Origin of the sequence: Claveliimonas monacensis (assembly GCF_014982975.1) — a bacterium.
Taxonomy (GTDB): Bacteria; Bacillota; Clostridia; order Lachnospirales; family Lachnospiraceae; genus Claveliimonas; species Claveliimonas monacensis.
The window spans coordinates 227665-284928 of sequence record NZ_JADCKL010000002.1; the positions used below are offsets into that span (position 1 = coordinate 227665).

A 57264-nucleotide genomic window follows, 5' to 3' on the forward strand; every position below is an offset into this window, starting at 1 on the left:
CTGCAGAGCATAGCTTCTCCTATGTCAAGTATGCCTTCCAAAATCCGCTGATAGTCCATTGTCTTACGCATTTCCTCTGTCCAGTATTTTCTTGATCTCATCCATAAAGGTGTTCACATCCTTAAATTCCCTGTACACAGACGCAAACCGGACGTAAGCCACCTCATCCAGCTTTTTCAGCTCATCCATAACGATCTCGCCGATCGTGCTGCTGGGGATCTCCTTTTCTTCCAGGCTAAAGATCTTTGTCTCGACTCTGTCAATACACTTCTGTATCTCCGCTGCAGACACAGGTCTTTTGTAGCACGCCCGCAGAATGCCCGTTTCGATCTTTCCGCGGTTGTACTGTTCCCTGTTGTTGTCCTTCTTAATAATGATCAGTGGAATGGTCTCTACTTTTTCATAGGTGGTAAACCGCTTTCCGCAGACATCGCAGGAGCGTCTTCTGCGGATGGAATTACCGTCATCTGCCGGCCTGGAGTCAATGACTCTGGTGTCCGGATGGTTGCAATATGGGCATTTCATCTTGGTCATTCCGTCCTTTCTTGATATTCAAGACAAGTATATATCCCTCCGGCCGGACTTGTCAATTTATTACTTTGGCCTGCGCCTTTTTTCTTCATGGATCTCCACCAGGATGATGTCCGGTCCGATCTTCCGGATACAGTCAAAGGGAATGACATACTCTCCGTCATCCCCAAACCATCCGCACAGAAGTCCTCCCCGGGGGACGATCACTGACTCGATGCAGCCTGTACATTCGTCAAATACCAGGTCAGCCACATAGCCAAGCTTCCGGCAATCGCAGGCATTGATCACTTCTTTCTGCTGAAAATCACAGAGCCTCATGCTGTCACCTCCCCTTTCATCTTATGCAGACGCAAAGTGTCCGGTGACAGCACAAGGCTCTTTTATCCGATGTCCTGGCTGCTGCTATTCGATTTTGTTTTTCTCTTACAGAGCCATGACTTTCTCATTGTTGAATGCCCTGGCGATCAGCACCGTCAGGATACCGCCCAGCGCAAGTGTCTCCACAAGGGTGATCAGGTACTGGGACATGGTCAGCTCATGGCTCAGGATCGCCTGGAGAGCAATGGCGCTGTTGTAGAACGGGATGTAGTAGTCCCAGGGACCTCCGTCTCCCATCCGGAACATAGTAAGAAGCCCTACTACCAACACCACCATATATACCGGCATAATGTAGCTGCTGGCCTCTTTTGTCGTCTTTGCAAAGACAGAGATGAGAGCCACCACGGCTGAGTACAGAAAGGCGATAGCCACAAGGAGCAGCCCAAGCATAAGGATCTGGTCCGGCCCCAGGTTCAGGTTGAGGGCCTCATCCATGCCGGTCATGGAGTCCATCATAAAGGGGGTGCAGATCACCATGCCTGCCACATAAACCAGAGAAGAAATGCCCGACACTACCATCAGGGCAAATACTTTTCCAAGGACGATAGAGGACCGTTTCACAGGCGCTACCAGCAGGCTTGCCATGGTTCCTCTCTCCTTCTCCCCGGCGATCATATCTGTCCCGATTCCCATGGCGCCCGCAAAGAGAAGGATGGTGATAAAGTAAGGAAGCATCATGCCGAGGGCCTGGCCGCTGGCCTTCTCGTCATCCTGGATCACCATGTCGTCATTGTCCGAATTCACGGTAAATACTGTGATGGCATCCGGATTACCCACCCGGCCGGCAAGCAGGGTCTGTCGATAAGACTCCAGCACGCCCACGGAGATTTCCTGGTACGCCTGTGAGGAATACTCCTCCGACGGGTTGTAGTAGGTCTTGATCTGGGGAACTGCATCTCCCTCCTGGAAGCCGGCGATCATTGCGTCAAAGTCTACCGGGAACTCGATGAGAAGGTCTGCATCCCCGTTCAGGATCGCATCTTCTGCCTCCCCTCTGTCGCTGTCAGAATCAATGGTCCGGATGTCATACTCCGCCCCCGCCGATGCAAGGAACGTCTCAAAGCTGTCTGGCTCGTTCTGCATCCAGACGATGGCTTTATGCTCCTCTATATCGGACTGCATCTGGCCTGCCAGATTGTTGATGATCGTGAGCAGGACCACCATGATCAGGACCGGGAGAAGGAAGACAGAAAAGACCATCTTCTTGTCCTTCAGTATCCTGGCCATCTCTTTGCCAAATATCTGCTTGATACCGTTCAGCATTTACATGACCCCCTTTCGCGCTGAGTAGATCTGGAAGAAAGCATCCTCCAGATCATTGGTGCATGTCTTTGTCAGGAGTTCATCCAGGGTGCCCTCCGCCTCCTTTTTCCCATCTATGATCATGCCGATCCGGTCGCAGAGCTTCTGGGCTTCAGACATGATATGTGTGGAGATGATGACCAGCTTGCCGTCATCCCGCAGCTTTTTCAGATAATCCGTCACATTTCTGGCTGTGATAATATCCAGCCCGTTGGTAGGCTCATCAAAAATGACAATATCCGGGTCATGTACAAGGCTGACAGCAATGGCCGCCTTCTGCTTCATACCTGTGGACAGCTCCTTGATCTTCTTGTGGGCAAACTCGCTGATACCAAAGTAGTCAAACAGTTCGTCCCTGCGCTTCTTAAGCACATCCTCCGGCACTTTGTGGAGCCGGCCAAAGAAGCGGAACATATAGTCCGCGTCAAACTGGTCATCCAGCTTGATGTCGCTTGTGAGAAAACCTATGCTGTTTCGGACTGCCTCCGGTTCTTTCTGCACCTCATGTCCGTCCACGTAGATCTCACCGCTGGTGGGCCTTATGATAGTGGAAATACACCTCAAAGTAGTTGTCTTCCCGGCCCCGTTGGGTCCTAAAAGCCCGTAGATCTCACCTTTTTTTGCTGTTAAGCTGAGATGGTCCACAGCTGTCTTTTTTGGATTTTTCGTGTGGGACTCAGCCATCTGTTTTTTGTTCAGTCTGTACACTTTTGTCAGATCTCTGATCTCAATCATAGCCTTATTTCCTTTCCTCCCGAGGGATGTTCCTTTTCTCTTATTTATTGCCTCGAATATCTGTACTATTGATTTAACACAATAATATATCCTCCCCCGAAAATTTGTCAATACTTTTTCCTTAAATTTTACACAATTTCCCAGGCCATATTACACGGGCATGCGTCACATCGTTCTATGGAACCAGATCTTTGCTCCCAGTCCCGCCACACTGACAAAGAGCACGGCTCCGATCAGCGCCGCAAACACGGTCATGCTGAAAAATCCTGCCGCAATGGCTGCTGTCAGAAGTCCGAACAGACTGATGCAGTAGGCCGCCCGTCCCGACTCCCTCTGGATGGCCTGCAGACGCTCGTCATGCTCCTTGATGTATAGTGCCCGCAGACGCTTGTCATCACGCAGCGCCCGGACATTTACCACGATCCCATAGACAGCGATGGCTGCCCAGGCAAAGAACAGGCCGCTCTGAAATCCTCTCATAAAGCTGGCCTCATGCTCGTCCGCCCCCAGCTGCACAGCACTGACGCAACAGATCACAATGACCATGCAGGAAAAAAGGATCCCGGCTGTCATCCATATGATCTGCCGCTTTAACTTTGCTCTGTACTCCTTCATCTCACATCTCCTCCTCATCCACTTCTGAAAAATCAAACACATCTTCAATGGTCACCCCGAAATATCTGGCAATCTTATAGGCCAGCACGAGGGACGCCGTGTACTTCTCCCTCTCCAGCGAAATGATCGTCTGCCGGGTGACCCCCACCGCCAGAGCAAGCTCCTCCTGGGAAAGCTTGTATTTCTTGCGCAGTTCCTGAATCCGAGTCTTCATAGGCTTGACATTCCCTTCACAATCGTATAGTTTGCTTTACATTTTAAGTATAGTCAACTTTACACAAAATGTAAAGTATATTTTACAATTATTTATTTCGGACGTAATACTTTTAAAAAGTATTACGTTACCTGTTATCTTTTTAACATTTCCCGGCATAAAAAATCCCGGCCGTGTTCCTCCACGGCCAGGATCAATATCCTACTCATTCTTTTTCTTCTTCACACACCTGCGTCTGCGGTTTACCGTATGATCGTGCCGGTTTTTCCCTTCAGACCATCTTTCAGCTTGTCAAAGGATGTGATCAGAGCGCTTCTTCCCTCACGCTTTTCGATGAACTCTACAGAAGCCTTGAACTTGGGAAGCATATTATACACGCCGAAATGCCCCTCTTCCATATACTGTTTTGCCTGGGCAAGGGAGATCTCTCCCAGCTCGGACTCCTGCGGTGTGTTCATATTGATGTGGACTTTCTCCACGCTCGTCAGGATGATCAGCTCATCTGCATCAATCTCCTCCGCCATCTTTCCAGCCGCCAGATCTTTCTCGATCACTGCGCTGGCTCCTTTCAGACGGTGATCCTGCTCCATAACCGGAATTCCGCCGCCGCCGCATGCGATGACCACCTGGTCCGCATTAACAAGCGCCTTGATGGCATCGATCTCCACGATGCTCACCGGATTTGGCGCAGAGACAACGCGCCGGAATCCTTTGCCCGCCTCCTCGATCACATAATTGCCTTTCTTTCGCTCCTCGTTGGCCTCCTCAGCTGTCATGTACCGTCCCAGCACCTTGGTGGGTGTGTAGAAAGCCTCGTCATAAGGATCCACAGTTACCTGAGTCAAGATGGTGCTGACTGTGCGGTAAATCCCTCTGTTGAGCAGGGCTTCCCGGATCGCGTTCTGAAGATCATATCCAATATATCCCTGGCTCATGGCTGAACATACGGACATGGGAGCCGGTGTGTAATCCTGATGTACCTTTCCAAATTCGTTCATGGCAGTGTGGATCATTCCCACCTGGGGTGCGTTGCTGTGGGTGATAGCCACCTGATACCCTTCCTCGATCAGATCTGCAATAGCGACAGCCGTCCTCTTCACCGCCTCTTTCTGCTCCGGCAGTGTGTTCCCCAGCGCTCTGTGTCCTAATGCAACTACTACTCTTTTTTTCATCGCTCTTTCTCCTTTACGCCTCTATAGCTTTTAAGACCTTTTTTTGTCTGTCTTTTATGATAAATATAAAGAAATTATATTATCTTTTCACGGAAATTGCAATGCATTTTACGTATCATACTTCCTGTCTGATCACAAAATTTTCCGGTACATTTTCTTGATTTCTCTATCTGAAGTGGTATAATTTCCTTATGGGGCATTAGCGCAGTTGGGAGCGCGCCACATTCGCATTGTGGAGGCCACGGGTTCGAATCCCGTATGCTCCATTGCAGAAGCGGGGTTTCGGAGCAGCCGGAAAACCCCGCTTTTTTCTGTAACTCAGGATCTGTGGTCAGGCAGATGTTCACCCTCCTCTCGTTCCCTGCATATACTGAACCAGAGCATTGTAAAACAGACACTCTGAAGGAGTATAACATGGAACAGCTCACCAGTTATATAAAACCGGAACTGATGATCGTCACCGTCATCCTATATTTTATCGGCGTATGGCTCAAGCAGATCCAGACGCTCAAAGACAAGTATATCCCCTTTATACTGGGAGCCATCGGCATTGTCCTGTGCGCGGTCTGGGTGCTGGCCACCAGCCCCCTTCGCACCGGTCAGGAAGTAGCCATGGCTGTATTCACTGCACTGGTCCAGGGAATCCTTGTAGCGGGGCTTTCAACCTACGTCAATCAGATCGTCAAACAGATCGGAAAAACGGAATAAGCAAAAAGCAGCGCCGGAGCTTTACTGAAACTCCAGCGCTGTCTTTTTGTCTTATAGCTGTTTTATTGAATAAAGAAAATACCAATGATCAGGTAGGCAATGAAGGCCAGAAGACCGCAGATCAGTGCGTAGGGAAGCTGGGTCTTCACGTGATCGATATGATCCGAAGCCGCTCCTGTGGAGGAGAGAACGGTCGTATCTGACAGCGGGGAACAGTGGTCTCCGAACACACCGCCGCCTGCCACTGCTGCGAAGCATGCCACAATGAGAAGGCTCATCTGGTTGTCCGTAAAGCTGAATGCCAGCGGAAGGGCGATAGGCATACAGATGGCAAATGTTCCCCAGGAAGATCCTGTGGCAAAAGACATGATGGCCGCCACGGCAAAAATCACGGCCGGCAGCATGACAGCAGGGATGGCTCCCTTCACGCCGTCTGTCAGCGTGTTCATAACTTCCTTGAAAGAAATGCCCTGGATCATCATGCTGATCGTCATGATGATCACCACAAAGAGAAATGCCTCCATTGTCTTGGCTGAGTCAAAGGCTATGTACGTACCAAGAGCAATGCCGATGATCACAAAGACAGGAAGGATAAAATTCAGCACAACTCTCGGCTTCAGTCCTGGATAGGGCTGCATGTCCGTCAGCTCTTTCCCGATGAGAGGAGTGGCTCCGTCACGGATCACTTTTCCCTCTTCCCAGGCCCGCTTCTCCGCCTTCTTCATGGGACCAAAATCCTTAATGATGCCGGAAGCCAGAAGGCCTACGAAAAGCACGGCAAAAATAGGATAAAAGTTAAACGGGATAGCCCGCAGGAAAAGACGGGATGCATCCTCTGTAGTAGCGATACAACCCACGCCCACAGCCAGGCCCATCAGGTACGCCGCCCAGCCGGTAATGGGCATCAGCACGCTTACCGGAGCAGATGTGGAATCCGCAATGTAGGCCAGCTTCTCACGGGAAACCTTCGCCTTGTCAGTGATGCTCCTCATAACAGAACCGACAAAAAGCGGGCTGAAGGAATCGCTGAAGTAGATAAAGATACCAAGTACCCAGGCCATGAGCTGGGCGCCTCTGCGGCTTAAGTTTTTCTCATGAACCTTCTGGGAAAATCCCTGGATGGCACCTGTCTTCTGGAAGTAAGCCACCAGAATGCCGATAAATGTATTCAGCAGCATAACCCAGGAAAAGCTGGTTGTTCCCAGGCTGTTCTGCAGAAGCGTGGGAAAGCCGAAGATCCCCTGTCCTGCCAGCAGCGTTCCCGCAATGCAGGCGATCGTCAGGGAGACGATCGTATTTCTTGTGATAAAGGACAATACAATCGCGAGTATTGCCGGAATGACGGAAATAAATCCCATTGTCTCCATGGTGTTACCTCATTTCTCTCTTATTTTTCCTTTGCTGTACATGCATTACAGACTGATAAAATTGTCGGATCTTGTCACCGTTGCCGGCGGCGCCGGATCCAGTTTCTGGTCCGCGATACCCAGAATGTCCTCGGGACGGATCCACGGACGGTTCTGCAGAGCGCTTGTCTCCTCATGGGTCAGATAGCCTTTGTATGTTGTAAGGCTTCTTCTTAAGAATCCATCTTTTGCACAGGCCTGTACCACACCATTGTTCAGAATGCTCCGGAAATGCGGAAGCACGGACGCTGCGTAGGCCACGGATGTGGAGTTTGCGATGGCTCCCGGAATATTGCTTACGCAGTAGTGAACCACGCCCTCCTCCACGTATCTCGGATTTTCATGTGTGGTCTCGTGGAAGGTCTCGATGGCTCCCTGCTCGTCATTGCTAATGTCCACAAGGACAGACCCCGGCTCCATGCTGCGTACCATCTCCCTTGTCACTAGGTACTCTGTATTTCCCTTGGGCCATTTCACACAGTTCAGGATCCTATCTGTCTCCGGAAGGATAGCGGCAATATTTTCCCTGCTGGAAATCATGGTATTGATGCTCTGGTTGTACTGGCTCTGAAGCGTGCGCAGAAGTCCGATGTTGATATCCGCCACAGTCACCCATGCTCCCAGGGCGTGCAGGACGCTGAGGGCAGCCTGTCCCACTGTGCCTCCTCCAAGGATCAGCACTTTCATGCCGGGAGCTGCGCCAAGGCCGCTGACAAACTTTCCTTTTCCTCCGTTGATGGTCAGCATGGACTCAAGACCCATAAGGGCTCCCTGCTTTCCTGCCGCCTCACAGTTGGGGGAACCGTATCTGTGGGAGTCCTCCGCCGTAAACGCGATGACCTTCTTGTCAAGAAGCGCCTGCACCTCCTCCGGGTGTGCGGCTGGATGGATACAGGTGAACACGATCTGTCCTTCCCGGAGCAGATTGTACTCAGACGGCTCAAATTCTTTTACCTTTGCCACAAAATCACAGGTTCCGTAGATTTCCTCTGCTGTGTCCACCATGACAGCGCCTGCTGCCGCGTACTTCTCATCCGGGAAGCCTGCCTTCTGTCCTGCGCCTTTCTGCACGTACACCTCACTGCTTTGTATATATATTCACACACAACACCCTCCCAAACGGAAAGGGTGTTGTAAACAATGCGTATCTTCTTTGTTATACATGTATACAAGTATAAGTTCAAGAATATTTATTTCGAATTTATGCATACATTTTCATTCACTCACAGCAGATCGCCCACACCGCAGAATTTTCTGCCTGCGAAATCCCAGAAAGCTCCGGCAGCCTGCGGCAGCATCTGGTATCTCCGCCTGACCATATACAGCCGTGACTCTTTCCTGGGTTTCACGATCGTCTTGTAAATGATCCCCTCTCCCCCGGCAAAGTATCTGGCAGCCCCCGGGCAGATGGCGATGCCCATGCCCCGCTCCACCAGCGGCAACATGGAGGCAGAAGAATTATAATAGCAGAGGATCTCTCTGTCCTGGGCGATTTCATTGAACCAGTGGTTGATCTCCTCCTGCAGCGATGCACGGACAGGGATCATCAGCGTCTCCCCGCCAAGCTGCTCCAGCCGCACCTCATCCCCCTCTTCTGCTGCCAGGGGATGTCGCCGGCTCATGGCTGCCACCCAGGGCTCACTTCGAAGAAAGATCTGCTCACACTGTTCCATGTAGACCGGCGCCCGCACGATTCCCACATCTGCCAGCCCCCTCTCCAGCTTGTCACGGACTTCATCGCTGTTTCCGCACCAGATCTGGAAATGTACCTGGGGATACTCTCTGTGAAACGTCTCCACCATCTCTGACAGAAGGCCGATACCGAAGGACTCCACTGCTGCCACAGATACAAGTCCATGCACGCCGCCTCCCAGTCTGCCCATCTGCTCCCGGGTCTTCTCCATGAGCTCGATGATCTCCTCCGCCTGCTGCTTGAGGAATCTCCCTTCCTCCGTCAGCTGGATCTTCTTCTTTCCCCGCAGAAATAAAGTAACCCCCAGTTCTTCCTCCAGAAGCCGTATCTGCCTGCTCAGGGGCGGCTGGGCGATGCACAGTTTTTTCGCCGCCCGGGTAATCGTGCCCTCCTGCACCACCGTCAGAAAATACTTCAGCGATTTAATATCCACGCAATTTCCTCCTTATCAGCGCATCCCTGATGGAGGCGCCTTTTTTATCATACTTTTTTTATATGTTTCTTCATATATTATATGTATTTTTATATACGTATGCAATATGCTATAATATCCCGGGCGGCAGTACAGACCGCCGCTCTCTCAAAAATTTGGATAAGCTGGTGAATACAGATGGAAAATAAGAAAAAGTACGAGACACCCCTTCACTATATGATGGCTTTTGTCGGAGGATTTTTCGGGGTCTATACGATCCTCAGCTTCTGCGATCTGTTTGGGAACGCGCAGACTGCCAATATGATCTACTTTGTGACAGATCTTCTGGGGCATGACTTCACCGACGCCTGCCTGCGCCTTGGCGGCGTCTTTCTCTTTGTAGCTGCCATCGCACTGACGGTCTGGCTTCCAAAGCACAGCCGGATCGATCTGCAGGTAGCCAGCCTGTTTCTGGACGCAGCTGCCGCGGTCATGGCCGGGCTGTTTCCTGCGGACATCCATCCGGTCCTGGCCCTCTACCCCTTCTTCTTCGCCACCGCCTTCCAGTGGAATAGCTTCAAGGGCGCTAAGGGATTTGCCAGCTCCACTCTGTTTTCCACCAACAACCTGAAGCAGTTCACAATGGCTGCCACGGAAGTGCTTTTAAATAAAGATAAAACCCACACGGTAAAGGCAAAGTTCTTTGGCTGTACTCTGCTCTTTTTCCATGTGGGTGTCGCTTGTTCCTTTGTAGCCAGATCTTTTATCGGCCCAAGAAGCATCTGGCTTGCACTGATGCCCCTTTCCATCTCCCTGTACACAGTCTGCCTGGCAAACGACTGGCTCCCTCTTTCTGTGACAGCCGGCGCAGAAGAAAGGGGATAGGCTCCCTCACACATAGAACTCCCGCCCACTGTCAAGGCACAGGCATGCCAGGCATCCCCCCTCTTCCCGGCACTCGTTTCCGGTGTCGATATCGATGTATTTTTTCCCGTGGAAGATGTTGGCCTGATGGTAATCTTCCAGAAAGATCGTAGGATAATGTCCTACGATTATTTTTTTGTCAAAACACAGTCCTGCAGGGATATAGTGAATATCATCGGAAAAGAGATATCTCTCCTGATCTGACTCCACTGCCGCCCTCACGGAGGCCTCGATATCCACTCTGATCTTATCCGGGCAAAGCACCGGAAAGTCCGCGTGGTAGCCGGAGTGGGTCAGAAAATACTCCTGCCCGGCAGCCTCCACCTTCCAGTACACAGGAAGTCCTCTCAGATAATCCAAAAGCTCTTCTTTCTCCTCCCGGGACAGAAGATCCACCTCCCGGCGTGTTCCCCCGCCCCCACATTTATCCCACAGTTCTCCGCTCACGGTACCTGCCAGATACCGTTCACAGAGATACTCATGATTGCCCTTGATCAGCAGCATATTGGGATTTTCTCTGACGAAAGCAAGCATGCGCAGATGCTCACACCCTTTATCCAGCACATCACCAAGTATGTACAGCTTATCAGGCGGTAAAAAGCCTATTTTTTTTAGCATCCTCCGAAAATGCGCAAGATCTCCGTGGATGTCACTCATTACGTACTGCATATTTGTCCTTCTATGTACTCCTCACTGTTTCATACTCATTTCAAATACTTTTTTCTGCAAATCTCTGGGAAGGAAAATCCGCCTTCTTTTCAGGTATCTGTAATGACAGAGTAGCTTATGGTTCACAAACTTCTCAAAATCCGGTTCCGGCCAGCATTCAAAAAACAGCTGGCTCATGTCAAGCACTGCCTCAAAGAAACGGATCGCATACGCCGTGTATTCTGACCTTTCTTCCTCCGTCATCTCTCCGCTCCCGGACCGGAGTACAACGGGCCATTTCTCAAGCGGACGGATCATATACTTCCGAAAATATTCCGCAAAATTTCTTTCAGCCTGGCTATACGCTTTCAAGACTTCATGTATATCCATACCCGCAATATAACTCATAACATCGCGGAAGACTCCTTCTCCTTCCGTGCCCTGCCTTCGTGTATTCCCCCTGTAGCACCAAAGCATAAGCATAAAAAGAAGAAACTCGTTGTAAAACATCAGGCTGTGCAGCCCCTGTCCAGCTCGGCCATCATACGTATACTCCGCCAGTTCAAGGCATTTTTTCTCAGTCTGACTATTTTTTCTTCCCCCCTGCGGAACCAGGGATACATGCCAGCCGCCTGTTCTCTGTCTTCTCCACATACATCAGCGTAGCTCCGGCCCTTTATTTTCCAGATAGTCTTTCTTCCCGCCCGCGGCTCTGCCGCTGGCCAGAAGCTGCTCGATCTGTCCGGCGCTCTGTTCAAATGTGTCATTGCGGATCGTAATCCCATGATAAAATTTAATTCCCCACCTGACCGGCGATAGCTGATAAAAACATCATATTTCACGGCTCTGCCCCTCCTCATCTTACTTTTCACGGTAACTTATTATACCATACGCAAAGGGAAAAGAACTACTCTGCCAATATCTGCAGATAGTCTTCCACTGTCTCCACCTGGTCACGGATACTGCGCTCCAAAATCTTTTTCCCTTTTTCTCTGTCTACAATGATATCCTGCCGTTTCGAGACGATCCCATTTCTGCTGATCTCCCTCACCGGATGCAGCTTCATAGCATGACGTCCCGCCGCTTGCCCCCCCAGAAGCTGCAGATCGTATACTCCCTCTTTGACTTCCGGATTTATGCTGGCATAGACAGATGTTTCAACCGAATCCGCATGTGCGCTGAAAACACCAAACAGTTCTTCCGCCAGTCTTCTTGAACTTTCACTGAACACATGAAGTACCATAAATTTGGTCCTTTTATACTTCATGTTTAAATGATGACATATAACCGCTGCCGCATCCTGGTTTCCGCCATGCCCATTGATAATGACCATCAGCCTGAGCTGTGTCTCATTTTCTGTATAAGAGGCAAGGATCTCTTCCAGAAACTGCATGGCTGCGGGATAAGAGATACTGACTGTGTCTGCAAATCCACTGTGTTCCTGCGCCATGCCAAACGGAAGGGCCGGCAGGCAAACCGCCTTGTATTGCGGGTGTCTCTCCGATATGGCCCTGCAGATCTGCTCCGCCTCATATACTGCTATTTCTGTATCTGTGTCTGCCGGGATCAGGGGGCCATGCTGTTCATGGCTCCCCCACGGCAGGAAAACTATCTTCTGCATACTTCTTCTCCTTCCAGATATGTGTTGAGCTTAGGCATCTGTTCATCGCAGAACAAAATATCATTTTTCTCGCAGATACCTTCATACTCGCACAGTTTTCGGTACATATCGTCGCAGCTGAGACGGCTTGTCCTTTCCTCTTTCAGGCCCAGCGCCTCTGCCATCTCCTTCAGCTCTCTCTCCTCTCCCTGCTTCAGTTCCAGCTCAACGACGTGCCCATAGGGAAACAGATCGGAAGCCACCTCCACACCTCCCATATAGAATGTTTCGCGGTTTCTCTCATAGGAGGAGACTCTGGGACACTTCAGCACCTGTTCCAGCAGCAGTATGACCGCATCAATCTCTTCCGCGCTGATCTGCGCTTCGATCTCTTTTTCTCTGTGGATCTGGTCGCCGGTCAGTTCGGGGATTCTCTGCTTCCAGGTAAGAAGCGCTCCGCCGGGTTCTGTAACTGCCGGAAAGATGTCCGCAGTGCCGGGCTTTACGGTACGGACGCGCAGGCGTCCGTCTACATCTTTGCTGTAAAAAGAATACTCTGGATTGGGATTATCATACATGACCGTCAGCTCGTGCACTGCGCGCCCTGTCCTGATATAGTCTTTCCAGTATCTTGCGCGTTCTTTGAACGCCTCGTATTCTCCGTCCGTCAATACAAACCGCATTTCTCTTTCAATTTTTTCACTCATCGTCTTTTCCTCCTATGAAACTTTCTGTAATCTGCATGTAAATCTGAGAAGCTCTGCCTCCAGACATCTGATCGTCTCTTCCTTTGCGTGCATGACCTGTTCCAGCCTTGCCTTCCCTTCCGCCGTTTCCAAAATCCCGGCGGCCTTTTCACACATGCGCAGCGCTCTCTCCGGCATCCTTTCCCTGCTGCCAAGAAGCGCGATCACCTGCTCCATCTCATCCTCTGCAAAGCAGTAGCCCTTCTCGATCCACTTGGTCAGGTACTCTCCCAAATTCTCCATATTCATCTCTGAAGTCAGGTCGATCCTGCCCTTCACATCGATCCCTTCTTCTTCAAGCGCCTTCAGCTTGCCGGGATTTCTGCTGATCACGCGGTAGGAATATTTCTCCAGACCGAGGTCGCAGAACAGGCTGGCGATCACATCGTACTCCCTCACGTCAATGACTGCGTGCCCCCGCAGGATCCTGGCCGCCTCCGCCTGCGTCTTCATTCCGATATATCTTCCACTTTGAAGACGTCCGTGCACCTGGAGCTGGAGCTCCTCCGCCTTATAGAACAGGCCGTTCCCCTGCGCTTCCTGGGGCATGTGTACGTATATTCCGCCGTTCTCTCCGATAAACTGCAGCGCTTTCTTCCGTTCATCTTCGCAGTTGCAGTGGGAATCACCGAACATTCCAAACATGCACTCTGATCCGAACCTGAGGCAGGGTGTCATTCTCCCGAAAAGATCTGTCCTCCTGATATCTTCCAGGCTCTCCACCTGCTCGTATGTCTTCTGGTCCGTCTTGATAAATGTCAGAAGCTCCGGGCGGGTAAACCCTGCCGGGGTCTTGTCCAGCTTTGTAACGATGGCCAGACAATTCCCCAGGTATTCGTTCTTTTCCATTTTGTATAATACATGTTTCATAGCGCTTCCTCCTTTTTTTATTTGATCTGATTTAAGGATAAACGCCCTTCGACATCCCCCCGTTCATTTTTTCAGAAATTACATCTTTTCAGAAATTTTATTTTTGTTCCAGATACCGGCAAGCCTCGCCTGCCACCTCTGCCGGATCCACCATGGAAGTCTCATAGTCTGCCACCTCGATAAAAAATACCATATCGGAAGACTCTATATAGCCTGCCAGCAGCTTATGTACTCCGTCCTGGTGCTCTGCACTTCCTGTCTTTGCCACTGTGATATCCCTGTGATACTCCTCTGCCGGATAGTATGCCCTGTAGGCATTCTGCCAGATCTGGCAGACTTCCCCCGCATTCTCCTGACTCACCATCTGTGTATATGCGGTCTTGTCTGTTTCAAGCAGGTGGGCTTCCGGGGCCCTGCCGTCGTGGACTACCGCGCTGACGATCCTGCACATATCCACGGGGCTGACCTGCGTCTGCCCCTGCCCGATCAGAGACCATGTGCTGGAAAAGCTGCCGCTCCCGTCAAAGTCTGTGGACGATCCCTGACAGATCAGGCCGTCTACATCTTTGGCCTCCGGCTCTCTGGAAAATCCCATGTTCTCCAGCATCTCCCATGACTTGTCGGCCTGCGGATCCAGAACCTGCAGGATCTGTTCTCCGTAGTAGATGTTGCAGGATACCCCCATAGCACTCTCTATGTCGTGTACGCCCCGCTGCGTGATACAGGTGATATCCCCTGCCGGCCTCTCGTACCTCCCGTCGCATCTCACCTTCTCATGCGCCAGATCCTCATCCAGTTCATTGAGGAGCAGCGTCGTCACGATCTTCATCGTGGAGCCGGGCGTGACAGACAAAAAGTTTTTATTGAGAAGGGCCCCCTCCGGGAGCCCTTCCACTCCATCCGGCACCGCTCCGGGAAGGGAAACGGCAGCACGTATCTTTCCCGTACCTGCCTCCATGAACAGGGCACTCCCGCTTCGGATCTGCCTGTCCTTCATATACTGATAAATGTCTTCATTCAATCCCCTGTCTATCGTGAGAACAACCGTCTCCCCTGTTCCCTCCAGGGAGTCCGCACCTTCCGCGGCCCGGTATTGTTCCGGGTGCAGCAGGCTGCCCTCCATTAACAGCGCGGCTGTATTCTCTGCATAAGGGACATCCTTCAGCTCCCCCACCAGGCTGTATGTGTCCCCATAGCCTCGAAATTCCCGGCTCCACAACACTTCTCCGTTGGTATCCACGATCTCTCCGGTACTCCCGGGAATATCGCCGGCCCACTCCATATACGCCTCTGTGGAGAGGCTTTCCACCGCCTCTCCTGCGCCGGCAAAAAGCCGCCCCGTTCCTGTGATAAGGATCGCTTCGAGAAGGATCGCCGCAGCCAGGATGATCCACTTTTTCTGATTTGTTTTACGTATCATATTCTTTCTCCTTTCTCAGTTTTTCAAATGCCGGACTAAAGCTGACAAGCACTCCTCCCCAGAGAAGAAAGGAGCTGATCATGTTGGAGCCGCCCTGGCTGATAAAGCTTGCGCATATTCCCGTAAACGGTAATATGTCCAGACCGCCGCCCATATGAAGGACATACTGTGCGAACAGGACCACCGCCGACAGAAGACCCATCATATAGTGAAAGGGCGACAAGACCGGAGTCCAGAGGAGCTGGACCAGAAGCAGGATCAGCAGACCCGCCAGCAGGATCAGCACCGGCACCCCGAAAATGGCCGTCAGCACGTTTACCCCAAAGTCTGTGGACGAGGATGTGACCCATGTGGCAGAGACTGTGTCACCTCCCGCCCCCATTCCCTTCAGCCCGCCCCGGACAATGGCCATCACAGGCTGGTAGTGCTGCCCTGTACCGCTATCCAGCGCATGGAAGCACTGGAAGAACCGGGCCCGCACATAGGGGACGCAGATCACCGAAGCCACTACCCCTATGGCGGCGGCCAGGAAGATCTCCGCGCTGACCATCCAGTCGTCAAAAAGAAAGTAGGAGGAGACGACAAGGAGGATCACAAGGACAGCTGCATTGCCCAGATCCCGGCAAGCGGCAAGCACAACCGCTGATCCGCCGCAGAGTGCCATATAGATGTATGACAGCCTGCGGTTGATCCGTATCTTATAACAGCACGCTGACAGGAGGATCACCGCCACCTTCAGACTCTCTCCTGGCTGTACTGTCACGCCGGCAAAGGAAAGCCAGGCGTAACTGCCGTTGATGCCGCCCCCGCTCACTACTCCTGCCAGAAGACAGAAAAGCTGTACGGCGATCAGAGCTGCCGTGCCGCCGATCACCCACCTTAGTTTCCTGTCGTCCAGCCTGACCCTGCACAGGAAATAATAGAGGATCATACAGAAAAATCCCGCCGCCGCAAAGAAAATATGTCTCTTCAGGTTTTCCCCGCCATTGTAGAAGGCCTGCAGGAGCATGCCGTGGTAGAGGAGCATGCCAAACACTGCCGCGCATCCGGCCAGGCCGGACCTCATATGTATGCCCCAGAGGACGACCGCCGTCTCCGCCAGGAGTGTCACGGCCAGGCCGGCAAGAAGAGGCCCTGCCGCCTGATACTTTTCCGGGGAATAGTATAAAACTCCTTCCACCTCCGTCCATTTGGCATAGGAAAGCTCGCCTCCTGTCCCGACCAGGATCACGGCAAGGCTCCCTACCTGGTACAGCGCGGTAAGGATATATACCGCCCACTCGATTCGTCTCATCCTCTTCATTCGTGGTACACCCCCCTGTAAAATGTGATCTGGTATGTTCCAAAGTTAATGTTCATGCCATGCAGAAGCTTCCTCTCAGAATCCCCCTCCAGCAGCACCTCCTCCGTCTGTCCGATCTTTGTCAGAACAGGGGTATCTGTCAGATTGCGGATATAGAACCATCCGTCCTCCCTCGCACACACCTGCACGTGGAGAGGCTTTATACCCCAAAGGCACCCTCTGTACTCCCCGCGATCCGCTCCCGGAATCCCCAGCTTCAGGTCCGCGTTCTTCCCTGTCCCGATGAAGATCTCTCCTGCCTCCACCTGATAGATCCGCCCGTCCGGCAGGATGAAACAGGCCGCGAAATGGCGCCTCACATATTCTTCTCTTCTTGCGTCGCTCTCCTGCCGGGCTGCCCAGAATAAAAATCCGAACATTCCGGCCAGCAGCAATATCTTTAAAATCATCCTTTCTCCCTCCTCTCGCGCCTCGCTCTGCGCACATCTTCCAGGATCTCTGTCAGCAGGAAGCAGACTGCAAACTGCAGGAGAAAGCAGAGAAAATCTCCCGACACATGAACTGTGTACTCTCTTGCCCCCACTTCCTGGATCTGGATCATAAAAGCAAGCCATGACAGCGAGGCGATCAGTCCGGCTACTTTCCCGGCCAGCAGGATATTCCCCCTTTTTTCTCTCCTCTTCTTCATGCTTACTGAAGTCTCCCGGCTGCCGCCCGGCGCGCTGGTGTTCCTGCTCTTCATCTCTCTTTTTGTCCCTGCATACCAGGACAGACAGTCCAGCACGCTTCTTCTGTCCCCTCCTGACCGGTCACAGCGCCTCCAGGCCTGTTTCCTGATCTCAGCCGCCCGGTAGCGCTCCCACAGAGCGTCAAGTTCCTTATCTTCCGCCCCGCGCACGACCTTGTCGCCTTCAAGGACAATTCTCCTGACCGCCTTTCCCCCCGCGTAGCCGCTCTGCTCCAGTCCGGCATATGTCTCGCGGTCCATTGCATTCAGTTCGTAGTTATTGCACTCCCTCATAGTCTTGGCATTTGTGTTCCAGGAGATATACTTTCTCATCTTAGGCGGAAACAGCTTCAGCGCTGCCATGACTGTCCCCTCCCTCTCTTCTCTGCCACCCGGAACGACATGAAGGACCTGGCATCTCCATCCTTCCCCTACATTGTCAAAAACAGCCTCAAAATACTGCTTCTGCACCTCTTCCGGCAGTTTCTTTTCTGCGGCAGGAGCGCCCTTCCCTGCCGTCTCCAGCCTCAGGGGACGGCGCGCTTCCTTTCCCATATCATCCGGTGTCACGCAGTGCCTCAAACGGGGGATCTTTCCAGGCTCCCGCAGCAGCTTGTCCGCCGCCTCGTCATCAAGGATATAGGCATGGACAAAGCTCTGTCCCCGCGCTTCTCTTTTGCTGCCTTCCGGAAGGAATGTCACAAACGAGAGCAGGTACTCTCCCTCCTCCGTCGGCATCCCGCGGATACTCGTCTCCCTCTGATCCGTGTTCAGCACTTTGTCCAGATATTTCCCGTATCGCATAGGATCGACCTCCGGATCACAAAAGATAAATCCATATCCCTTTCCATCACCTTGCTGCCCGTACATGCACTCTCTGATCTTCATAGCCTTCTCCCCTTCCTAAAACTCATATCTGTACAACCCCTGTCTGGCAAGGATATATTTTAAAGGATCATAGATATTCTCAGCCTTCTCCAGGTTCAGCGCTATTCCTCCGTCCTCCCGCGTTGTTCCCGAGGAGATAAGGAAGTAGCCCACGTCTTTTCTGTTCTCGCTGATCACGCTGGCTACTGCCGGGTGGATACTTCGGATAATGCTCTTGTCCAGGATCATTCTCTTCACCTTCTCATAGTAACCGGCTTCCGCCAGTTTCTTCTGCCGCTCGAAGTATCCGCCGGTTATGACCGGACGCCCGCGGACCATCAGAGGGCTGCTGCTGCATCTGTCCCGGAGCTTATCAGACTTGGTCATGGTAACAGCCACCGGAATCCGCCCCTTTGAGTATGTCATAAGGTTCGACAGCCACTCTCCATCGATCTCTGTCTCTTTGCTGCCATCGATCATGTACACGATTCCATCGCAGCGGTCCACTCTTGACATATGCCACTCATAGTCCGTGATCTGCTCGTCACCGCTCTGTGTCTCCAGCTCCCCCGGCGTGTCGATCAGGAGCAGCCTGGCCTCCTTATCCCCTCTCTCTCCTTTGATCTCCAGCACGGTGGTAAGCCCGTCTCTGGCCCCCATATTTGTGACCGTCTCCCGGGTGAGCGGCTGGGTCTCAACCCGCTCTGCCCCCAGGCACTGACACTTTAACAGGTTTCTCCCGTACACGCAGGCGTGCCTCCATGCCGTCTTCCCGGCGGATGGTCTCCCCACGACACCTACGATGTACGTGTCATAGTAACCCGACCATGCCGGCAGATATTCGATCCTGTTCTCCTGCTCCAGGCAGTGCGGGCAGATCCTCTTGCCGCTCCTTAAAGTAAACTCCCACTTTTCGCGGCCCCGTTCCGCCTCCACCTTAAACAGCATCGGAAGGCCCCGCATTTTCTCAGGCTTTTCCGTAATATGGATCTGATACGTCTTTTTATCCTCCTCACGGACCGGAAACACCTGATAATCTCCCAGGATATTGCGGACCGCCTTCACAATAAGATTGAGCTGCGGAATATAGTACCACCACTCATCCACCGGCCTCAGACAATTCGTACACACTGCTTTTCCATATTTGATCATTGTTTTCTACTCCTCTCTGTTACATGTAAGCGATATAAATACCGCCAGTTTCCATGGCCTGCCCTTTTTCCAGAACCCGTCTCTGCTCCTGGGGCATGATCACCGTCATCTGTCGGGTTTTCCCGTCATACAGGATCTGCATCTGTTCTGTGATATGCCACAGTCTGACCTTCGCCATATCCTCACAGAATTCCCTGTTTCCGGAGATGATCCTGCACAGCGCCATCTGTTCCGCCTCCTGCACCATATCTCTGTCGCACCGCAGGAAACAGGACCGCAGACGCTCTTTGATCTTCCAGAAAAGCGGTGTGATATCTCCGCTGTATCCTCCCCCGCTCCTGAACGAGCGATAGGGTCTTTTCCGCTTTTTTGTCTCGTAGATCCGCCCCTTCAGGAGGATCTGAAACCGCACTGCAATGAACAGCAGTACGGAAGGCGCCCCTGTCAGAAAGTAAATGAAAGGATACCACTCCAGGCTCCAGAACCACTGGCACAGCGGGCGCAGCACAATACCGGGCACTCCGTTATAAATATATGTCACGATCCATCCGTACACAGTCTCCGTGTACGGCATGCCGCTCTGCCTCAAAAACGCAGGCACGTAGTGGAACAACGCTGCGATCAGCAGGATGTGTGAAATCTTTCTCAGCACTCTGTTATTTTTCTGCCGTTTTCTCTTTTTCATCTGTCCTCATCTCCTTTGCAATCCTTTTTAAGCAGGATCAGAATACTGTATCAAAAACAGACTCTGATCGTCTTTTTCCTCCTGTCTCCTCAATACCTCTTCCACATTCTCCATCTTCTGGACCAGCACCTGTCTGGCCAGATCTGTAAGTTCTCTCTCCCTATAGAACCGGGCCATGGCTCCATCCGTCATCATGCCGACCCGCTCAGGCCTGTCAATGACTCCTGTCCGGAAATGTCTCTCCATGTTCTGGCTCGTGGTGGCAAAGGTATACTTTGGCGTGATCCCATGCCGGGGATGGGAGACGACCTGCACCTGTCCGTCCTGCGTCTGAAAGATCAGCCCGTCTCCTATGTGTATCCATCTGATCTTCCCGGTGTCCCTTTGAGCGGCCAGCATCATCAGGGTGGAGGCAAACTCTTCCCTGTCTGCTCCCGCCTGCTCTGACAGATCACGGATCGTATCTCGCAGCAGGTCAATGCACCTTCTCTTTACTTTCTCATCTGACCACAGCTCTTCGTCCGGCATCCCCGCCAGGCAGCTACCCAGCGCCTCCTGGACCTTCCTCGCCCCCTGCACAGCGTATTTTTTCTTCGTCACTCCGTCTGACAGGGAAAATACCTGCCTGTCCCCGCTGATCAGGGTGTATTCTACATCTTTGCATTCTCTCCTCTCCTTTCCCTGGCTGATATAGCAGGAAATCTCATACTGTCGCATCTGTCTGTTCTTCAAATCTCTCTCTCCTCTCTGGTTTGATCTTTACATCATCACTTTATCCCACCCCTGCACCAACTCCCCTCCGTTTTTTCAAAAGGCAGCAAAAATGCCGCACGTGAGTTCTTTTTCTCACGTGCGGCATCATTTTTTGCCTCTGCTTTTTACTTTTCCTTCCTAAAAACCCCTCAGTATCTCAGGGATATGCGCGATCAGTACTCCGTCCGTCTCCTTGTAGTCGTGGAAATGTCTGTACTCCTGGTACACGGACACACCCTCGTACAGATCAGCAAAGTATCTGCACATCTCCTCATCCTGCTGCTCCTCTATATCCCTGCGCGCGTCCTCCATCACCTGTTTCCACTCCCCGGAGAATGGCCCGCGCTCTTCCCGGATATGCGCAAGCAGCCTTTTCACCCTGATCCAGCTCTCCGGCATCTCATCGCCCTGCATGGCAAAGCCGGCTTCTATCTCACTCACCCTGTGCCGCATGACCTGCTCCTTATTTTGACACAGCACGCCAGCTCTTGCATGAAGCCACACAGAGACCTGGTCCAGATGATCCAGTTCTGTATCTTCCTTCCGTATCTTCTCCATTTCCTTACTCCACTGCTCACCGGGAATTCCCCTGAGGGCACAGCCCTCCCCGCGTTCACAGTCCACCATACAGGGATGCCGCTTTCTTCCCGCATCCTTATACCCGGTCTGGCGGCCATACTTGATCCTCTCCAAACCAAAACGGTCGTAAGCATCCCAGCCTCTGGCCGCCATGCTGGCCATCCATCTGCGGTGTTCCAGAAAAAGCAGTTCTCTATAAAGAGGGGTATCCTCCCCTCCGTCAAGCACTCGCTTCTCAAACAGATCCGCCGCTCTTGCCTCATTCTCCTCGTGAAGGCCACAGTAAAACAGCTTACAGTCCAGGTGCATGGCATTTTCTATCGACGACTGATAACGGTAAATGTTTCTGCAGAAGCTGTCGAATCTGGCGCTGTCCTTCCCGCTTGGTATTCCCTCATACGCCTGATCAATGAGGAAGGCCTGCTTGATCAGCTTTATATAGAATTCCTCGTCCACCTGACTCCTGCTCCGCCCGAAGGAGCACAGCACAGCATTCCCTTCTCTTCTCTCCTCATTCTTTTCCGCACAGCAGCCGATAAATACCTGTTCTTCTCTGCCTGACGCCAGCCTGTCGGCCAGCTCTCCTACTCGCATCCTGTTTCTCTCCATGTTCCTGTCGGCCAGAAGATAGTAGCGGACCGGATCCCCCAGTCCCTCCTCTTCTTTCTCAAGAAACCGTCGCCATGTCAGAAAATCCACCTCTGCCAGAGGAGAGTACAAAAGTCCGTATTTCCCCGTCTCGTTATTTCTGTCCAGAACAGCCATCTTCTCCAACGCCGGCATTTCCTTCTTCTTCTCTCTCTTCCTGTATTCCGGATTCTCGCAGGTGAGATAGATATGCAGCCTCTTATCCAGCATCTGCCCACAGCATCCGAACACGGCCCGAAAGGCGGCGTCAGCGATCTCCCCCTCCCCGTCTATGAGGACTGACACTGTATCGCCTTCGCCCATGTATCTGTAGATTGGAAATCTGTGGAACAGGCAGAACAGATTTTTCTGGATCGCCGCTTTCGCCAGCTCTGTCTCCACCGGCAGGGCCCTCTCTATGATCCTCTGGAGCTGTTCCTCCATCTCGGACGCGGACCTGTATCTGTGCGCCGGATGATTGCTCAGCGTCCTCTTAAAAAACTGCCCCAGCAGCTCTCCCAGCTCCTCTTTCACATCGCCGTATTCCTCCAGATACTCCTCCAGGAAAAATCTTGCCATGGACACCCTCTCCATAGCTGTGACTTCCTTTCTACAGAGTCTCCTGTATATCATGGCGCCTACAGAATAGTAGTCAGACGCCTCGCGGATCAGATCTCTTCTCCCCCGCTGCACCTCCGGTGCCGCCGTCTTTTCCGAGTATCCGTACACTGCACCGCCTCGTATCTCCTCTTTGCTGACAATGTTGTCAAAATCGATAAACTTTATATAATCTCTTGTCTGCGGAAGAATAAAAATATTTTCCTCCTTGATATCCAGATGCAGATACCCGAGTCTGTGATACCTGTCCACTGCCCTGACTACCGCAAGCCCCACTGCGCATAACTCCGCCAGAGTCTCCTCGCCCACATTGCTGTAGCAGAGCCCCTCGTCGTAGGACATGAACCAGTAAATGGACGCTCCCGCCGTATAGAGTTCCCCGTAATTGGGCATCTCGTTGCGGCTCTTCGGATCACGCACATGAATGTCCCGCATGTGCTCATAGCCCCGGAGGAATCTTGTCCTCAGCTTTTGTTCCGCCTCTCCTTCCCTACAGGAAGGATTTCTTGTCAGGACCGCACCTTCCCTTACAAAAAGCATCTCTTCCACGCCTTCAGAGGCCGGATAGAATTCCTTCAGCCTCCCGGTCATCCCATTGGGGCACAGCACATCGTACACAAGGCATAGGCTTCCCTCTCCGATAAGGTCAAGGATCTGAAATGTCTCTTTTATATTTTTGTCCTTCCCGCACAGCTCCAGAAGCTGACCGCTCTTTAGTTTCTCTCTTGCCATCTGTTTACTCCCGGCTGCTGTTTTTTCTGCGTATCTCATATCCAAGCTTCAGGATCAGCTTCAGAGTCTCCTCGGATGTGCTCCTGTCATATTCCTTCTCGCTCTCTGGAAGGTTCTCGTACTCCACAAGACAAGGATTTGTCTTTTTCACATCATCCCGCCTCTCCCCGTATATCCATCCCTCCTCGATCCTCCGTTTGCTCCAGATATCATGCGTGTTCTTTGCCAGGAGTTCTCTTAAGTCACTCAGCTCATCTGTGAGATGTATGTCTTTTGTATCAATCGGTTCCGGTCTGTACATATGACTACTTCCTTTCTTTTTCTTTTTCTTTCCACACACTGAGGAAGAAGGAGTATGGCTTGTCATAGAGGAGGCAGAGCACGAGAAATATCTCGTACGGCTGCACAATATAAAACTCCCCCATGCCGCACTGTTCAAGATAGGTATTCACATCTTCAACATAAGTCTCCACGCGGACCATGTAATCCTTCTCCTCGCCGGACATATACGGCATCTGCTTTTCAAGCTGGTGCGCGTACGTGAGAAAGACTCCAGTCAGGATATCCTCCTTCCGCACCCGGCTCTCGCCGTTCAGCTTGTCCTGGAGGCTTCTCTTCTTCCACATATCAGGGAGCAGAGGCGCCAACTCCCGGGACTTTTCAGAGATCGCCACAGGATCTTCTTCCTGCCAGATGGACTGGATCAGAGGATCCAGGCTGACCTCTCTCCAGTACTTCTGCATGGTTTTTATCTCACGCTGCGTCCGTTTGGTGCGATTTTGCGCATCGCCCTCCTCTTTCTGCTCAATGAGAAGTTCCAGCCATTTTGTCTCCCCTCTCCTCTCCTTAGAGAGCTCATACCACAGAATGTTCACTACAACATTCAGTGTCTCTCTGGCTGTAATCCGATTTCTCGTATCTCTCCTGATCCTCTCAAGCTCTCTCAGATACTCTTTAAAGCCGTCATCATCTGTAATGTGAGCTGCCCTGTCTCTATAGTACCTTGTCCTGGCCCCGCCTGCGCACTCTTCCTTTTCCTCGTAAATCCCGCTCTCCTTCTGTTCCTCCGCCTCTTCCTGAATCTCCATATACTTCTCCTGCCAGTACTGGAGTCCGCCGTACCCGAGATTATGTTTCAGGCACCAGTAGTAGATCGTCTCCTGTGCGCTCCGGAAATCAAAGCCCGCCTGTCCGATCACCTTTGTGAGAAGCTCCTCTACCTGCTCAGCAAACATATTAAACCCAAATCCAAACAGGAAGACAAGCTCTCTGCTGACCTGGTAGCAAGGCGTGCCCATCCATCTTTTCAAGTTGGATGGCGTCAGCCTTGTGCTGCCTCCAAACTGCAGGGTTCCCACACCTTTCATCCCATTCTCCTTGAAGATCTGCTGAATGTCTTTTATGTACTCATCCTCCGGGATCTCTGTGATCTTTCTTCCGTCATCTTCAGGGAAGATGTAAAGCTCATACACCATCCTTTTCAGATAATCCCCAAACAGGTACTTTGCATAGCTTTTCTCCAGGAGCAGCCCCTCAAGCTCCGATGTATCGCCCTTCTCTATAGCTTCCTTCAATTGTTCATTTTCACTGATGAGCCGCAGATCCTCCTGCGCTATCAGCGTATAGTCCTCTCTGGGTATTTCCTTTGTACTGCTTTCCATATCCAACAAATACCACACCTCCTTTTTTTATCTGCACTTCGGATACCTGTCCGGCCGCCAGTTGTGTCTTTTCGCTCTCATACTCCTGTCATCCAGGGAAAAATATGCAGGCAAAAAGAAGCTCTTTCCCGCATCCCAGGTCACATCCGTGTGACGGTATGCTCCATCCGACCGCTGGATAATATTCCAGGCATGTTCACCGGATTCGCCGTTGTCTATCCACCCTATAGCAGTCATAACTGGAATCTGAAGTTTCTTCAGCATGTAAGTCAGTACACTGGAAAAACCAGAGCACACTCCCTCACCGTAAAGGAGAAGTTCCAGTGTATATGCATAGTCCGGATAGTCCCCGCCCGGCAGCATTTTGGCATATCTGTAATGCGTAGCCAGATAGGCACAGAGAGCCCTTGTCACTTCGTCATCTGTCTTCGCTCCACCCGCCAGGCAGACATCAAAAATCTCGTCCACCTTCTTCTCCACCCTTTCCAGGCGTCTTTTTACTTCTTCCTGACTCCCCCGGTAAGCCGGATAGACTGACATTTCATTCTGGATACCGCAAGTCTTTCTTGGCGAATAGCTGCTCTTCTCATACTGCCACACCAGCATCAGTTCCGGATTATCAAAGCGCACTGCCCAGTGCAGATCCTCCAGCTCCTCCACATTCTGCAGCGGAAGTATCACGGACGGTTCCATGTCACAGAGCGCTGCTGTCAGCTTCATATACGCACGCTTCATTCTGTCTCCAAAATTACAGTGCAGTCCCATATTGGACATACTGTCCAGCACTTCTATCCATCCCATATGCACCCTCCTTTTCTGCCAGCCATCCCGCTGCTCCCAGCAAAGCTGCGCTTTTCCCTTTATACGCTATTACTCTGGTACTCCCGTAATTTCTTTCGGCTTTTTGGACACAGGCCTGGCACTCGCTCATGCCGCCGGCCAGGAGCACGGTTCCCGGTGCCGGATACCCGTAAGCCGCACTCTTTTCCACCAGCTTTGCGTCATATGTAAAAATTGTCTCCATGATCTCTCCCACCATCTTTTCATAGTCTTCCCGGAAGACCCGGAGCCGGTATTTGATGTGATCTTTAGGAGACCGGAAAATAAATGCATCTTCCGGAAGACGGTTTCCCGCCACCCGCAATTTTGCTTCCTCCGCCATGTTCCTGAGCATATGGATACTCGCGTGGTCTCCGCGAATGTCTCCATTGACTCTCCTCAATTTGTTCATATAGTATTCCGTAAGATTGAAAGTCAACTGCTGTCCTCCTGTCATAATCTTCTGACAGAGCACAGGTGTGACCACATCTCCCTGGACTCGCACAAGCGTCAGATCTGTGTAGTATGTATGGATATTGATCACTTTCACAAACTCCGTCCCCAGACTGCCATGATTTTGAAAGAGGTGGTAGCGGGTGATCGCTTCCGCCTCGCTCATCATATATCTGACTGCATATCCTTCCGCCAGGCTCCTGTCTTTTGCCTTACACTTCTCTGCCGCTGTCATCGCAACCGGACAGACAAGCACCGCCGACTTTCCTCTGACGTTCCATGTTTCTCTTTTACCAGGAAGACACAGAGGCCTTTTTAACCTTCTGTCATAAACGGCTGCCTTTTCTCCTTCTTCTCCATACTGTAATGATAAATACGGCTGATCTTTCCCGCTCATCTTTTCTTCTCTCCTTTCAGGTACACTTTTAATTTAAGTGTAGACCGACTCTGAAAGATGAACGGATTTTTTTTCATTTATGCTGGATATCGCTCCGATCTATCCTGACTTTGCTTTAAAATCCCTCCTCGCCATCATAGGATGTGACTGTCTCTGTATAAAAAGGATCATTTGCCACAATACTCTGGAACACTTCCCGGTATTGCTCGATCCCCTCCCCAAAGTAGCTTCCCCAGTACGACATGCCATGCCTATCGTAACTGTCGCGGTTGAAGTGGCAGGATACGCTGTCTCCCTTTTCTGACACTACCTGAACTGTCAGACCACTCAGTTCGCCTCTGCCAGCCCCACTTGCCTCATAAGCTTTTTTAATCACATCATTGACCCGTTCCGGCCATGTGTCGTCTATCTCCATTTCCAGGACGAGCTGCAGACAATCACTATCAAAAGTCACTTCCATCTCCGGCCACATCTCCTGCATGATCTGAGCGTATATATCCTCCTTCTCTTCCTCAGCAGATGGGATACCCAGCTCTTTCGACATTCCTGCCTCGGCTTCGACCATAAGCCCAGATAGGTTGTATGAATGGCTCTCCATGAGGGAATTTGTTTCTTGCACAGCTTTTAAAAACTGCACCAGATATCTCTGCCTTTCGTCCTCCTTATCCAGACCAAACAAATCTGCCCCGCCAAAGGTAATCCTAGCCTCCCCAATCACATCTGTGATGTCTGCCTCTGCAATCCTCCCGGATGCTCCGCGCAGATACACGTTGCTGTTTTCAGATTCCCGAATCTGACTGACCGCTGTCTCAAAATCTTCTTTTTCTATTTCATACTTGTCTTTGTCCCATATCAGATCCAGTCGGTACGTGCCGTCCTCCTGCTCCGAACACTTTACTTTCTCTATATCGTAGGAATTCATCAGATCATAGAAAGCACCCTCTACTGTCAGTCCATCATAATCTCCCAGCATCTCCAGCATTTCACTGCAGACTCTTTCTGTGTTCATCTTAATCGTAAAGGCTGGCGCAGTGGCATTCTCATCAACTGTGTAGCCAAATGCGTAGGGTGTTTCCAGCGCATCAAGACGCGTTTTCATTCCTGTAATGATATCCTGTTTCTCTCCCTCTGAAACCTCCTCACTGTAGGTCGACATCTGTACTGTCACGAAGGGCATCTCGATCTCTCCAGGATCACACTGGAACTCCCCCTTGTCTCCGGCATCTTCCGCCCTCTCCCACTCAGTCGGCAGAAGTATGTTGAAAGTAAATGGCCGGGCAAATGTATTATGCTGGTAGTTATGCGCTACCAGCTCATAAAAATTATCTTCCTGCCAGCAGTCCACGATATAAAATACATTTTTCTCATCTGTCCCGATAAGAGCATAGTTGCAATAGCCGCCCAGCTCTTGCTCAGCATCCTGGACCAGCCTGTAGGCATCCTGCTCTCCATAGGCACTCTGGATCTGATCTGCCGTCTCGTCAGACAGGACAAGCTCTATATATTTGTACTCCTCCGCCTCTTCTATGCCATACTGGTCCATGTCGATCCGATCCAGATGGATCTCCTCGGCACTTTCCTCTTTAATCTGCAGCTCCCTGATGCTATCCCTTGATACAGGGACAAATTCTGCCTCTTCTTTCTGGTCGCCAGATGCGCCTGCTGCTTCCTGGCCTTCCTCCTCCAGTTCTGGCATAACATACAATTCTGTCGGTCTTGTCACATAGGATTTCAGTACATTACTTACGTCTATGCCGTGGAACACATCTGCCGGCATCTTCACATTGATCGTTTCATCACTGATCTCGAAATCATATTTTTCACCGCCAGAGAGTATGTCAAACCGGTCTTTTATGATTTCTCTGGCATCGTAATACTCGGAAGCACTCATCTCCTCATCCGGCGTCAGCTGTATCGTCACCTCTGTGGCTGCCTTATCAAGCTGCCTCTGCTGCAGCACACGCGGAATCATGACAGCTGCTGCCACTGCTGCCCCAAGAAGTGCAGCAGTGATCAGCACCTTCTTTTTCTTCCTGGCTGCCGCCTTTGCGTCAAAACGGGGCATTTTCCTCCTCGCTTTTTTGGATATAGCGATCCGGGAAGACGCGCGGCTATGCATGAGCTGTGTCATCTTGTCTATCACTGCATCGAAATACTCTTTACTGTCCCTGATCCCGTTGAAGTTTTGAAGCTCTTGCAGATTCTCCGGAATGTCCTGTGTCCATTCGAACCCCTTCATCATAACCGGAATGATATTCTTGCGGGCTTTCAGAGCATGAGAAATTTCCAGATAAAGCCAGTCCCCCTCGTTCCTGCATCTCTCCAGCGCCCCCGGCGGAAGAATGACCACCACGTCTTTACACTGATCGATCACTTCCAGAAGTTTCTCATTAAATTTGCCTGACCGCAGAGACTCCACGTCTAAGAAAACTTTATAGCCCCGGTCAGTCAGTCGGTCATATACCAGCTGCGCCAGGGTATCCCCTCCATCCCGGCGGTAGCTTATAAAAATATCGTATGTCACTTTTCCCATTTTACTCTCTGCTCCCAAAGTACCGTATTTTTTTTAGTATATCATACCCCCTTTATCTGTAACAAGCATCATACATTCTTCTCCAGATACTCCACCGGTACCATGTATGTAAGCCACACCCCGGTTACCGCCTGGTAAAAACGGAACCCCTGTCGGTACATTTCCCCGCTCCTCACCTTATAGAGCACCAGATCCCCGTGGCGCCTTCCTACTTTCTCTGCCGTCTCCCGATCCGGGGACAGATGGACATACATGCGGTTCCCTGGTTTCAGGCCGGTCCGGTCAATAGACTCCTCGTACTTCTCCGCGGACCCGTGCCAGAGTATCTCCGGCGGCTCTGCCGGCTGCAGTTCCAGATCTACCACCACAGAGTGCCCGTGATTAGCCCGGATTTTTGAGCGGTCCTGGTTGAAGGAGTAGCGCTGCTTCTCGTCCGTCCGCACAATTTCCTCCAGGATCTCACGGTCAAACTCCCGGTCTTTGGCAATTCCCTCTACCAAGGCGTCCACATCTGCCCATCCGTGTTCATCCAGACCGATCCCTATCAGTTCCGGCTTGTGGCGAAGAATACGGCTCATATATTTGCTGAGCTTCGTATAGTTGACCTTATTCTTTTTGCGTACAGTGAAAAAACTCTCTTTGTCCCTCTCATATCTGGCAAGAATGACCTGCTCATCAGCCCCGCAGTAAGAGAGTAATGCTTCCGGCAGAAAAAGCCGGCCTTCTGTCAGCTCTGTCTCGCAGATAGATCCGAGAATAAGATGCCGCAGGATCCTCATCGTCTTTTCATCCGCTCCATTTTCTTCTGTAAAATATGCCAGCAGCCGCTCCAGCTGTCTCTCTGTGTAGATACAGATTGACCTGCCAAAGCCTTTTCCGGCATACAGTGTCCTTCCATTTTCCTCCAGCTTCTGCGCCCACTTTCCGGGTATCTCTATGTATCCGCCCGGCATGTCCGCCGTCTCATCCGCTTTTCCTGACGGACGGCTCACCTGCACACAGATTTCCTCCGCCCAATCCTTTTCTCTGTCATAAAACCATTTCATATCTCTCACCTCCTACCAGTCTGTCATTTTCAGGACTTCCTCTACTTCTCTGATCTCTGCCTGATCCGGACGGTTCTCTTTATACAGTACCCTCGTGTAGTGGGAAGTTCCATCTATACCCAGACTTTTACAGCTACACCAATGCACCCGTCCTCTTGTATACGGCGGCAGCCAGTCTCCGCATTTTGAGCAGCGCACAGCCTTGTCAAAATCATTCGCCCATTCTCCCTGCTCCTTCAGCTTTTTCATGGTGCTGTACATCTCATACATATAGTTTCTGTTTTTCTCACACATTTGTGATCACCCTCCACTCTCTTCGTTTTCTTCTTTTTTCCATCTGCCGCTTCCATGCACGCCCGCCACATACGATCGCTGTCAGCCCTGCGGCAGCGACTGTCTGCCAGAAGAACCACATATTACAGAATGTCCTTATAAACAGACTTCCGCCTGCAGTCAGCAGAAGCAGTGCTGCCAAGAGCTGATACGTCCTCCCATTTTTTCTTTCGCTCCGCCTCCAGAATATGACGCACACCAAAGCGGCAGCAGCCAAAAAGGACGCAGCCTGCAGAATACGACAGATATCCATCACTCTGTTGTCCCACCCCAGAAACAGCCCATAGTAAGTCTCACTGATACTGTCAAAGAGATCCCAGGCGCAGATATTGCCAAGAAACAGGGACGCAGCCGCACTGCCCGCCGGGTACTTTTCTTCCTTGGAGACGATCTGCATCACTCCTCGGATCAGAAAAACACCCCCCAGCATCCCAAGACATGTGGTCCAGTGATACCCTATGTTGAACGGATGTGCAGATATGAGATACCCGTTTTGTACATAGGAGAAGTCCCAAACCGTCGCCCACTTCTCACTGACCAAAAACATTTTCATTGCTGCTCCTCCCGCAGCACACATTACAGCTCCTGACAAATACCTTACTTTTTTGTCCATTCTATCCCCTCCTTTATGTTTGATCAGTCACATTATACCCCTTCCCGTCACTCTGCACCGCTTTCATTTTCATGGATTTGCTTTCTTTATAAAAAGCAAAGGCCTCCGCTGTCTGTAAAGACAGGCGGAGGCCTCTCGTCTACTATTTTCTTTTATACTATAAGTTTCATCCCGCCCTACAGCTGCAGTACCCCGAAGATCACTGCCGTCAGCACGACGATGGCGTTGGTCACCGTCTGGATGGGCACAGCCTTTTTACAGTAGTGCTGCACATCCGTCTCTGTCAGGGCGCATCCTGTGTAAGTGGATGAGTTGGTAGGCGTGGAGCTGGTAGCCAGTGACAGGTTGCAGACAAAAGGCGCGATGACTGCCACAGCCGGAATACCAAATCCTGCCCCGATGGAAATGAAGATCGGGTACAGTGCGTTGAAGATCTGGAAGGGGATCACGTAGATGATCACAACACACAGAAGCAGCAGGATGATATGGATGTAGCGGAGCAGGAACTCGGGACAGAACTGCATGAGAGCGTCCGATATGGCTCCCACCATTCCGGTGTTGTTGAACACAGCCTGGTACACGTTGATGGCGATCAGCATAACAAGGATGTTCAGGTACATGGGGCCCACCTTGGCAAAGATCTCGCCGAAATTCTTCGGGTAGTTGATCATGGCTGTCACAACCGTCGCCACGATGAACACGAAGTAGGGGTCAACGCCAAACACGCCCAGCGCCGCCAGTGCAATCACAAAGATAAGAAGATTGACCCAGAAAAGTTTTGGCCGCAGATTGGGATTCTCCTCTTTCTTTTCCGTTGCCGTCTCCACCTCTGCCACAGCCTGGAAGGTGCCCACACGCTTTTTGTGCTTCCATCCAAAGTACACCCACTGCAGGATGATGGCCGGGATGAAGCAAAGGCCCCATGGCATGGAAGCCGCAGCCAGCTCATTGGCGTCCAGACCGGCAGAAGAAGCCGTGTAGGCCATACCAATTCCCCAGGGAATAAAACACAGGGCGGACATGGCTGTCTGGGCGATAATGAAGGCCGCCTCCCTGTCAAAGTCAAACTTCTTGTACAATGGTACAAGGATGGGGAATGTGATCAGATAGGCAGGAGTAAAGTTACCTGTCAGAATGCTGAAACCTCCGATCACGGTTGTCAAAACCATGATCACGATAACATTCATCTTATTTCCCAGTTTTGTCGTCACGGCGGTCACAATGGTGTCAAATACACCGGCTTCCGTTAGCATCTGGAAATACAAAAAGGCAAACAAAAGCATAAAGCCTGCCGACTGCATCATGGAGGAAAGCTGTTCCACAACAAAGGTGCTTGTCTCCTCCACGCTGTATCCCAAAAGCAAGGCACAGACAATGGGCACAATGAGAAGCACAAAGTTAAAGGGAACTTTCTTTGTGATAACCGTGGCTACCACGATCAGGATCAGAACGATAGCCATTAATAAAACCGTATTCATATCTGCCGCTCCTCCCCTTTATCTGCTGATATGTTTCCGGATAAATCCGTCTACAATATCCATATTTTTCTCTGTCCAGAATGCAACGTCCCCGTGGGAGGCATTTTCTACAAGATAGAATTCCACATCCTTGCCCTCCTCAAGAAATTTCTTGTACAGGCGGATACTCTGGTTGCAGGAAACCGTGTCGTCGGCCGTACCGTGCATCATGAGAACCGGTGGGATCTCTTTCTCCGCTTTCACATAGTTTGAAAGGATAACCGGGCCGGAAAGCTCCGGATGCTCATACACATTGTTGCCGCCGATCAGCATACCTTCCGGGCTGTCCGCCTCCCCCTGGTTTGGCGTGGTGGGGAAATCTCCCTTCTGGCAGATGTCCGTCACGCCGTACAGGTCCACAATGGCTTTTACGGCGCAGGACACATCCTGGTACACATCGGTATCCATGCAGTCATCTCCTGCAGTCATGCCTGCTGCCAGAGCTGTATGTCCGCCGCTGGAGTCTCCCATGATAACAATGTTGTCCGGGTCAATGTGGTATTCCTCTGCGTGCTTTCTCAGGAAACGTACGCCCGTCTTGGCATCCTCCACCGGTGCCGGATAGGAGGCAAGGGCGCTCTCCCTGTACTGGAGGATGGCTGTCACATATCCTCTCTGAGCCAGCCTTGCCATCACACCCAGGCGCTTGTAATTGTCCTGCTTCATCCAGGCAGAACCCTGGACATACAGGATAGCCGGGTAAGTATACTTTTTGTCCGGCTTCATCTCCGGCACGATCATCTGCAGCGTGCGCTGTATGCCGTCTCTTTCCACATAACACACATCATGCTTGTAAAGGCCGTACACCTCTGTGCCGTCGGCTTTCAGAACATGCACTTCTCCCATCGATGGAAGCGCTGCCTTGAACACTTCAAAATCCATGCTTTTTACCTCTTCACGCGTCATGTCTCTTCCTTCCTTTCTTCGTGATCACCTGTGGATCCTTTCAATCGTTTTTTGATATTGTTAATTTTATAACTATCTATCGCTTTCATGTCAATCTTCTACTCATTCTCAAAATCTATATTTTTATCCGATTTTTGCATTATTATATTTGTATTTTCTATGGTTTCGGACTGATTTCTTCTCTCACACAACCGATTAAGGCGCAAAAAAACTGCAACCTGTAAGCAGCTTACAGGTTGCAGTCTGTATTTCTTCTTCAGAATTCTTTTTTCTGATCAATCCAGCGGAATAAATATTTTAAAATAGTTCCAGTCGTTTCCTTCCTTGTCGTAGGTGATCTTCAGCCTGACACCGAAGGCCTCCGGCGGCGTGCCGGGGCGGAACATGCGATAAGCCTCTGCGATCTCCCTTGCCATGGAACCGTCCGACACATAGGGGCCTGTGATCTTCAGGCAGAGCACAAACGCCCGCCCGGCAGGGATGTGCCTGTATCCTTTTTTCTCTCTGATCCAGTCCCTGTCCTCCCCGGGGAAAATACCCATTCCCCAGGAGTAGCCGCTTCTTCCTCCGGACAGATACTCACGGTCCATCCACACAGTGGTCTTGCTGACAGGCAGGCGGTCGGCAAGGTTGAGGCCGTCGGCCTCCAGGTAGTCCCCGCCGTCATAATTCAGTTCTTTTGTCTGGGAGCGGAAATAAAAATCGTCATATTCCTCGATATACCATTTCCCGATCCTCTTTTCCAGATCCCGGATCTCGCGGCTAAAGATTTCCAGCCTCTTTTTCTGCTCCGTCAGTGCCCGGATCTCCTCTTCTATCTGAAGTCTGCGGTCCTCCAGAAGCTCCTCCAGCCTCCTGTCGTCCGCCTCTTTTACCAGTTCCTTCGCCTCTTTCAGCGGAAATCCCATATTTCTGTACTTGACGCACTCGTAGATATCCGTGCAGATACGCATGTCATAGGACCGGTAATTGGAGTGTTCATTCCGGCTGGACTCAAGGAGCCCGATCTTTTCATAGTATTTGATTGTGTGGGCCGGGATGCCGGTAAATTTTGACAGCGTCCCGATGGTTTTCTCACTCATTGTCTCTTCCTCTTACGAAATCCCCTTCATGGTAAGCTGAATCCGCTTTTTCTTCAGATCCACGCTCATCACTTTCACGTCCACGACATCTCCCACACTCACCACTTCCAGGGGATGTTTGATAAACTTTTTATCCGTGATCTGGGAAATATGCACAAGCCCGTCCTGGTGTACGCCGATATCCACGAACACACCGAAGTCAATGACATTTCGCACAGTTCCTTTCAAGATCATGCCCTCTTTCAGATCTTTCATTTCCAGCACGTCGGTGCGCAGGATGGGCCTTGGCATCTCATCTCTCGGGTCTCTGGCCGGTTTCTCCAGCTCCTTCACGATGTCATGCAGGGTGATCTCCCCGATGCCCAGCTCCTGTGCCAGCCCCTTCTCATTTTTGATGGTAAGGGACAGGCCTGCCAGTCTTCCCTTGGACACATCTTCCGGGGTAAATCCCTGCTTCGCAAGAAGGCTCTGCGCCGCCTCGTATGTCTCCGGGTGGACGCTTGTGGCATCCAGAGGGTTCGTCCCTCCCGTGATCCGCATAAATCCTGCGCTCTGCTCAAAAGCTTTCGGCCCCAGCCCCCGCACCTTGAGAAGCTGCCTTCTGTCCGTGAATTTTCCGTTCTCCTCACGGTAGGCCACAATGTTTTTTGCGATAGTCCCGCTGATACCGGATATGTAGGACAAAAGCGGAGCGGAGGCTGTATTCAGATCCACACCTACTTTATTGACGCAGTCCTCCACCACACCGGAGAGGGTGTCGTTTAATTTCTTCTGGTTCATATCGTGCTGGTACTGACCCACGCCGATGGATTTTGGATCGATCTTCACCAGTTCCGCCAGGGGATCCTGTAGTCTTCTGGCAATGGATGCGGCGCTTCTCTGTCCCACATCAAACTTCGGAAACTCTTCCGATGCCAGCTTGCTGGCTGAATACACGGAAGCTCCCGCCTCGTTGACAATCACATACTCCACCTTCTGGGGAATTTCCTTTAACAGCTCCACGATAAACTGCTCCGACTCTCGGGAGGCTGTTCCGTTTCCAAGAGAGATCAGAGAAATGTTATACTTCGGAATGATCTTTTTCAGCAGATCCTTGGACGCCTGGATCTTGGCAGGCGTGGTGGGCGCTGTGGGGTAGATCACCGTGGTTCCGATGACCTTTCCTGTAGGATCCACTACCGCCAGCTTGCATCCTGTACGGAAAGCAGGATCCCACCCAAGGACCGTCCGCCCTGCGATAGGCGGCTGCATGAGAAGCTGCTGCAGATTTTTGCCGAACACCTTAATGGCGCCGTCCTCTGCGCTCTCTGTCAGCTCGCTGCGGATCTCCCGCTCAATAGCCGGAGCAATGAGCCTTTTATAGCTGTCCTCCACTGCCTCTTTAAGAACCGGGGAGGTGTAGGGGTTATTCCTGTGGATGGTCTTCTTCTCCAGGTACCTCAGGATATCCTCCTGGGGCGCCTCGATCTTCACTGTCAGGAATTTTTCTTTCTCCCCTCTGTTGACAGCCAGGATCCGATGCCCTGCCAGCTTCGTCACCGGCTCCTCAAAGTCATAGTACATCTCATACACGGACTCCGCATCTTCATCCTTTGCTTTGGATACCATTTTCCCCTTCTGCCTTGTCAGCTTCCGGATATGGCTTCTGTAGTCCGCATCGTCGGAAATACTCTCCGCGATAATGTCCCTCGCTCCGGCGATGGCGTCCTCCGGCGTCTGTACATCCTTCCCAGGATCCACATACTTCTGTGCCTCCATCTCCAACGGCTCCTTAGCGCTCTGCAGCATGATAAATACAGCCAGCGGCTCCAGTCCCTTCTCCTTTGCAATGATGGCCCTTGTCCTTCGCTTCGGACGGTAAGGGCGGTAGAGATCCTCCACCTCCACCAGGGTTTGTGCGGCCAGGATCTGTTTTTTCAGTTCCTCCGTCAGTTTTCCCTGTTCCTCTATGGTAGAGAGCACCTGCTCCTTCTTCTCCTCCAGTCCCCGAAGATACTGAAGCCTCTCATGCAGCGTCCTAAGCTGCGCGTCGTCCAGCGTCCCGGTGGCTTCCTTTCTGTATCTGGCAATAAAGGGGATGGTATTTCCCTCATCGATGAGCCTGACTGCTGCATCCACCTGCCATCTTTTCACTCCAAGCTCATCTGTGATTTTCTGATTAATATCCATTCTGTCTTTTAACCTCATTTCATAAATCCGCCTCACCACCGCATGAGCCACAGACGCTCCCGGGGCAGGCATGTATCAGAGTTTATTATATAGGAAATCCCCATGATACGCAACGCGCAGCACAATACCGAGTTCACTCTGTTTTCTTGAAACTGCCTGGGAAATGTGCTATGATACAAGAAAATACACTGGAACACAAAAGGGGCGTTATTCATATGGAACAAACACAGGAATTATCCAGACAACAGCAGAAATCAAAGGAGACAAAGGACCGGATCTTCCAGGCGGCCAAGACGATTCTGCGAAAAAAGGGATATGAAGGTCTGTCCATCAAAAATATATGTGAGGAGGCCGGGGTCTCCAACGGAAGCTTCTACCACCATTTTAAGACAAAGGATGATCTTTTGTCCTACTATATCGAGGAGCAGCCCAGCGTGGATGCTGACTGTCTGGAGCTTCCGGCCAATGCGGAGGAGGCCAAAACTGCCATTATCCACGTATATCTGAACTATGTGAAATACTGCCGGGAGCTGGGGCTGGACTTCGTGTCCAACTACTACACCCCCAAGAACCAGTCACTGAACCCGGATATCCGAACCGAGCGCCCCTACCCCATCGTCACTGTGCAGAATTATCTGCAGCGCGCCCTGGACGCAGGCGTGATCCAGATGAAATACCCGCTGGAGGAAGTGACAAGCGACATCCGCACCATTGTCATCGGCGTTGTGTTTGACTGGTGTCTGAAGATCGGTAAGTCAGATTTCGAGGGAAATATGCGCCGCCTTCTCACCACTTATCTGGACGGACTTTTTTAATACCCCCGTTTCCATCCAGGCCCCGGCTCCTTTGGTGCCGGGGCTCTTGCTTTCCTTTCTGCCACATGATATGATGTGGACAGATAACGGCGCAGTACAAAACGCCAAAAAAGGAGTATATATTATGCTGATCATCAGAGACATGGAACAAAAAGACGAGGCAGTCATCCTGGAAATGATGCAGGACTTCTATAACAGTCCTGCCTGTCTTCACACAGTACCGGAGGAAAACTTCCGCCGCACTCTCACAGAGGCTTCTGCGGGTAATCCCTGTGTCAGAGTCCTGATTCTGGAAGAAAAAGAAGGACAAGATTCTGAGACGCCTGCTCTTCCTCTGGGCTACGCTCACTTCACCGTCTCCTGGAATAACGAAGCAGGAGGAAAGCAGATCTGGTTTGACGAGTTGTATCTGAAAGCTGAGGCCAGAGGAAAAGGCTGTGGCACAAAAGTATTCAAATGGCTGGAAGAAAACTGTCCCGACGTGAAGCGTATCCGCCTTGAAGTGACAAAAGAAAATACCCGGGCCATCTCGCTGTACGAGAGACTGGGTTATGAAGAACTGCCCTATTACCAGATGTGCCGGGATTTTTAAAATACACAAAAAGTATCTCCGCAGACTGTACATCCATATCGCTGTATACAGTCTGCAGAGTTTTTTCTATCCTCTTTCCATTTCTATCCTTCCGCATACTTCCTGATATTGGAAGCATTGGTCAGCTTCTCCACCCCGTCTTCCTTGATCACCACCAGGGTCGGTGCTGACATGATCTTGTATTTCTTCGCCAGATCTTTATGTTCTTCCGCATCCACCACTTTGTACTCCATGTGGGCGTCCTCCAGCGCCTTCTTTGCGATGGCGCAGTTCGGGCAAGTGCTGGTTGTGAAAAGTAGCTTCACCGGAGCTTCGGGAATTTCCCCCGCCGCTGCCTTTTCTGCGGTCCCGGTCTCTGCCGCCTCTGTCTGGACATGGGCGTGGAAATGAGAGTGACTCAGGTCGTAGACTTTTCTGTCCTTGAACTCCTGTGTCTTTCCGTCGTTCCAGTTCTGCACCGGACGATAGTAGCCTGTGATACGGCTGTACACTTCCGTCTTTCCGCCACACTCCGGACAGGTGTAGTGCTCCCCTGCAATGTAACCGTGATCCTTGCAGATGGAATATGTCGGCGAGAGCGTGTAGTAGGGCAGCTTGTAGTTCTCCGCAATCTTGCGCACCAGGGCTGCCGCTGATTTCCAGGAAGGCAGCTTCTCCCCCAGGAACGCGTGAAATACGGTTCCCGACGTGTACAGTGTCTGCAGATCGTCCTGGATATCCAGAGCGTCAAAAATATCCTCTGTGTACCCCACCGGCAGATGGGAACTGTTTGTATAGTAGGGCGTTCCGTTTCCTTCCGCCGCTGTGATGATATCCGGGAACTGCTCCACATCGTGTTTTGCAAACCGGTAGGCAGTGGACTCCGCCGGGGTAGCCTCCAGATTGTACAGGTCGCCGTACTGCTCCTGGTAGCCGGAGAGCCGCTCCCGCATATGGTTCAGCACCCTCTTGGAAAATTCCTGGGTCTCCGGGTGGGTCATGTCTTTTTGTATCCATTTTGCGTTCAGTCCGGCCTCGTTCATTCCCACAAGTCCGATAGTGGAGAAGTGGTTTTCAAAGCTGCCCAGATATCTCTTTGTGTAGGGGTACAGCCCGCCCTCCAGAAGTTTTGTGATAACGGTCCGCTTCACATGAAGGGATCTGGCGGAGATATCCATGAGCCGGTCCAGCCGCTCCATGAACTCTTCCTCATTCTCCGACTGGTAGGCAAGCCGGGGCATGTTGATGGTGACCACACCCACAGAACCGGTGCTCTCCCCGCTTCCAAAAAAGCCGCCGGACTTTTTCCTAAGTTCCCTTAAGTCCAGGCGGAGGCGGCAGCACATGCTGCGCACGTCGCTTGGCTCCATATCGCTGTTGATATAGTTGGAGAAATAGGGGGTTCCGTATTTGGACGTCATCTCAAAGAGAAGACGGTTATTCTCTGTGTCTGACCAGTCAAAATCACTGGTGATGGAGTAGGTGGGGATGGGGTACTGGAAACCTCTTCCGTGGGCGTCCCCCTCGATCATGATCTCGATAAACGCTTTGTTGATCATGTCCATCTCTTTTTTGCAGTCCCCGTAGGTGAAATCCATCTCTTTTCCCCCTACGATAGCCGGAAGGTTGGCCAGGTCATCGGGCACCGTCCAGTCCAGGGTGATGTTGGAGAAAGGCGCCTGGGTTCCCCAGCGGGACGGTGTATTCACGCCGTAGATGAAGGACTCAATACATTTCTTCACACCCTCGTAGTCCAGGTGGTCTGTCCGCGCAAAAGGCGCCAGGTATGTGTCAAAGGAGGAGAAAGCCTGGGCTCCCGCCCACTCGTTCTGCATGATGCCAAGGAAGTTCACCATCTGGTTGCACAGCACGCTCAGATGCTTTGCCGGGGAGGAAGAGATCTTGCCCGGAATGCCTCCTAAGCCCTCCTGGATCAGCTGCTTTAATGACCAGCCCGCGCAGTAGCCTGTCAGCATGGAGAGGTCATGGATGTGGATGTCCGCGTTCCGGTGGGCCTGGCCGATCTCCTGGTCATAGATCTCCGAGAGCCAGTAGTTGGCTGTGATGGCTCCCGAGTTGCTTAAGATGAGACCTCCTACCGAGTAGGTGACGGTGGAGTTCTCTTTCACCCGCCAGTCATTGATATTGACATAGTTATCCACGATCTCTTTATAGTTCAGCATGGTGGAACCCAGATTGCGGATCTTCTCCCGGTTCTTCCGGTAGAGAATGTAGGCTTTGGCCACGTCCGCGTAGCCCGCCTGGACCAGGACCCGCTCAACACTGTCCTGGATCTGCTCCACCTGGATCTGCTCATTCTTGATCTTCGGCTCAAAATCCGCCGTCACTTTCAGAGCCATCATATCGATGATGGATGGATGATACTGTTTCTGCTGTGCTTCAAAGGCTTTTGTGATGGCCGCGCTGATCTTGTCTATATGAAAATCCGCGATCTGCCCGTCCCTTTTTACTACCTGGTACATACGACAACCTCCCCTTTTTATCTTTCTTGATCTCACTGTATTTATTTTTGTCCCAGTCCCTATATCATATCACCCTGCCCTTGATGCAGTCAATAAAAATAACAATATATTGTGTGTTTATTTTTCCTTTCCACACAATATATTGTTATTATGTATTCTTTACGTAATAATCACAATCCCCGGATCTGCGCGGTTTTTACATACTTTTTCACAATCTCCAGGGCCTGGAAAAGGATCTTTTCATCGTAGGCGTGAAGGCCGGGGGCGATCACATGCCCCGAGTCCATGAACTGCTGGAGAAAATACTGATCCGCTCCTTCTATCCATCTGCCCATTTCCTCAAAATCTGCCTTCTGGTGGAACTCCCTCACCACAGTGGTGCGGAATTCATAGGGGATCTCCCCGCCCATGAGAAACCGGATACTCCGGTCAACGTTCCCCACATCATACGTCTCCGCTCCAATGGTACGTCCGTAGTGTTCCGGCGCGTTTTTCAGATCCATGGCCACATAGTCCAGAAGTCCCTTTTCCGCCAGACTCTCCAGCTTATCCGGCATACTTCCGTTAGTGTCCAGCTTCACACTGTACCCCAGCGAGCGCACCCCTCTTATAAAATCCTCCAGATCCGGCTGCAGCAGAGGTTCCCCGCCGCTGATGCACACCCCGTCCAGCAGCCCCTGCCTTTTTCTCAGAAACCGGAAGATTTCTTCCCCGGTTACAGTCACCTCAGGTTTTCCAGTCACCAGATCCGCGTTGTGGCAGAACGGACAACGGAAGTTGCAGCCGCCTGTAAAAATTGTACATGCCACCTTTCCCGGGTAGTCCAGAAGAGTCAGTTTCTGAATGCCGCAAATGACCATGATCTGTCGCCTCCTCATCTTATTTACGACCTACTATAGCACAAATTTTTCAAATGAGGAATGACAAACCAAAAGAACTGTCTTATAATGGACCCTATATCATGAAATTAAAGAAGGAGGAAAACGAATGGATAAAATCAGAAAACAGATCCTGCTCACCCTTGAGACAAACAGCAGGATCGATCTGAAGGAGCTGGCTGTACTTCTCGGAACCGACGAAGTCACTATCGCAAACGAAGTGGCAGCCATGGAAAAAGAACATATCATATGCGGATATCACACGCTGATCGACTGGGACAAGGCAGGAGTGGAGCTTGTCAACGCCCTCATCGAAGTGCGTGTCACCCCGCAGAGGGATCAGGGATTTGACAAGATCGCCGAGCGCATCTACAACTATCCCGAGGTGTCCGCCACATATCTGATCTCCGGCGGCTATGACCTGCTTGTCACCATCGAAGGACGAACTCTGCAGGAAATTTCCCGCTTTGTCTCCAGCAAGTTGTCTCCTATCGACGAGGTGGTCAGCACAGCCACCTATTTTATTCTGAAAAAATATAAAGACCACGGAACAATCCTGGCCAATAAAACAAAAGGAGAAAGGATGCTGATTACACCATGACAAGAAACCCACTCTCAAAAAAAGCAGTCTCCCTGGCCCCCTCGGGCATCCGGAAATTCTTTGACATCGTAAGCGAGATGGAGGACGCCATCTCCCTGGGTGTGGGGGAACCGGATTTTGACACCCCCTGGCGTGTCCGCGAGGAAGGAATCTACTCTCTGGAGAGGGGCCGCACTTTCTATACATCCAACGCAGGTCTGAAGGAGCTGAAGATCGAGATCAGCCGCTACCTGGAACGGACCATCCACGTCACCTACAACCATGCCAGCGAAGTGCTGGTGACTGTAGGCGGCAGCGAGGCCATCGACCTGGCTTTCCGCGCCATGCTGGATTCCGGAGATGAAGTGCTCATCCCCCAGCCCAGCTATGTGTCCTACCTGCCCTGCGCCGTGCTGGCAGACGGCGTCCCGGTGACCATACCGCTGAAGCATGAAAATGCCTTCAGACTGACCCGAGAGGAACTGGAGGCCGCCATCACTCCCAGGACAAAGATCCTTGTGCTTCCGTTTCCAAATAACCCCACCGGGTCGGTCATGACAAAGGAAGATCTGGAACCCATCGCAGAGGTAGTCAAAGAGCACGATCTCTACGTAGTCTCCGATGAGATTTACTCTGAGCTTACCTACAGCGGACAGCACTGCTCCATCGCTTCCCTTCCGGGCATGCGGGAGCGGACTCTTGTCATCAATGGTTTCTCCAAGGGCTTTGCCATGACAGGCTGGCGTCTGGGCTACGTCTGCGGACCTGCCCCCATTGTGGAACAGATGACAAAGATCCATCAGTACGCCATCATGTGCGCTCCCACCACAAGCCAGTATGCCGCTGTGGAGGCCCTTCGCAACTGCGGAAAAGACGTGGAGAACATGCGGGAGTCCTACAACCAGAGACGCCGGTTCCTTATGAACGAATTCCGGAAAATGGGCCTTCAGTGCTTTGAGCCCTTCGGCGCCTTCTACGCCTTCCCCTCCATCCAGGAGTTCGGCATGACTTCCGAGGAATTCGCCACCCGGCTCCTCCAGGAAGAGAAAGTAGCTGTGGTACCCGGGACAGCCTTTGGGGACTGCGGCGAAGGGTTCTTGCGTATCTCCTACGCCTACTCTCTTGAAGACTTAAAAGAAGCCATCGGACGGCTGGAGAAGTTCGTCAGACGGCTGAGAGGATAAAATCATTTTTATAACATTTACAAGTAGAATTGTATAAAATCGCTCCATAAACAACGCAAGGCCAGCCTGTTACAGCCAGCCTTGAAAAAATATTTTATCCACTTATTTATTTCTGTTCTTTTTCACAGACATGCGGAACAGGATCAGGCCTGCCACAAACACCACCGCCAGCACAGACACGCCCAGGTTTGTGCTGCCTGTAAGCTGGGATACCACTCCCACAAGCGTAGTACCGATAAAGGACGCGCCCTTGCCGCAGATATCCAGAAGTCCGAAGTACTCCCCGGATTTCTCCGGCGGGATCAGCTTGGCAAAGTGAGATCTTGAGAGCGCCTGTATGCCTCCCTGAAACAGTCCCACGCAGACCGCCAGTATCCAGAACTGAAACTGGCTCTCCATAAACATGGCAAAGATGGCAATGCCGGTGTAAGCCAGGATACAGACAGTGATCAGATTGGCAGATGGATATTTCTTTGTCAGTTTTCCGAAGATGATGGCAGACGGGAAGGCCACGATCTGGGTCACCAGCAGGGCCAGGAGAAGTCCTGTCGTGTCCAGTCCCAGGGCGGTGCCGTAGGCTGTCGCCATGTCAATGATGGTGTACACACCGTCTATATAAAAGAAGTAAGCCACAAGGAAGATCAGAATCTTTCTGTCTTTCATCAGCTCCTTCAGCGTCCGCCACAGCCTGCCAAAGCTCTCTCTGACCATGCCCGGTTCTTTCTCCACATAGTGGATCTGACGGTACTTACGCAGAAGCGGTGTTGAGGACAGGAACCACCACACGGCCACAATGAGGAAGGAGATCCCCATAGCTGCCTGCATAGAAAGTCCCAGGCTCCCTGCCCCCAGCACCACGCCCAGGCTCACAATAAACGGGATGCAGCTTCCTATGTATCCCCAGGCGTACCCCTGGGATGAGATATCATCCAGGCGTTCCGGCTCCGTCACATCGTGAAGCATGGAATCGTAGAACACAAGGCTGGAAGAATAGCCGATCTTTGCGATGACAAAAATGATCAGGAAGGCAAGCCATGTGGATGCAAATCCCATGGCCACGCATCCGATCACTCCCACCAGAAGCGTGACAAGAAAAACCGGTTTCTTGTAATTCTTCGTGTCAGCCACGGCGCCGAATACCGGCCCGATAAAGGCAACCGCAAGTGTAGCCACGGAGGCAGCGTACCCCCAGTAGGCCAGATAGGTCACAGAAGAAAGCCCGGCCTCCTCTGCCAGATAGTTAAAGTAGATGGGAATGATGGTGGACACAAGCAGGGTGAAGGCAGAGTTGCCTACATCGTACAGGATCCACGCTCTTTCCAGCGAAGTATATTTTTTCATATTCCTTTCTCTCCTTTTTCCAGGCGGCCGCCTCTGTCCGGCTGCAGGCCGCAAAATCACATCTCTACAAGTATACCCCCGGTTTGTCAATTTGCAAACAGAAAAAAGTAAAGTTCCTGTAAAGTATTTCTATTTTCCGCCCTGTATGTTATAATAAATAAAATTTACGTACTGATTGTAAAGGGTGACACCTGAGCAAAAAGGCGCATTTACAAATGGACAAGCGGGAGTATTTTATACTTTTTTAGTCTGCGCCTCGGCGCAGACTTTTTTTGTTCCCGGACCCAGTCCCGGAAATGGTCTGCCTGATGCCGGGACAAGTAAGGACAGGCCGCTGACAGGGAGGACATATGGGCACAGAAGAGCTGATTCGCAAACTGCACAGAGACCAGACACTCTCAGAGGAAGAGTGGATACAAGTTATCGACGGCCGCACCCCGAAGGCGGCAGAGTACCTTTTTCGCCTCGCCCGCCAGGTGCGGCATGCATACTACGGAAGGGATGTCTATATCCGGGGGCTGATCGAGTTCACCAACTTCTGCCGGAATGACTGTTTCTACTGCGGTATCCGCAGGAGCAATCCCCACGTCCGCCGCTACCGGCTTACGGAGGATGAGATCCTGGACTGCTGCCGCCAGAGCTATGGGCTGGGCATGCGCACATTTGTGCTCCAGGGCGGGGAGGACAGTTTCTTCACGAACCAGCGGCTGACCGGCCTGATCCGCCAGATCAAAGCCGCCTTTCCCGACTGTGCCCTGACCCTCTCTGTGGGGGAAAGGAGCCGCGCTTCCTACCAGGCCTTTCTTGATGCCGGGGCAGACCGGTATCTTTTGCGCCACGAGACCTTCAATGCCGGCCACTACGCAAAGCTCCACCCTGCGCAGATGAGCGCCGCCCACAGGCAGGCCTGCCTCTTTGACCTGAAGTCCATCGGCTTCCAGACAGGAGCCGGGTTTATGGTTGGTTCTCCTTTTCAGGAGACGAGGCACCTGGCACAGGACATGCTCTTTCTGAAGCATCTTCATCCCCACATGGTAGGCATAGGCCCCTTCATTCCCCACAGGGATACCCCCTTTGCTGGGGAAAAGGCAGGCACACTGGAGCTGACTCTGTACATGCTGGGCCTTCTGCGCCTCATGCTGCCGGACGTTCTTCTCCCTGCCACCACAGCCCTTGGCTCCATCTGTGACAACGGGCGGGAGCTGGGCATCCTTGCCGGGGCCAATGTAGTCATGCCAAACCTCTCCCCCAGATGCCACAGAAAGGACTACTCACTCTACAACAACAAGCTGGACACAGGGGCCGAGTCAGCGGAGGGGCTTTCGGAACTTGCCAGGCGCATGGAACAGATCGGTTACCGCATAGCAGTCCACAGGGGCGACTGGCGTCCCTGCCCTGATCAGGCGTAAATATACGGCCTTCCCGGACAGGGAGGGACTTACCCCAAGGAGGATGAAAAAAATGTATGATGTAAATTCCAAACACCCGGACGACTTTATCAACCACCAGGAGATCCTGGAGACGCTTGCCTTTGCGGAGGAGAACAGGCACAACGAGGTCCTGATCACGGAGATCATCGAGAAAGCCAAAAAGAGAAAAGGTCTCTCCCACAGGGAGGCCGCTGTTCTTCTGGACTGCGACATTGAGGAGAAGAACCAGGAAATCTACCGGCTGGCAGAGCAGATCAAGAAAGACTTCTACGGCAACCGCATTGTCATGTTCGCCCCTCTGTATCTGTCCAACTACTGCATCAACGGCTGCACCTACTGTCCTTACCACAGCAAGAACAAACATATTGCCAGAAAGCAGCTCTCCCAGGAGGAGATCAAAAGAGAGGTCATCGCCCTCCAGGACATGGGCCACAAGCGCCTGGCCCTGGAAGCGGGGGAGGACCCGGTCCACAATACTATGGACTACTACCTGGACAGTATCAACACCATCTACAGCATCAAACATAAAAACGGCGCCATCCGCAGGGTCAACATCAATATTGCCGCCACCACCGTGGACAACTACCGGCTTCTCAAGGAGGCAGGCATCGGCACCTACATTCTCTTCCAGGAGACCTACCACAAAGAGAGTTATCTCCAGCTCCACCCCACAGGGCCCAAGCACGACTATGACTACCACACGACGGCCATGGACCGCGCCATGGAAGGAGGGATCGACGATGTGGGCATCGGCGTCCTCTTCGGTCTGGACAAATACCGCTACGAGTTCACCGGCCTTCTCATGCACGCCGAGCACCTGGAGGCCGCCTTCGGCGTAGGCCCCCACACCATCAGTGTACCTCGCCTTCGTGACGCCGATGACATCGACTCCAGCTCCTTTACAAACGGCATCGACGACGACACTTTCGCCAAGCTGGTGGCCTGTATCCGCATCGCTGTCCCCTACACCGGCATGATCATCTCCACCAGGGAGAGCCAGAAGTGCAGGGAGCGGGTGCTCCACCTTGGCATCTCACAGATCAGCGGCGGCTCCCGCACAAGCGTGGGCGGCTACTGCGAGCCGGAGCCGGAGGATGCCCGCTCTGAACAGTTTGACGTGATAGATAACCGCACACTGGACGAAGTGGTGCGCTGGCTCATGGAGATGGACTACATCCCCAGCTTCTGCACCGCCTGCTACCGCGAGGGACGCACCGGCGACCGTTTCATGTCCCTGTGCAAGAGCGGCCAGATCCAGAACTGCTGCCACCCCAACGCCCTTATGACGCTGGAGGAGTATCTGATGGACTACGCCTCCCCGGAGACAAAGGCCATCGGCGACCGCCTCATTGACCGTGAGATCCTGAATGTTCCCAATCCGAAAGCCAGGGCTGTTGTGGAGGAAAATCTGCGCCTTATCCGCGAGAACAACCGGCGTGATTTCCGTTTCTAGGATACACAGCCCCGCACACTTTGCAAACACAAAATATCTCCAGAAGAACAGGAGGACTCTATGAGTTTGAACAACACGCCCGCCGCCGAGCGGGTCCACATCGGCATCTTCGGGCGGCGAAACGCCGGGAAATCCAGCCTCATCAACGCCCTCACCTCCCAGAACCTTGCCATCGTCTCCGATGTAAAAGGCACCACCACCGACCCGGTGGCCAAATCCATGGAACTGCTGCCTTTAGGCCCGGTGGTCCTCATCGACACCCCGGGCCTGGACGACACAGGAGATCTGGGCGCGCTGCGGGTGCAGAAGGCCCACCAGACACTGAACAAGACCGATATCGCCATCCTCGTGGTAGACGCCTCTTCCGGCGTCACAGCGGAGGATCAAAGGATCCTATCCAGGATCAGAGAGAAACAGATTCCCTGCCTTGTGGCGGTGAATAAATCTGATCTTGACAGCGCAGGGGAAATCCCAAAGCTCCCGGACAGCAGCGCCATAGAAGTGCTGCCGGTCAGCGCAAAGACCGGCCAGGGTATAGAAAAGCTGAAGGAGCGGATTGCTGCCCTGGCTCCGAAGGAGGAGGAGAACCGCCGCATTGTGGGGGATCTTCTCTCCCCCGGGGATCTTGTCTGTCTCGTCATCCCCATCGACAAGGCCGCCCCCAAGGGAAGGCTCATCCTTCCCCAGCAGCAGACCATACGAGATATCCTGGACACAGGCGCTCTGGCTCTTGCCGTCCGGGATACAGAGCTGAAGGCCGTTCTGGAAGGCCAGGACGGCAGACCGGGGTTCCATCCGGCCCTGGTCATCACCGACAGCCAGGCCTTCGCCAGTGTGGCCTCCATAGTGCCGCCCCAGATCCCTCTGACTTCTTTCTCCATCCTCTTTGCCCGCTACAAGGGCAGTTTAAAAGCCCTGGCAGAAGGCGCCAGAGCTCTGGATACACTGAAAAAAGGGGATCATATACTGGTCAGCGAAGGCTGCACTCACCACCGGCAGTGCGGGGACATCGGCACAGTCAAGCTTCCCGCCCTGATCCGAAGACACACAGGTCTTGCCGCGCCGGAAGATCTTCGTTTCTCCTTCACAAGCGGCACAGAATTCCCGGAGGATCTGTCCGGATACCGGATGGTCATCCACTGCGGCGGCTGCATGCTGAATGAGCGGGAAATGAAGTTCCGAATGGCGTGCGCCAGGGACGCCGGCGTTCCCATGACAAACTATGGCACTGCCATCGCCCACATGAACGGGATCCTGGAGCGAAGCCTTGCCCCCTTCGCCGGCCTGTGCCCCTTTTCCATACGGACTGCTGCCAAGGACCCATAAACAACGAAAACTAATATGGCATCATATACCTCATCATGGCGCCAAAAGACGCGATGCACATGATCACGCCGATCACAAGAATGTAGGCGCTGACTCCCAGAAGGGCGAGCAGCGTCTTTTTCTTTTCCCGTGGGAACAGCCCCTTTTCATAGCCCGGCTGGCCCCTGTGGATCAGATAATTGCCGACGTAGATCAGGAAGGGAGCGCCGCAGGCGTATATCATATACACTGCCACAGAGAAAAGCGGCAGGTGACTCGACATCGCAGTCTGCACAGCCTCCATCTCCCCTGCTCCTCCCTGTTCCGGCAGAAAACTCAGAAGCCCCAGAAGCAGCACCGGCACAGCATTATTGACAAAGTGGAACAACATGCTGTAGAACAGATTGTCTGTCTCCACCAGCAGATAGCCCAGAGCCACTCCCAGGATGGCGGTGGGGATGAACCTCCAGATGCTGCCGTGAAATGCGCCGAACACAGCGGCCACGATCAGGATCCCTGCCCATTTGCTCTTCATCCCCCGCAGGCAGGCCAAAAACCCGCCCCGGAACGCCATCTCCTCACAGATAGCTGGTGTCAGCGCCACCAGGAACAAAGAGAGCAGCACCGGCACACTCACCACGATATCCTGCACGCCCTGGCTGGCTCCCAGCACTTCCTCCGGAAAGAAGTAGGAGACAAGCATCGTCACGGCCATGGCCGCAAGAAAGGTCCCAAGCCACAGGATCAGCGTGCCCGCCACCTTTGACGCCCGGGGCCACTTAAAGGGGAATACTCTCTTCAGATCCGCCCGGAACAGAGCTGCCAGCAGGACCGCCAGCACCGCAAGAATGATCTCGTGGAGCAGTGTGCCCCACACTCCGAACCACATGCCCAAAAAGCCGCTCAGCACAAAAATATCCAGGGCAAATGCCAGTACAAACACAACAGCCATCCAGGGCTTTAAATTCTTTCTTTCCATTTGAACAACCTTCTTCTTTCTTCTGGGATAAGATTTCTTACTGTCTGTCAGGATCCGGGAAACAATATATGAAAAAGCATAAAGAGCATGACAATGATAACAAGGACCTTGCACACCAGCGCCCCGGTCCCGTACTCGTCAAACACCCGGTTCTCCTCAAAGATTCCCGGATCCGCCACCTCCGCCTCCAGAAAGTAATATCGGCGATATCTGGTTCTGTGATGACTGTCCTCATAGGGAGAACTTTTCATGATCACATTGACAATACGGCCCCGGGACACATTCCCCGCCGCCTTGATCTCCTCCCTCTGCCTGCGGTAAAACAGGGCCCGCCGGACTGTCTGCACAGCGGTAAAAAGCGGGATGAGACCTGCTGCCAGAAAGAGCATATAGCTGCTCTGAAAGCCGCTGGTCAGAATCCCCCGCAGCAATCCTGCATACCAGATCAGCAGAAAGAGTGCGCTGTAGAGCACTCCCGTCATTTCCTCCTGGGCCGGTCGGATCTTCCTTTTAAACATTGTCTTCCCTCCCTGTATGCATAGAAACGTGTGAACAGTTTTTATTATGTATACAACTTTCTCTAATATAGCATCTCGCGCAGAAGATGTCAAGGAACCCTGCCTGCTAAAACCTGCTGCCAATCCAAACGAAGCTGGTGTAAAAAAGCGACATCTGTGTTATCATATGTGTGGGTCATATCCGACTCTCTTCAGAAGATAAAATCCCAAAGGAGAAACCTATGTATACATTCATCATAAACCCGGCTTCCCGGTCCGGCCTGGGGCAGCAGGTATGGGAAACGCTGGAACCAGTGCTCAAAGAGCGGGGCATTTCCTATCAGGTCCATATGACCGGATACCAGCGTCACGCCACCCGGCTGGCAAGAGAGATCACAGGGGACAAAGGAGAACACACCCTGGTGGTCCTGGGAGGGGACGGCACGGTCAACGAAGTCATAAATGGGATCGAGGATCTGTCCCGGATTACCCTGGGCTATATCCCCGTGGGATCCGGCAACGACTTTGCCAGATTCTTCCGCCTTCCCCCGGATCCCGGGGCCGCCCTTGACCTGATCCTCTCCCCACCCGGCTTTGCCCACATGGATGTGGGCCGCATCGCGTACCGGGATCACACCAAGCGGTTTGCTGTCAGCACAGGCCTTGGGTTTGACGCAGCCATCTGCCACCAGGCTGTCATATCTAAATTAAAGCCTCTGCTCAACAAGCTGCACCTGGGAAAGCTCACCTACGCCCTTATCGCCCTGGACAGGCTGCATTTTCTGAGGCCTGCCCGCCTGCGGGTGACACTGGATGAAGGTCCCTCCCTCTCCTTTACAAATGTCCTGTTCGCCACAGTCATGAACCATCCTTTCGAGGGCGGCGGCTTCAAGTTCTGCCCGGAGGCAGATCCCTGTGACGGCAGACTGAATGTACTGGTGGCGTCCGGCATCTCCCGGCCGAGGGCTCTTTGTCTTCTGCCCCTGGCACTAAATGGGGCGCACACAAAGGCACGGGGGATCTGCCTGCGCTCCTGCAGGCGCGTCCTGATCGAGAGCGACATGCCCCTCCCCGTGCACACCGACGGGGAGCCCCTCTTCCTGCAGCGGCAGATGGAGGTGTCTTTGGAAGAGGAAAAGCTCCGGGTCATCGTCCCTGCCGGCGACGGGAAACATATACATAAGAAAGGATGGTAATGTCTATGCGTATTCTGCTTTTTGCTGCCGTCATACTGGCGGTCGTGGCAGCCCTGTATCTCTTCTCCATCTCGCCCCGGCGCTCCCGGCTCCGGGAGATGCGGAAATTCAGGGCGACCAAATTTGCCCACAGGGGATACCACTGCGCCGCCAAACGGATACCTGAGAACTCCCTGGCCGCCTTCCAGGCTGCCCTGGACTGCCGCTATGGCATTGAGCTGGATGTGCACCTGACAAAAGACGGGCAGGTGGCTGTCTTCCACGACGACACACTGGAGAGGGTGTGCGGGGTGCCCGGCTCTGTAGAGTCCCACACTTACAATGAACTGAAGAAGCTCTTTCTTCTGCACACCACCGAGCGGATCCCTCTCCTTGCGGATGTCCTTTCCTGTGTCAATGGAAAAGTCCCTCTTCTCATTGAGCTGAAACTGCCCGGCAGATCACTGAAGCTGTGTGAGAAGACTTATGAGCTGCTGAAAAACTACAAAGGCCCCTGCCTGATCCAGTCTTTCAACACGCTGGGGTTGCGGTGGTTCCGTCTCCACGCGCCCCACATCCTGCGGGGGCAGCTGTCTTCCAACCTGACAGCGGACGACGACACAGCGCCCTACATCCTTCGGTTTTTTGTCAAGCACATGCTGTCCAACTTTCTGGGCAGGCCGGACTTTATCTCCTACAAGCTGAAAGACCTTCCGGAGCCGGGTGTCTGGCTGTGCCGGGTCCTCTTCCGCACCCCGGTTGCTGTGTGGACGCTGAACTCTGAACACGCCATGCGAAGAGGCATGGCAGGCTATGAAATGCAGATTTTTGAAAAAGAGTCTGAATTTTATTAAGAAACCGTGAACCGCCTTGTTGAATATTTTTTTTCGTGTTATAATCCGATTGAACTAAAAATATATCTTTTATATGGAGATTTTGCACCATATCGGAAGGACGTATCTATATGTTTGAAAAGGCAAAAAACCTCATTAAAAAGTATCGTCACGCATGGGTGCTGCTGTACGTTTTTATTTATCTGCCCTGGTTTGTCTACCTTGAAAAAGCCGTACAGCACGATTACTACCTGATCCACTCCCCTCTGGATGATTACATTCCTTTTGTGGAGTTTTTTATCGTGCCGTACTTTTTATGGTTTATATTTATTGCAGTGACTATGGCCTACTTCTTCTTTACGGACAGGAAGGGCTTCTACAAACTGTGCGCGTTCATGTTCACAGGAATGACCATATTCCTGATCATATGCACGATTTTCCCAAACGGGCTGGATCTGCGGCCAACGGTCTTCCCGCGGGATAATATTTTTACAGATGCAGTAAAATGGCTTTACCAGACAGACACATCCACAAATGTACTGCCAAGTATCCACGTGTTCAACTCCCTGGCCGCCGCATTTGCCATCGGCCACAGCCACGCGTTGAAAAAGAAGAAGTGGGTACAGCCGGCAGCCTATGTGCTGGCCACTCTGATCATTCTGTCCACCATGTTCCTGAAGCAGCATTCAGTGACAGATGTATTTGCAGCCATGGTCATGGCGGGAGTCATTTATCCGTTTGTGTATGTACCTTCATCCAGAAAGGCGCCCAGCCTTTCCCACCAACCGGTGTGATCACGATACAAAGGGTCTGATACCTTTGCCATAAATGTATACTTTAAGGAGGAAAAATTATGTATGCAGAATTTACAGATAATCTGGTAACAGGAAATGAGATGATCGACTCTCAGCACAAAGAGCTCATCGAGAAGATCAACGCAGTCATGGAGAGCTGCGAGCAGAGCAATGACAAGTCCGTGGCTGTCAAGACGCTGGACTATCTGGAGGACTACACAAACTACCACTTCTCCGCTGAGGAGCAGCTCCAGAGGGAGATCGACTACCCTGGCTTCCAGAAGCATAAAGAGCAGCATGAGATCTTTAAGCAGACCATCGCTGACCTGCAGGATATGCTGCAGGAGGAGGAAGGACCTTCACCGGCTTTCGTTGCAAAGGTGCAGGAGAAAGTCATCGAGTGGCTCTATGTCCACATCCAGGGATTCGACCGTTCTGTGGCTGAGTACAAGTTCATGCGCGAGAACAACGAGCGCCTGTAAAGAGGATCAGGGTTCCTACACACTGGAAATCCAATAAAAAGTAAGCAAATAGCTTCCGCAGGACAAAGCGGAAGCTATTTTTTATGTTTTTCTTTTATTTGTCTCTGTATTTTTCATTTCCGAGCCGTATCTTCAGATACTCGGCATACTTTTCAAACGCTGATGGGATCGCGTACTCCTCCTCCGCGGTCTTGGGATGGATGAAGATCATCTCATCCCGGCAGGATTTCTCCAGCTCATCCACCTGCACCAGATACCCGATCATGTCCCACTCCACATGGCTGAAGATATGTCTGGCTTCCCCCAGCTCTTTTACCCGGACAGGGGCCAGACCTATCCCCTTGCTGTAGGCAACCGCCTCCTCCATAGTCAGGTGTCCCTCTGTATTGGGGAGCTCATAAAGGCCCGCCAGGAGTCCCTTTGCCGGGCGCTTGCGGATGGCCGCTGCCTCGCCGTCCCGGAAGATGAATACGGTCTTTTTCTCCACCCGCCTCTTCTTCGCCTTGGTCCGCACCGGCAGCTCTCCCTGGGTGCCCTCCCTCTTTGCCCTGCAAAGGCCGGCCAGTGGGCACTGGCTGCACTTTGGCTCCCCGCCGGGCAGACACACAAGGGCTCCCAGCTCAATGAGCCCCTGGTCAAAGTCGCTGGCCGCCTCCGGCGGGATCACCTCCAGAAGCTCCTCCTCCGTCTTCCTGCGCACAGAGGCCTTCATAATATCCTCCCTGCTCCCCAGAAGGCGGGAGATCACCCGAAGTACATTTCCGTCCACCGCGGGCCTTGGAAGCCCGTATGCAAAGGCGCTGACTGCCCCCGCTGTGTAGCTTCCGATCCCGGCAAGGGAGAGAATATCCTCGTATCGGTCCGGGAACACGCCCCCGTACTCCTCCATGATCTGCCGGGCTGCTTTTTGCATGTTCCGCACCCGGTTGTAGTAGCCCAGGCCCTCCCACAGTTTCAGCAGCACATCTTCCGGTGCCTCTGCCAGTGCCTTCACGTCCGGCAGAGCAGCAAGGAAGCGCTGGTAGTATGGTTTGACTGCCTCCACCCGGGTCTGCTGCAGCATGATCTCAGACACCCACACGCGGTAGGCGTCCGGGTTCTCCCTCCAGGGAAGATCCCTTTTATTTTCCCGGTACCAGTGGATCAGGGGCCTGCGGATCTCATAGAGGGTCCTCTCCCCCAGCACCACAGGCACCTCTCTTTGGATCGAGATGCTGCTGCTCTCCACATGGCAGTCCCATGCCGTCACTTTCACACCTGCCGCAGCCGCCCTCTTGAGAGCCTCTCCAAAGGCGGGGTGGGTATCTGTGTTGGGAGTAAAAAAGTCCACTCCCTCCATCTGCACCACAAAAAAGGCCACCGCCTCATACCCTTTTTTCACAGCAGCGGCCAGCTCCTCCACATGCTTCACAGCCCGTTCGCTGGGGGCATCCGGAAACCGCACCACACCGTCTTCTTCCAGAGTGACCCCCTTCACTTCTATGAGGACTTTCCTCTCCCCCGCCTCCGCGTAGAGGTCGATCCTGGAATTTCCAAAAGTGAACTCCGGCTTCAGGTACGTCACCCCGGGCAGAAAGGCGCGCCCTTCCTCCGTCTCCTCCAGCCATTCCCGCACAAGTGCGTTGGGGATCTGGGAGTCCATGTTGATCAGGCGCCGGCCCTTCCACACAGCAATGAGATCCCATTTTGTCTTCCTTTCCGGATTATCTGACTTCTGCACATAGACTCTGGCTCCGGGCACCAGCAGTTCTGCACATCTGCCCGTATTTTTCACATGGACGGTCTCCCTGCTGCCGTCAATCTCTATATATGCTATAAAACGGTTGGGTCTCTCCAGGAAGATCCCCTCGTATATCCTATCGTACTTCATGTTTGTCTCCTGTCTCTTCATCTGCTGCCATTTCAAATCCCCATCTCACCCAGAAATGCCGGCAGCTCACGGAGGCTTTCAAGCTCTCCGTCTATAAGCCCTGCAAGCTCTTTATCCGCCCCTGTCAAGTCCGGCACCATCACCACATGGCAGCCTGCTCCCCGGGCTGAACGGATCCCATTGGGAGCGTCCTCCACAGCCAGGCACTCCTCTGGCTTACATCCGGTCACCTGGCAGGCATACTCGTATACATCCGGGTAGGGTTTTCCCCTCTCCACCATCGTGGCGCAGACCAGCCTGTCAAAATATCCGATGATCCCGGTGCTGGTCAGGTACTGACGGGTCCTCTCCTCGTCTGTGGCCGTCACAACGGCCAGCAGATAGCCCGCCTCCTTCAGCTTCTCTAATGTCTCCTCCACAAAAGGCTTCTTCTCAATGCCGTTCTCCTCCAGATGGCGGCTCATCAGCTCCTTCCGGCGCTCCCTGATCTCCCAGTAGTCCGCCTCCCGGCCAAAGCGCTCCGCAAACCACTGGCTTGCATAGCGGCTGGCAAAACTCCGCAGCGCGCAGGAATCCTCCACTGTCATCTCCACCCCGTGCTCCCTGGCTGCCTGCCGCCAGAAGCGGGTCAGATATTTCTCTGTATCGATCAATGTGCCATCCATATCAAAAAGGACTGCTTTTATCATCTGTTTTTCTCCCCTTCCATAAGATCTATTTCATTGTCCATGTTTTTTCCCGCAATGTCAAATGATTTGTCCCCACAGCACAAAAAAACGGATATACACTCTGAGCATGTATATCCGCTGTTCTTTCGATATTAAAGTACCTTTGACAGGAATTCCTGAAGTCTCGGATCCTTCGGGTTCGTAAAGAACTCCTCAGGATCCGCCTCCTCCTTGATCTGCCCGGCATCCATAAAGATCACTCTTGTCCCCACCTCCCGGGCAAAGCCCATCTCGTGGGTGACAACAACCATAGTCATGCCGTCCTTGGCGAGCTGCTTCATCAGGTCCAGAACTTCCCCTACCATCTCCGGGTCCAGAGCTGATGTTGGCTCGTCAAAGAGCATCACGTCTGGCTCCATGGCCAGAGAGCGGACAATGGCGATACGCTGCTTCTGTCCGCCGGAGAGCTGGGACGGATAAGAATGTGCCTTCTCCTCCAGCCCTACAAGCTGCAGAAGCTCCATGGCCTGCTTCTCCGCCTCTTCCTTGCTCTTCCTGCGCACCTTGATGGGCGCCAGCGTAATATTCTCCAGGATCGTCTTGTGAGGGAACAGATTAAAGTGCTGGAACACCATTCCCATCTTCTGACGATGCTGATCAATGTTCACCTTCTTATCCGTGATGTCCACACCTTCAAAATAAATCTTTCCGCTGGACGGAACCTCCAGGAGGTTCAGAGAACGCAGGAAGGTGGACTTGCCGGAACCGGAAGGTCCCACGACAACCACCACTTCCCCTTTGCGGATCTCTGTGGTGATACCGTTCAGTGCATGGAGGGCACCACCGAACACCTTATGTACATCTTCAACTCTGATCAGAACTTCTCCGTTAGTGATCACTGTTTCTCAGCCTCCTTTCCAGCAGGCTTACCAGCTTGCTGAATATCAGTACCACGATAAGGTAGATCAGTGCCACTGCGA

General features: G+C 52.4%; 58 protein-coding genes and 1 tRNA gene (2 of these 59 cut by a window edge). 14 read left to right on the forward strand and 45 right to left on the reverse strand.

Annotated elements, in window-relative coordinates:
- From INF30_RS04255 to arcC, 8 genes are all read right to left on the reverse strand, one after another.
- Window positions 1-59: the 5' end (the start) of a threonine/serine exporter family protein gene (locus INF30_RS04255; protein ID WP_226394339.1), read on the reverse strand. The gene continues 1180 nt to the left of window position 1, outside the view; only the first 59 of its 1239 coding nucleotides appear in the window; it begins with the start codon at window positions 57-59; its stop codon lies off the left edge, out of view.
- 4 nt (window positions 60-63) lie between these two features.
- Complete coding sequence (gene nrdR, locus INF30_RS04260; protein ID WP_076780675.1) at window positions 64-525, reverse strand: transcriptional regulator NrdR; 462 nt, start codon at window positions 523-525, stop codon at window positions 64-66.
- Window positions 526-594: 69 nt separating this feature from the next.
- Window positions 595-849 carry a PRC-barrel domain-containing protein gene (locus INF30_RS04265; protein ID WP_076776028.1) on the reverse strand — a complete coding sequence of 85 codons (255 nt, stop codon included), beginning with the start codon at window positions 847-849 and terminating at the stop codon, window positions 595-597.
- A 105-nt stretch (window positions 850-954) separates the two neighbouring features.
- Window positions 955-2169 (reverse strand): ABC transporter permease, encoded by a 1215-nt coding sequence (locus tag INF30_RS04270; protein ID WP_226394492.1) that lies wholly within the window; start codon window positions 2167-2169, stop codon window positions 955-957.
- A 3-nt stretch (window positions 2170-2172) separates the two neighbouring features.
- Window positions 2173-2946, reverse strand: a complete 774-nt coding sequence (locus INF30_RS04275; RefSeq protein ID WP_076776027.1) for an ABC transporter ATP-binding protein — start codon at window positions 2944-2946, stop codon at window positions 2173-2175.
- Between the two features lie 165 nt (window positions 2947-3111).
- Window positions 3112-3561 (reverse strand): hypothetical protein, encoded by a 450-nt coding sequence (locus INF30_RS04280; protein ID WP_076776024.1) that lies wholly within the window; start codon window positions 3559-3561, stop codon window positions 3112-3114.
- 1 nt (window position 3562) lies between these two features.
- Entirely contained in the window at window positions 3563-3775 is a 213-nt protein-coding gene (locus INF30_RS04285; RefSeq protein WP_076776021.1) for a helix-turn-helix transcriptional regulator, read from the reverse strand.
- Between the two features lie 242 nt (window positions 3776-4017).
- Window positions 4018-4947 carry a carbamate kinase gene (arcC, locus tag INF30_RS04290; protein ID WP_076776019.1) on the reverse strand — a complete coding sequence of 310 codons (930 nt, stop codon included), beginning with the start codon at window positions 4945-4947 and terminating at the stop codon, window positions 4018-4020.
- 193 nt (window positions 4948-5140) lie between these two features.
- Here arcC and INF30_RS04295 point away from each other — a divergent pair.
- Together INF30_RS04295 and INF30_RS04300 are read left to right on the forward strand one after the other, a co-directional pair.
- Window positions 5141-5213, forward strand: a tRNA-Ala gene (locus INF30_RS04295).
- 148 nt (window positions 5214-5361) lie between these two features.
- The gene (locus INF30_RS04300; RefSeq protein ID WP_226394340.1) at window positions 5362-5655 is read left to right on the forward strand and encodes a phage holin family protein; all 294 of its coding nucleotides are present in this window, start codon (window positions 5362-5364) and stop codon (window positions 5653-5655) included.
- A 62-nt stretch (window positions 5656-5717) separates the two neighbouring features.
- On the opposite strand, the gene INF30_RS04305 is transcribed toward INF30_RS04300, so the two are convergent.
- The 3 genes from INF30_RS04305 to INF30_RS04315 all read right to left on the reverse strand — a co-directional run bounded on the left by INF30_RS04305 (window position 5718) and on the right by INF30_RS04315 (window position 9187).
- The gene (locus tag INF30_RS04305; RefSeq protein ID WP_226394341.1) at window positions 5718-7022 is read right to left on the reverse strand and encodes a Na+/H+ antiporter NhaC family protein; all 1305 of its coding nucleotides are present in this window, start codon (window positions 7020-7022) and stop codon (window positions 5718-5720) included.
- Window positions 7023-7067: 45 nt separating this feature from the next.
- The gene (locus tag INF30_RS04310; RefSeq protein ID WP_311135997.1) at window positions 7068-8132 is read right to left on the reverse strand and encodes an alanine dehydrogenase; all 1065 of its coding nucleotides are present in this window, start codon (window positions 8130-8132) and stop codon (window positions 7068-7070) included.
- A 152-nt stretch (window positions 8133-8284) separates the two neighbouring features.
- A complete protein-coding gene (locus INF30_RS04315) occupies window positions 8285-9187 on the reverse strand; it encodes a LysR family transcriptional regulator (RefSeq protein ID WP_226394343.1) in 903 nt (300 codons plus the stop codon).
- Window positions 9188-9364: 177 nt separating this feature from the next.
- Here INF30_RS04315 and INF30_RS04320 point away from each other — a divergent pair, with 177 nt between their 5' ends.
- Complete coding sequence (locus tag INF30_RS04320) at window positions 9365-10051, forward strand: YoaK family protein (protein ID WP_076780670.1); 687 nt, start codon at window positions 9365-9367, stop codon at window positions 10049-10051.
- A 6-nt stretch (window positions 10052-10057) separates the two neighbouring features.
- On the opposite strand, the gene INF30_RS04325 is transcribed toward INF30_RS04320, so the two are convergent.
- From INF30_RS04325 to INF30_RS04445, 25 genes are all read right to left on the reverse strand, one after another.
- Complete coding sequence (locus INF30_RS04325) at window positions 10058-10759, reverse strand: metallophosphoesterase (RefSeq protein ID WP_076780668.1); 702 nt, start codon at window positions 10757-10759, stop codon at window positions 10058-10060.
- 21 nt (window positions 10760-10780) lie between these two features.
- Window positions 10781-11146 (reverse strand): hypothetical protein, encoded by a 366-nt coding sequence (locus INF30_RS04330; RefSeq protein WP_226394344.1) that lies wholly within the window; start codon window positions 11144-11146, stop codon window positions 10781-10783.
- A 499-nt stretch (window positions 11147-11645) separates the two neighbouring features.
- Complete coding sequence (locus tag INF30_RS04335) at window positions 11646-12359, reverse strand: creatininase family protein (protein WP_226394345.1); 714 nt, start codon at window positions 12357-12359, stop codon at window positions 11646-11648.
- A complete protein-coding gene (locus INF30_RS04340; RefSeq protein WP_226394346.1) occupies window positions 12347-13045 on the reverse strand; it encodes a CYTH domain-containing protein in 699 nt (232 codons plus the stop codon). Before INF30_RS04340 ends, INF30_RS04335 begins: the two co-directional genes overlap by 13 nt.
- A gap of 12 nt (window positions 13046-13057) precedes the next feature.
- A complete protein-coding gene (locus tag INF30_RS04345; protein ID WP_076780658.1) occupies window positions 13058-13954 on the reverse strand; it encodes a GTP cyclohydrolase II in 897 nt (298 codons plus the stop codon).
- Window positions 13955-14051: 97 nt separating this feature from the next.
- Window positions 14052-15374 (reverse strand): penicillin-binding transpeptidase domain-containing protein, encoded by a 1323-nt coding sequence (locus INF30_RS04350; protein ID WP_226394347.1) that lies wholly within the window; start codon window positions 15372-15374, stop codon window positions 14052-14054.
- On the reverse strand, window positions 15364-16677 hold the full coding sequence (locus INF30_RS04355; RefSeq protein WP_226394348.1) for an FtsW/RodA/SpoVE family cell cycle protein: 1314 nt from the start codon (window positions 16675-16677) through the stop codon (window positions 15364-15366). The genes INF30_RS04350 and INF30_RS04355 overlap by 11 nt, the downstream gene beginning before the upstream one ends.
- Complete coding sequence (locus INF30_RS04360) at window positions 16674-17126, reverse strand: FHA domain-containing protein (RefSeq protein ID WP_226394349.1); 453 nt, start codon at window positions 17124-17126, stop codon at window positions 16674-16676. The genes INF30_RS04355 and INF30_RS04360 overlap by 4 nt, the downstream gene beginning before the upstream one ends.
- Window positions 17123-18292 (reverse strand): hypothetical protein, encoded by a 1170-nt coding sequence (locus INF30_RS04365; RefSeq protein WP_226394350.1) that lies wholly within the window; start codon window positions 18290-18292, stop codon window positions 17123-17125. The genes INF30_RS04360 and INF30_RS04365 overlap by 4 nt, the downstream gene beginning before the upstream one ends.
- Window positions 18293-18307: 15 nt before the next feature.
- On the reverse strand, window positions 18308-19423 hold the full coding sequence (locus INF30_RS04370) for a GTPase domain-containing protein (protein WP_226394351.1): 1116 nt from the start codon (window positions 19421-19423) through the stop codon (window positions 18308-18310).
- A gap of 19 nt (window positions 19424-19442) precedes the next feature.
- Window positions 19443-20108, reverse strand: coding sequence for a hypothetical protein (locus tag INF30_RS04375; protein WP_076780647.1), 666 nt, complete (start codon window positions 20106-20108; stop codon window positions 19443-19445).
- A gap of 27 nt (window positions 20109-20135) precedes the next feature.
- Entirely contained in the window at window positions 20136-20840 is a 705-nt protein-coding gene (locus tag INF30_RS04380; protein WP_226394352.1) for a protein phosphatase 2C domain-containing protein, read from the reverse strand.
- A gap of 159 nt (window positions 20841-20999) precedes the next feature.
- A complete protein-coding gene (locus INF30_RS04385; RefSeq protein WP_226394353.1) occupies window positions 21000-23417 on the reverse strand; it encodes a protein kinase domain-containing protein in 2418 nt (805 codons plus the stop codon).
- Between the two features lie 4 nt (window positions 23418-23421).
- Complete coding sequence (locus INF30_RS04390; protein ID WP_076780642.1) at window positions 23422-23718, reverse strand: RyR domain-containing protein; 297 nt, start codon at window positions 23716-23718, stop codon at window positions 23422-23424.
- 4 nt (window positions 23719-23722) lie between these two features.
- On the reverse strand, window positions 23723-25087 hold the full coding sequence (locus tag INF30_RS04395) for a hypothetical protein (protein WP_226394354.1): 1365 nt from the start codon (window positions 25085-25087) through the stop codon (window positions 23723-23725).
- Window positions 25088-25105: 18 nt separating this feature from the next.
- The gene (locus INF30_RS04400; RefSeq protein ID WP_226394355.1) at window positions 25106-25879 is read right to left on the reverse strand and encodes a transglutaminase-like domain-containing protein; all 774 of its coding nucleotides are present in this window, start codon (window positions 25877-25879) and stop codon (window positions 25106-25108) included.
- Complete coding sequence (locus INF30_RS04405; RefSeq protein ID WP_226394356.1) at window positions 25827-26747, reverse strand: hypothetical protein; 921 nt, start codon at window positions 26745-26747, stop codon at window positions 25827-25829. Before INF30_RS04405 ends, INF30_RS04400 begins: the two co-directional genes overlap by 53 nt.
- 115 nt (window positions 26748-26862) lie before the next feature.
- Window positions 26863-29280: a toll/interleukin-1 receptor domain-containing protein gene (locus tag INF30_RS04410; RefSeq protein ID WP_226394357.1), complete on the reverse strand. Its 2418-nt coding sequence runs from the start codon at window positions 29278-29280 to the stop codon at window positions 26863-26865.
- A 68-nt stretch (window positions 29281-29348) separates the two neighbouring features.
- Window positions 29349-30326 (reverse strand): RNA 2'-phosphotransferase, encoded by a 978-nt coding sequence (locus INF30_RS14715; protein ID WP_311135998.1) that lies wholly within the window; start codon window positions 30324-30326, stop codon window positions 29349-29351.
- 12 nt (window positions 30327-30338) lie between these two features.
- Window positions 30339-30620 (reverse strand): DUF7695 domain-containing protein, encoded by a 282-nt coding sequence (locus INF30_RS04420; RefSeq protein ID WP_226394358.1) that lies wholly within the window; start codon window positions 30618-30620, stop codon window positions 30339-30341.
- Complete coding sequence (locus INF30_RS04425) at window positions 30613-31212, reverse strand: hypothetical protein (RefSeq protein WP_226394359.1); 600 nt, start codon at window positions 31210-31212, stop codon at window positions 30613-30615. The genes INF30_RS04420 and INF30_RS04425 overlap by 8 nt, the downstream gene beginning before the upstream one ends.
- Before the next feature lie 236 nt (window positions 31213-31448).
- Complete coding sequence (locus INF30_RS04430) at window positions 31449-32750, reverse strand: SLC13 family permease (protein WP_226394360.1); 1302 nt, start codon at window positions 32748-32750, stop codon at window positions 31449-31451.
- Window positions 32751-32768: 18 nt separating this feature from the next.
- Entirely contained in the window at window positions 32769-33695 is a 927-nt protein-coding gene (locus INF30_RS04435; protein ID WP_076780632.1) for an alpha/beta hydrolase, read from the reverse strand.
- A gap of 275 nt (window positions 33696-33970) precedes the next feature.
- Window positions 33971-34777 carry a helix-turn-helix domain-containing protein gene (locus INF30_RS04440; RefSeq protein WP_226394361.1) on the reverse strand — a complete coding sequence of 269 codons (807 nt, stop codon included), beginning with the start codon at window positions 34775-34777 and terminating at the stop codon, window positions 33971-33973.
- A 12-nt stretch (window positions 34778-34789) separates the two neighbouring features.
- Window positions 34790-36946, reverse strand: coding sequence for a Tex family protein (locus INF30_RS04445; RefSeq protein ID WP_226394494.1), 2157 nt, complete (start codon window positions 36944-36946; stop codon window positions 34790-34792).
- Window positions 36947-37161: 215 nt separating this feature from the next.
- On the opposite strand from INF30_RS04445, the gene INF30_RS04450 reads away from it, so the two are divergent.
- Both INF30_RS04450 and INF30_RS04455 read left to right on the forward strand, forming a co-directional pair.
- Entirely contained in the window at window positions 37162-37761 is a 600-nt protein-coding gene (locus INF30_RS04450) for a TetR/AcrR family transcriptional regulator (protein ID WP_076780630.1), read from the forward strand.
- A gap of 124 nt (window positions 37762-37885) precedes the next feature.
- On the forward strand, window positions 37886-38353 hold the full coding sequence (locus INF30_RS04455; RefSeq protein ID WP_076780625.1) for a GNAT family N-acetyltransferase: 468 nt from the start codon (window positions 37886-37888) through the stop codon (window positions 38351-38353).
- Window positions 38354-38436: 83 nt separating this feature from the next.
- On the opposite strand, the gene INF30_RS04460 is transcribed toward INF30_RS04455, so the two are convergent.
- Both INF30_RS04460 and INF30_RS04465 read right to left on the reverse strand, forming a co-directional pair.
- Window positions 38437-40815, reverse strand: a complete 2379-nt coding sequence (locus INF30_RS04460; protein WP_226394362.1) for a ribonucleoside triphosphate reductase — start codon at window positions 40813-40815, stop codon at window positions 38437-38439.
- A 170-nt stretch (window positions 40816-40985) separates the two neighbouring features.
- A complete protein-coding gene (locus INF30_RS04465; RefSeq protein WP_226394363.1) occupies window positions 40986-41675 on the reverse strand; it encodes an anaerobic ribonucleoside-triphosphate reductase activating protein in 690 nt (229 codons plus the stop codon).
- 127 nt (window positions 41676-41802) lie between these two features.
- On the opposite strand from INF30_RS04465, the gene INF30_RS04470 reads away from it, so the two are divergent.
- Window positions 41803-42294, forward strand: a complete 492-nt coding sequence (locus INF30_RS04470) for an Lrp/AsnC family transcriptional regulator (RefSeq protein ID WP_076780613.1) — start codon at window positions 41803-41805, stop codon at window positions 42292-42294.
- On the forward strand, window positions 42291-43457 hold the full coding sequence (locus INF30_RS04475) for an aminotransferase class I/II-fold pyridoxal phosphate-dependent enzyme (RefSeq protein WP_076780612.1): 1167 nt from the start codon (window positions 42291-42293) through the stop codon (window positions 43455-43457). The genes INF30_RS04470 and INF30_RS04475 overlap by 4 nt, the downstream gene beginning before the upstream one ends.
- A 102-nt stretch (window positions 43458-43559) precedes the next feature.
- Here the strand turns inward: INF30_RS04475 and INF30_RS04480 are convergent, their stop codons facing one another.
- The gene (locus INF30_RS04480; protein ID WP_226394364.1) at window positions 43560-44798 is read right to left on the reverse strand and encodes an MFS transporter; all 1239 of its coding nucleotides are present in this window, start codon (window positions 44796-44798) and stop codon (window positions 43560-43562) included.
- A 350-nt stretch (window positions 44799-45148) separates the two neighbouring features.
- On the opposite strand from INF30_RS04480, the gene hydE reads away from it, so the two are divergent.
- The 3 genes from hydE to hydF are packed head-to-tail and all read left to right on the forward strand — an operon-like array spanning window position 45149 to window position 49007.
- Complete coding sequence (gene hydE / locus INF30_RS04485) at window positions 45149-46207, forward strand: [FeFe] hydrogenase H-cluster radical SAM maturase HydE (protein ID WP_226394365.1); 1059 nt, start codon at window positions 45149-45151, stop codon at window positions 46205-46207.
- Between the two features lie 52 nt (window positions 46208-46259).
- Window positions 46260-47681: a [FeFe] hydrogenase H-cluster radical SAM maturase HydG gene (hydG, locus tag INF30_RS04490; protein WP_226394366.1), complete on the forward strand. Its 1422-nt coding sequence runs from the start codon at window positions 46260-46262 to the stop codon at window positions 47679-47681.
- A 60-nt stretch (window positions 47682-47741) separates the two neighbouring features.
- A complete protein-coding gene (hydF, locus tag INF30_RS04495; RefSeq protein WP_226394367.1) occupies window positions 47742-49007 on the forward strand; it encodes a [FeFe] hydrogenase H-cluster maturation GTPase HydF in 1266 nt (421 codons plus the stop codon).
- Window positions 49008-49017: 10 nt separating this feature from the next.
- On the opposite strand, the gene INF30_RS04500 is transcribed toward hydF, so the two are convergent.
- Together INF30_RS04500 and INF30_RS04505 are read right to left on the reverse strand one after the other, a co-directional pair.
- Complete coding sequence (locus tag INF30_RS04500) at window positions 49018-49965, reverse strand: type II CAAX endopeptidase family protein (protein WP_226394368.1); 948 nt, start codon at window positions 49963-49965, stop codon at window positions 49018-49020.
- A gap of 47 nt (window positions 49966-50012) precedes the next feature.
- On the reverse strand, window positions 50013-50483 hold the full coding sequence (locus INF30_RS04505; RefSeq protein ID WP_226394369.1) for a hypothetical protein: 471 nt from the start codon (window positions 50481-50483) through the stop codon (window positions 50013-50015).
- 221 nt (window positions 50484-50704) lie between these two features.
- On the opposite strand from INF30_RS04505, the gene INF30_RS04510 reads away from it, so the two are divergent.
- The 4 genes from INF30_RS04510 (at window position 50705) to INF30_RS04525 (ending at window position 53746) form a co-directional block, all read left to right on the forward strand.
- Window positions 50705-51658, forward strand: coding sequence for a diacylglycerol/lipid kinase family protein (locus tag INF30_RS04510; protein ID WP_226394370.1), 954 nt, complete (start codon window positions 50705-50707; stop codon window positions 51656-51658).
- Between the two features lie 5 nt (window positions 51659-51663).
- Window positions 51664-52491 (forward strand): glycerophosphodiester phosphodiesterase, encoded by an 828-nt coding sequence (locus tag INF30_RS04515; RefSeq protein ID WP_226394371.1) that lies wholly within the window; start codon window positions 51664-51666, stop codon window positions 52489-52491.
- A gap of 110 nt (window positions 52492-52601) precedes the next feature.
- Window positions 52602-53264 (forward strand): phosphatase PAP2 family protein, encoded by a 663-nt coding sequence (locus tag INF30_RS04520; RefSeq protein ID WP_076780601.1) that lies wholly within the window; start codon window positions 52602-52604, stop codon window positions 53262-53264.
- Between the two features lie 59 nt (window positions 53265-53323).
- On the forward strand, window positions 53324-53746 hold the full coding sequence (locus INF30_RS04525; RefSeq protein ID WP_226394372.1) for a bacteriohemerythrin: 423 nt from the start codon (window positions 53324-53326) through the stop codon (window positions 53744-53746).
- A 94-nt stretch (window positions 53747-53840) separates the two neighbouring features.
- On the opposite strand, the gene mutY is transcribed toward INF30_RS04525, so the two are convergent.
- The 4 genes from mutY to INF30_RS04545 all read right to left on the reverse strand — a co-directional run.
- A complete protein-coding gene (mutY, locus tag INF30_RS04530) occupies window positions 53841-55616 on the reverse strand; it encodes an A/G-specific adenine glycosylase (RefSeq protein ID WP_226394373.1) in 1776 nt (591 codons plus the stop codon).
- Between the two features lie 32 nt (window positions 55617-55648).
- Window positions 55649-56305 carry an HAD family hydrolase gene (locus INF30_RS04535; RefSeq protein ID WP_226394374.1) on the reverse strand — a complete coding sequence of 219 codons (657 nt, stop codon included), beginning with the start codon at window positions 56303-56305 and terminating at the stop codon, window positions 55649-55651.
- A gap of 131 nt (window positions 56306-56436) precedes the next feature.
- On the reverse strand, window positions 56437-57183 hold the full coding sequence (locus INF30_RS04540) for an amino acid ABC transporter ATP-binding protein (RefSeq protein ID WP_311135999.1): 747 nt from the start codon (window positions 57181-57183) through the stop codon (window positions 56437-56439).
- Window positions 57173-57264: the end of an amino acid ABC transporter permease gene (locus tag INF30_RS04545; RefSeq protein ID WP_226394375.1), read on the reverse strand. The gene runs 601 nt beyond the window's last position; 92 of the gene's 693 nt are visible here — the last part of the coding sequence; its start codon lies off the right edge, out of view; the stop codon is at window positions 57173-57175. The genes INF30_RS04540 and INF30_RS04545 overlap by 11 nt, the downstream gene beginning before the upstream one ends.

Excerpts from the sequence above, each read along its gene's own strand:
- nrdR (WP_076780675.1), bottom strand. The coding sequence starts at position 525 with ATGAAATGCCCATATTGCAACCATCCGGACACCAGAGTCATTGACTCC.
- INF30_RS04265 (WP_076776028.1), bottom strand. The coding sequence starts at position 849 with ATGAGGCTCTGTGATTTTCAGCAGAAAGAAGTGATCAATGCCTGCGAT.
- INF30_RS04275 (WP_076776027.1), bottom strand. The coding sequence starts at position 2,946 with ATGATTGAGATCAGAGATCTGACAAAAGTGTACAGACTGAACAAAAAA.
- INF30_RS04280 (WP_076776024.1), bottom strand. The coding sequence starts at position 3,561 with ATGAAGGAGTACAGAGCAAAGTTAAAGCGGCAGATCATATGGATGACA.
- INF30_RS04285 (WP_076776021.1), bottom strand. The coding sequence starts at position 3,775 with ATGAAGACTCGGATTCAGGAACTGCGCAAGAAATACAAGCTTTCCCAG.
- arcC (WP_076776019.1), bottom strand. The coding sequence starts at position 4,947 with ATGAAAAAAAGAGTAGTAGTTGCATTAGGACACAGAGCGCTGGGGAAC.
- INF30_RS04300 (WP_226394340.1), top strand. The coding sequence starts at position 5,362 with ATGGAACAGCTCACCAGTTATATAAAACCGGAACTGATGATCGTCACC.
- INF30_RS04305 (WP_226394341.1), bottom strand. The coding sequence starts at position 7,022 with ATGGAGACAATGGGATTTATTTCCGTCATTCCGGCAATACTCGCGATT.
- INF30_RS04320 (WP_076780670.1), top strand. The coding sequence starts at position 9,365 with ATGGAAAATAAGAAAAAGTACGAGACACCCCTTCACTATATGATGGCT.
- INF30_RS04325 (WP_076780668.1), bottom strand. The coding sequence starts at position 10,759 with ATGCAGTACGTAATGAGTGACATCCACGGAGATCTTGCGCATTTTCGG.
- INF30_RS04330 (WP_226394344.1), bottom strand. The coding sequence starts at position 11,146 with ATGAGTTATATTGCGGGTATGGATATACATGAAGTCTTGAAAGCGTAT.
- INF30_RS04335 (WP_226394345.1), bottom strand. The coding sequence starts at position 12,359 with ATGCAGAAGATAGTTTTCCTGCCGTGGGGGAGCCATGAACAGCATGGC.
- INF30_RS04340 (WP_226394346.1), bottom strand. The coding sequence starts at position 13,045 with ATGAGTGAAAAAATTGAAAGAGAAATGCGGTTTGTATTGACGGACGGA.
- INF30_RS04345 (WP_076780658.1), bottom strand. The coding sequence starts at position 13,954 with ATGAAACATGTATTATACAAAATGGAAAAGAACGAATACCTGGGGAAT.
- INF30_RS04350 (WP_226394347.1), bottom strand. The coding sequence starts at position 15,374 with ATGATACGTAAAACAAATCAGAAAAAGTGGATCATCCTGGCTGCGGCG.
- INF30_RS04355 (WP_226394348.1), bottom strand. The coding sequence starts at position 16,677 with ATGAAGAGGATGAGACGAATCGAGTGGGCGGTATATATCCTTACCGCG.
- INF30_RS04360 (WP_226394349.1), bottom strand. The coding sequence starts at position 17,126 with ATGATTTTAAAGATATTGCTGCTGGCCGGAATGTTCGGATTTTTATTC.
- INF30_RS04365 (WP_226394350.1), bottom strand. The coding sequence starts at position 18,292 with ATGAAGATCAGAGAGTGCATGTACGGGCAGCAAGGTGATGGAAAGGGA.
- INF30_RS04370 (WP_226394351.1), bottom strand. The coding sequence starts at position 19,423 with ATGATCAAATATGGAAAAGCAGTGTGTACGAATTGTCTGAGGCCGGTG.
- INF30_RS04375 (WP_076780647.1), bottom strand. The coding sequence starts at position 20,108 with ATGAAAAAGAGAAAACGGCAGAAAAATAACAGAGTGCTGAGAAAGATT.
- INF30_RS04385 (WP_226394353.1), bottom strand. The coding sequence starts at position 23,417 with ATGGCAAGAGAGAAACTAAAGAGCGGTCAGCTTCTGGAGCTGTGCGGG.
- INF30_RS04390 (WP_076780642.1), bottom strand. The coding sequence starts at position 23,718 with ATGTACAGACCGGAACCGATTGATACAAAAGACATACATCTCACAGAT.
- INF30_RS04400 (WP_226394355.1), bottom strand. The coding sequence starts at position 25,879 with ATGGGATGGATAGAAGTGCTGGACAGTATGTCCAATATGGGACTGCAC.
- INF30_RS04405 (WP_226394356.1), bottom strand. The coding sequence starts at position 26,747 with ATGAGCGGGAAAGATCAGCCGTATTTATCATTACAGTATGGAGAAGAA.
- INF30_RS04410 (WP_226394357.1), bottom strand. The coding sequence starts at position 29,280 with ATGGGAAAAGTGACATACGATATTTTTATAAGCTACCGCCGGGATGGA.
- INF30_RS14715 (WP_311135998.1), bottom strand. The coding sequence starts at position 30,326 with ATGAAATGGTTTTATGACAGAGAAAAGGATTGGGCGGAGGAAATCTGT.
- INF30_RS04420 (WP_226394358.1), bottom strand. The coding sequence starts at position 30,620 with ATGTGTGAGAAAAACAGAAACTATATGTATGAGATGTACAGCACCATG.
- INF30_RS04425 (WP_226394359.1), bottom strand. The coding sequence starts at position 31,212 with ATGAAAATGTTTTTGGTCAGTGAGAAGTGGGCGACGGTTTGGGACTTC.
- INF30_RS04430 (WP_226394360.1), bottom strand. The coding sequence starts at position 32,750 with ATGAATACGGTTTTATTAATGGCTATCGTTCTGATCCTGATCGTGGTA.
- INF30_RS04435 (WP_076780632.1), bottom strand. The coding sequence starts at position 33,695 with ATGACGCGTGAAGAGGTAAAAAGCATGGATTTTGAAGTGTTCAAGGCA.
- INF30_RS04440 (WP_226394361.1), bottom strand. The coding sequence starts at position 34,777 with ATGAGTGAGAAAACCATCGGGACGCTGTCAAAATTTACCGGCATCCCG.
- INF30_RS04445 (WP_226394494.1), bottom strand. The coding sequence starts at position 36,946 with ATGGATATTAATCAGAAAATCACAGATGAGCTTGGAGTGAAAAGATGG.
- INF30_RS04450 (WP_076780630.1), top strand. The coding sequence starts at position 37,162 with ATGGAACAAACACAGGAATTATCCAGACAACAGCAGAAATCAAAGGAG.
- INF30_RS04455 (WP_076780625.1), top strand. The coding sequence starts at position 37,886 with ATGCTGATCATCAGAGACATGGAACAAAAAGACGAGGCAGTCATCCTG.
- INF30_RS04460 (WP_226394362.1), bottom strand. The coding sequence starts at position 40,815 with ATGTACCAGGTAGTAAAAAGGGACGGGCAGATCGCGGATTTTCATATA.
- INF30_RS04465 (WP_226394363.1), bottom strand. The coding sequence starts at position 41,675 with ATGGTCATTTGCGGCATTCAGAAACTGACTCTTCTGGACTACCCGGGA.
- INF30_RS04470 (WP_076780613.1), top strand. The coding sequence starts at position 41,803 with ATGGATAAAATCAGAAAACAGATCCTGCTCACCCTTGAGACAAACAGC.
- INF30_RS04475 (WP_076780612.1), top strand. The coding sequence starts at position 42,291 with ATGACAAGAAACCCACTCTCAAAAAAAGCAGTCTCCCTGGCCCCCTCG.
- INF30_RS04480 (WP_226394364.1), bottom strand. The coding sequence starts at position 44,798 with ATGAAAAAATATACTTCGCTGGAAAGAGCGTGGATCCTGTACGATGTA.
- hydE (WP_226394365.1), top strand. The coding sequence starts at position 45,149 with ATGGGCACAGAAGAGCTGATTCGCAAACTGCACAGAGACCAGACACTC.
- hydG (WP_226394366.1), top strand. The coding sequence starts at position 46,260 with ATGTATGATGTAAATTCCAAACACCCGGACGACTTTATCAACCACCAG.
- hydF (WP_226394367.1), top strand. The coding sequence starts at position 47,742 with ATGAGTTTGAACAACACGCCCGCCGCCGAGCGGGTCCACATCGGCATC.
- INF30_RS04500 (WP_226394368.1), bottom strand. The coding sequence starts at position 49,965 with ATGGAAAGAAAGAATTTAAAGCCCTGGATGGCTGTTGTGTTTGTACTG.
- INF30_RS04505 (WP_226394369.1), bottom strand. The coding sequence starts at position 50,483 with ATGTTTAAAAGGAAGATCCGACCGGCCCAGGAGGAAATGACGGGAGTG.
- INF30_RS04510 (WP_226394370.1), top strand. The coding sequence starts at position 50,705 with ATGTATACATTCATCATAAACCCGGCTTCCCGGTCCGGCCTGGGGCAG.
- INF30_RS04515 (WP_226394371.1), top strand. The coding sequence starts at position 51,664 with ATGCGTATTCTGCTTTTTGCTGCCGTCATACTGGCGGTCGTGGCAGCC.
- INF30_RS04520 (WP_076780601.1), top strand. The coding sequence starts at position 52,602 with ATGTTTGAAAAGGCAAAAAACCTCATTAAAAAGTATCGTCACGCATGG.
- INF30_RS04525 (WP_226394372.1), top strand. The coding sequence starts at position 53,324 with ATGTATGCAGAATTTACAGATAATCTGGTAACAGGAAATGAGATGATC.
- mutY (WP_226394373.1), bottom strand. The coding sequence starts at position 55,616 with ATGAAGTACGATAGGATATACGAGGGGATCTTCCTGGAGAGACCCAAC.
- INF30_RS04535 (WP_226394374.1), bottom strand. The coding sequence starts at position 56,305 with ATGATAAAAGCAGTCCTTTTTGATATGGATGGCACATTGATCGATACA.